The following is a 57,671-nucleotide window of genomic DNA, read 5'->3' as shown; positions in this document are numbered from 1 at the left end:
TAATTTAATATCATGAAAGCGATTGTATAAAAGACCAGCAACAATACCCGAAAGTATACCACCCAATACGGCCATATTAATATTTTCGTTAATAGCTGATAACGCATTTGTTAATACTAAATAACCAATAACACCTGCCAATGCTGCTGCACCGTGTTTATCCTTAGAAAACCCTATGGCAACACCTATTGCAAAAATTAAAGGTAGTTCAGAAAAAATAGCATCTCCCGCTTTTGCCATAAACTCAATACCCAATAAATCATCTTGTCCTAAGCGCAACAACAAAGCAGCTGCAGGCAATACAGCAATTGGCAACATCAGAGATTTACCAATCCGTTGAAGAAAATTCATCATGATTATCCACTCCTTTTTTCAATTTTTAATCAATCGTATAATAGCATAAAATATTTTATTTGTATATACCAATTTTCTTAAAAATAGATAAAATCCTTAGATAACAATATTTAATAAATTATTTGTCTAGACATATATAGCTATACTTGTTATTATTAAAACAGAGACATAATAAAGGTGTGATACATTTGAATAATAAATATATATTAACGAATTGTGTGGTATATACCGAAAATGATATCCATAAGCAAGGCTTTGTAAAAGTGCGCAATGGAACAATAGAAGAAGTAGGTGACATGAACCAGCTTTCTGATATTTCCGACTATCAGGAAATTAAATTAAATGACGAAAGTATGGTTATTCCAGGCATGATTGATGTTCATATTCATGGTGCAAACGGATCTGATGTAATGGATGGTACAACGGAAGCATTAGAAAATATTTCATCTGTTCTACCAAAAGAAGGAACCACAAGTTTTTTGGCAACTACGATGACACAAGAAAATGACACCATTGAAGTTGCCTTATCCAATGTGGCACGATATCTACACACGAACACTGAAAAAACGAACGCTGAAATTCTCGGTATTCACTTAGAAGGACCATTTGTAAACAAAGAACGCGCAGGCGCACAACCAATACAATATATCCAACCTGCCAATCTTTCGCTTTTTCAAAGATGGAATAAACTTGCTGAGCAGAACATAAAATTGGTGACTTTAGCTCCTGAACAGAAAGAATCCCGTTCTTTAATCGAATATTTAGTAACTCAAAATATAATTGTTTCCGCTGGCCATACAGATGCAACGTATTCGCAAATGGAAGAGGCAGCAGATCTAGGGGGGGTATCTCATATTACCCATTTGTATAATCAAATGAGAGGATTTCACCATCGTGATCCAGGTGTGGTGGGAGCAGCTTTTACAGATCCACGATTTTATGTGGAACTTATTGCAGATGGCCTCCACTCCAGCCCAGAAGCTTTGCGAATTGCAACAGACCAAATAACAAGTGATCGTCTCCTACTTATTACTGATGCAATGAGAGCAAAGTGCCTTAAGGATGGTAAATATGATTTGGGTGGACAGGTTGTAAACGTAAATAATCACAAAGCAACATTGGATGACGGAACAATAGCCGGAAGTACCTTAAGATTAAACGATGCATTTAAAAACATCTTACGATATAGTTTATTCACCATCCGTGACCTTATTCGAATAACGTCCGAAAATGCTGCGAAAGAGTTACAAATATTTGATCGAAAAGGAAGTATTACACCAGGTAAAGATGCAGACATTGTCGTATTAAATAAAAATTATGACGTAGAAATCACTCTTTGCCGTGGCAAAATAGCATATAACAGAGGTGGCACATTATGAAAATAATTCAAACTGAAAACTATCAAGACATGAGCAACCACGCAGCAAATATGATACTTGATCGCGTGAAAACTGCTAACAATATAACGCTCGGATTAGCCACAGGTGGAACCCCCCCAAAAAAATTATATGACTTATTAGTTAAGGAATATAATGATCGTTCTGTTTCTTATCGTCATGTAACGTCCTTTAATTTGGATGAATATATCGGCTTAGCAAAAGAGAACAAAAACAGTTATTATTATTATATGTACAACTACTTTTTTCAGTATATTGACATACCAAAAGAACAGATCTATTTACCTGATGGCTTACACGACAACCCTTCCGTTGCATGTCAACAATATGACCAATCCATTTTAAAAAATGGAGGAATTGATGTTCAATTATTAGGATTAGGCGAAAATGGACACATCGGTTTTAACGAGCCTGGCAGCTCTTTTGATGAGAAGACACATATCGTGGAATTAGCGGATTCCACTCGCGAAGCAAACGCCCGTTTCTTTGATGATATAACAGAGGTCCCTACCAAGGCAATAACAATGGGGGGGATTAGCACGATAATGAAAAGCAAAGAAATTATCATGCTTGTATCTGGCGAAAACAAAAAAGAAGCGTTTTCCACTTTTTTATCGACTGATGTTACTAACCATTTTCCTGCATCTATTTTAAAAGAACATCCAAATGTAACCATTATAGTGGATCAAGATGCATTAGGAGAGGAGTTTAATAAATGATAGATAAGAGCTCCCCAATTCCGCTTTATCACCAAATTGAGGAAGTGATCAAGCAAGGAATTGAACATGGAGAATATCAGCCAGGAGATGTATTACCCGCTGAACGTGTATATGCTGAACAATATCAGGTCAGTAGAATGACCGTAAGGCAAGCGATCACGAACTTAGTTAATGAACGTTATTTGTATCGGATAAAAGGCAAAGGTACTTTTATAGCGGAGCCAAAATTAGAGCAGAACTTAAAAGGTTTAACAAGCTTTACAGAAGATATGAGCGCGAGAGGGATGAAGGCGAGTAGTAAAATTAGTAAGTTTGACATTATCCCGGCAAACCGTAGCCTTGCCGAACAATTAAATGTGGACATGCATACGCCAATATATGAAATTAAACGAGTTAGATTAGCTGAGGAAATACCGATGGCGTTAGAACGCACCTATATCCCGGCAAACCTAATCAAAGGATTATCAGAAGAAAGGGTTTTATCCTCGATATATAAATATGCTGAAGAACAAATGGGATTAAAGATCAAAAGCGCTACCCAAACCTTAGAGGCTACGATTGCAAACAAAGAAGAAATTAAATTACTCGAGGTCGACCAAGGGGGGGCGCCAGTGCTCCTCATGAAACGAACATCTAAACTTGAAAACGGGCAAACCTTCGAAATAGTGAAATCTTCCTATCGTGCAGATCGATATAAATTTATGATTGACTTAGAACGGTAGGAAATTTGGGAGTGTAAATAATGGAACAACCGACTACAGAATCAATAAATAAAAATACGATTACTATGGATGAAATGTCCACAATGGAAATTGTTGAAACGATGATACAAGAAGATCACATCATTCATTCCGTACTAAAGCAAAATAAACAACAATTAAGTGAAGCGATTGATTTAATTACATCACAATGGCAAAAGGGCGGCAGAGTAATCGTTGCGGGGGGGGCTGGAACAAGTGGCCGAATAGGTGTATTAGATGCGGTAGAATTAGGTCCTACTTTTTCCGTGCCTTCTGATAGATGGATTGCATTACTAGCAGGCGGTGCCGAAGCTACCTGGAAACCAATGGAACAATATGAGGATTCAGAAGAAGCAATTATGGATGAATTAGACAAACTGAAATTGCAGGATATCGATACCGTTATCGCAATGACAGCAAGTGGTTCCACCCCCTATGCCATTGCTGCTTTACAATATGCAAAAAAAGTACACGCAAAGCGTATTTCCATAAGCTGCAATTCAAAAACACTCGCTTCTGAGTTCAGTCATATAGCAATAGAACTTGTAGTAGGAGCGGAAGTAATTCGTGGTTCAACGAGATTAAAGGCAGGTACGGTACAAAAGATCGCTCTTAATATACTATCCACCGCTACGATGATCCGATTAGGAAAAGTATATCAGAATGAAATGATCGAGATGCAGTTAATTAATAAAAAGTTAGTGAATCGAGCAGTTAATACCCTAATGCAATTAGCTGATATTTCAATGAATGAAGCACAATCATTAATGAGACAAACAAATAATAATCTAAAAGAGGCTTTATTTATGGCACTCACACACGCATCATTAGCAGAAACAAGGAACACCTTAGAAGTACATCAAGGTCATTTAAAAAAAGCTATCCATACCTATCTTTCTAAATAGGAAAAACGTTACTTACTATTATCTTTTAACCACTTAAAAGCCGCTTCACGATTCTCCCATGACACGCCATGTTGAATAGGATACGATTTAAATGTTACCTCTGCTCCTAATTGGTTAAAATATGCGTTGGCGCTTTCTCCCCATTCAAATGGCAACACAGGATCATGTTCCCCATGGGAGATAAAAATCGAAAGTTCCTTTACAGAAGCAACATTATTCTTTACTATGTCTGGCAGATACCCACTAAATGCCATCACTCCTTTGATTTTTTCACCTAATACCAGAGCTAACGACATCGACATAATTGCTCCTTGACTAAATCCAGATAAAAAGATTTGATCTTCAGCAATCGGAAAATGTTGCTTTGCTTCTCGAATAAATTGGGCTACCTTAGCTAAAGCCTCTTCAAAAGAGGATTGTTCCGGGGGGGTGCCAAGTTGCTCCATTTCAAAGAAAGCATATCCTGGCGGTTGAATTATCGGTCCCCGTATTGCAAAAATAAAATACTCTTCCTGTAAACCATCAAACAGTGACAGCATATCTTGTTCATCGCTACCCATCCCATGCATCACAAATATCGCAGGATAGGTGGCATTTTCATCTACATTGCTCGGTTTCCTTAGTTCATAATATAAAGATAGATTCATATGTCATTTCTCCTTTTTAATAAATTCTTTCCACATTACTATTGCATCTAGTGTACTCGAAAATATTGCTTTATTCATTACAAGTCAATTATTTTTAAAATATATGTTTTAACATTTAGAAAAACGGGTAGTGAAAGTTACAAGGCGAAACACATTGATGTGAAAGGCACAGCCTTGGCGGAAAATTTGCTTTACTGAAGAATGAAGACTTGTCTACTGTAACACATGTAAAAAGAAAGTGATTTTTTGTGGAAAGTGCTTTAGAAACTGGCTACGAGTGAGATTGTGATTTTTGCAATATTCATGCCGAATAAGGTAAGCGCCAGTCGTTTTAAACTTTACGGCGAGTATAGGAACGATCGTCAGTAATTAAACAGTTTATGAATAGAACGTTTAAGACAATTTAATAGGAAAACATCCAATTTTTCCGCGTGCACAGAAAAGACATGGTCCTTAATGGAGCATGTCTTTTCTTCGTTCTTCCTAAGTTTATAGTTATCAACCTTTTCTTTGTAACAAAAATGTAAATTAAGAAACACAATCGTAATAAAATGTCACAAATAAGAGTTTATAAAAGATTGTCAAGTCTCTATTTATTGTAAATGTTTCCTGCAAGACCATATTCTCATATTTTTTATCTTTAATCGTACTGCCAGATATAGACGTTTCGGTTAATCTAGTAAAATAGAAAATTCATCCAAAATTATTACAAAGAACTCATGCTATGATAGATTTGCATCAAACAAAAAAAAGGAGTGTTTAAAAATGTTAAAAAATTTCACTATTATTAGCTTATTATTAGCTGCTTTATTGTTTGGCAGTGGATTTTCATCAGATTCTACTTTATCAGTTGAAAGGAATAGTTCTAGTAATTTTTTGCAAACATTTAAAATAGAAAGAATTTCCGAGGCTAATCTTCAATATTTAATAAAGAGATTCTCCAAAGAATTAAATATTGAGGAAGAAACAATAGAAGAAGAGTCTTCTCAAGAAAAACCTACTGATCATCAAGAAACAGAGAAGAATGGGGGAAGCACAACCTGATCCAAGTCAGGAGCAATCTAAGCAAGAAAGTCCAGAAGAAGGAAACAACAAGAAAGAAACTGAGGATTTAGAAACTGCCCCCCCTCTGAAGAAGTATCAAAAAATAAAGAAACAGAAACTACGAGCCAAATGGCTGAAGTGAATCAATTTGAAAGACAGGTTGTAGCATTAACAAACAAAGAACGTGAAAATGCAGGATTGGCTCCGCTACAACTAGATACAAAGCTAAGTCAGGTTGCTCGTAAAAAATCAAAGGATATGGCAACGAATGGATACTTTAGCCATACTAGCCCAACATATGGTTCACCATTTAATATGATGCAACAATCGGGTGTGAATTATCGAACTGCCGGAGAAAATATCGCTAAAGGGCAACGTACACCTGAGGAAGTGGTAAACGGTTGGATGAACAGTGAAGGACACCGCGCCAATATTTTAAATGGAGATTTTACACATATTGGTGTTGGTTATGTAGAAGATGGTAACCATTGGACACAACAATTTATCGGGAAATAAAGTTATCTTTTCATCAGTGAAGGTTTAACTGACATTTATCACCTTGATAAATGAATTAACACCTAGAGATATCAAAACTATCTCTAGGTGTTTAACTGCTAATCAATAGTAAACTATAAAAAACCCTTAATAAATACTCATATTCCTATTTTTCCCCTTCATTAATTGAAATACTCCATACAAGATTAATCCGATTGCAACAATACCTAACATCCACTGACCAAATGGTTGTTGAGCTATTTTCTGTAGCGCTCCATCCAGCCCTGCTTTCACTTGTAAGTGTGAGGTGAATCCAGTCATAATAACAAATATCCCCAGAACAACAAACGTTAATCCTCTGGCAAAAAGACCGATTCTCCCTACCTTTTTTCCTAGATTTATTTCTCTATTATTCATCTCTGACAATTTGAATTTTTTCACGAATTTTTGTGTATATCCATTATAAATTTCTCGTATCCCGACCACAACGATTATTAAACCGATCAGAGCTACAATCCACTCACCTAATGGCATCTCTAAGATTGTAGATAACCAACTAGAGCTACCAGAGCTATTACTAGGTAACACGTTCTTAAAGGATTTATAAGCTAATGATAAATAAATGATTCCACTAACCAAAAAGGTAATTCTCATCATTACGTCTTTTAGCTTGCTATCTTCTTGAGAGGGACCTTTCGCTGCTTGCACTAATTTCCATGCCCCCCCATAACCAACTAGGCCAATCGCTACTAACCAGACCACTACATTTCCAAAAGGTTTACTTGCAACAGATGCAATCGCACCTGATGTATCTGTAGTTTTACCACCGACCCCCCCTACAGCTGACAGAACAGAGAGTACCCCCCCTACCAGAATATAAACAACACCTTTTGATAGGTAACCAAACCTGGCCATTCCCCTTAGCCACGGCTTTACGTCGGTTGCTTTATCCGCTTTATTTTTTACTGTCTCTTTCATATTTTTATCAGACATTTATTTGTCACCTTCCTGCATAAAACTATTTTATAAATCTCATTATTCCCTTAATTATAAAGATGAAACTCAACGGAAAGCTATAAATTCACAATAAGATCAAGAAACCTATTATGTTTATGCTTTCATAAATTGGGAATGATAATTTATGTAATAAATTTTAAAATGGAGGTGGTTCGATGAGTCACGAAAAATATAAAGATCTTTTAGAAACGTTACATGATTGTATGACAGAATGTAACCATTGCTTTAATGCATGCCTACAGGAAGACAATGTAAAGATGATGGCAGAATGTATTCGACTAGATCGTGAGTGTGCGGATATTTGTGGATATTTAGAAGCAGCAATTTCAAGAAATTCTCCATTCATTAAAGAATTAGCTGCTGTTTGCACTAAATTATGTACAACTTGTAATGAAGAATGTAAAAAGCATGACCACGATCACTGCCAAAAATGCGCAGATGCTTGTTTCAAATGTGCAGATGCTTGTAAAAAGGTTACCTAATAGTTAATAAGGAGCGTGAAATAATGCCTTGGGATACAAAAGATTATCCAAGCTCTTTAAAAAACTTAGATAATACCGTTCGGAAAAAAGCGATTGATATAGCCAATGCTATGATTGATGAAGGATACCAAGAAGGTCGTGCTATTCCTATTGCTACAGAACAAGCAAAAGAATGGTATAAAAATGCAACCGATAAAGAGATTAATGAAGTAAAGCAAATGAGTGATGAGGATTTACGTTCTCGTGGTGCTAATCCTGAATCAAGCCGACCTGAATTATTGAAAAAAGGGGGGGAACATGTTCTTCCACATGATGATGGATGGGCAGTTAAGTCAGAAGCTGCTAAACAAGCATCTGATGTTTATTCCAATAAACAGGATGCCATTAATCGCGCAAAAGAGATTGCAAATAATAAACAAACGAACGTAATTATCCATAAAAAAGATGGAACTATTCAGAAAAATATAAATTACGAATGATTTTAAATAGTACTTTAAGTGTATGGTAGAAAGTAAAGAAGGCTGATCAAAGTCATCTCTCCTTTGATCAGCCTTCTATTATAGACACACTTAAAAATTTTATTTATGTAAGATAACTTTTTTCCCACCTGGTACTTCTACAATTTCTTCCTCTACATTTAACCATACTGAAATGATGGAAGGATTGTACACAAAATGACTGTTCGCTGAAAACTTAAGATTACGAAAAGCATTGATATAGTCAACAATATCAATATTAGTAGCATACCAAATGTCACTCCGGTTACCAATAAACTCACAGAATTGCTCGATAACTTCCCAATTTTGGTCATGATCAAATTCATAACTATGTCCCCAGACATAAAGCATATTTAAATATTGCTTTTTGTCTAGTTGACTGAAAGTATCAGCTAAGTCCATCAGATTATGATTATGATGACAGGTCGGATGCCATTCGATGAAATTATCCGGCAAATCAAAATTCCCTGTACTATGGACAGTTCTTGCATATTCAATCCCCCCCATAAATGGAAGCATATCTTTTATTAATTGATTATACGAACCATTTGGATACGATAACCCTCTAACGGAATAATCTAATATTTCTTCTAGTCCTTTTCTATCTTCCATAACTTCCTCGATGATTTGTTCCTTAGATGACCTGGCGATCGTGGGATGTGTCACTGTATGTGCTGAAACTTCATGACCATGATATAAAGAGGAAATCTCATCTGCTGGTATTCTATCACCCTCACCTAATAAACCTGAATTTAAATGAAACGTCCCTTTTATACCGTAATTATTAAAAATTTTAACCAACCGTCGATCCGCTGATTTGCCATCATCATAGCTCATCGTTAATACCTTGTGTTTTCCCTTTGGGAAAGTCATCGTTACTTTTGACAATTCCGTCACCTCTATATGTAAATAATGAATTTTTTTTTAAAATATTTCTAGTTACTAGCTATTACAATACTTTTCTAAAAAAATTGTTCAAAATGTTGTTAAAGTAAGCGGTGTTATAGCTTTTGGTAGATTGACTTTTATTTCATTTCATGATTAAATAAAAAAGCCGTCGAATAAGTTCTAAAAACCCGGGTTTAGGATTTCATTCTTTATTGTGACGGATTCTATTAATTTATATATCTTCAAATTCTCCGTACTGATCCAATCATTTCTTGAGATAATGATTTTTCTCTCTATATGATTTGATCCATACTTGAGCATTTTTATTTCTATAGTATTAAAATAAATTGCTGAGGTGATATTTTTTGTTAAAATACGCTATATTATCTGTTTCACTTATTACTGTTATGGCTGGAGCTATCATCGCACCTGCTATTGGCTCTATCGCAGTTGCCTTTCCAGATGCATCAGGTTTCGAAATCAATCTACTAACTAGTCTACATGCAGCCTTCATGATCCCATTTGCATTTGTGTCAGGATTCTTATGTAAATACTTTTCTAAGAAAGCCATTCTTTTATTAGCATTGGTTCTATATCTAGTAGCTGGCCTTGGTGGTGGTTTTGCTCCAAATATGTTTATCCTATTATGTACTCGTGCACTATTAGGTATATCAGTCGGATTAATGATGCCATTATCTACAACTCTTGTTTCCGATTATTATGATGGTGAAAAACGTACAAGCATGATGGGTATGGTAAGTGCCGCAACTAATCTTGGTGCAATTATTGCAATCATGATTGCAGGTGTATTAGCTACTCTAAGCTGGAATGCAACTTTTTATGTATATGGAATTGCAGCAATCGTTATGATTTTTGTTGTGGCTTTTCTACCACGAAAAGCACCAGTTGGCAACAAGATCAAGTCAGGAAAACAGGCTCCTTTGCCTAAAGCTAAATTAGCAAATTATGCGATAATGATGTTCCTCGTATTTGTTGTCTTTTATTCGATACCTTCTAATATGTCATTATTTCTACAAGAAAGTAATATAACTAACACGATCTTAACAGGAATTATAATTGCAGCATGTTCATTAGGTGGATTTCTTGGTGGAATGACTTTAGCAAGATTTCAGAAAAAACTTAAGGTTGCCTATGTACCCGTTCAAGTTTTGCTTCTTGGTATCGGATTTGCCATGATTGTCTTTACACCATCTTTGTTTTTAATGGGACTTGGTGTACTCATACTTGGTTTTGGTTACGGAAGCTTAGTACCTGTCATATTTGATGGAGTATCTAAGATTTCATCAGGAGCTCAGGCAATGGTTGCAATGGCAACTGTTCAAAGCTTTATCTATTTAGGTCAATTCAGTTCTCCTCATATTCATAGTTTAATAAGTAATACATTTGGTGACGGAAGCGTAAATTATTCCTATACCATTATGGCAATAGCATTATTGATTGTTGGCGCTGGTTTAATTCTAAAAACTGTATATAATGTTAAATTTACTAAACCAAACGAAATAGCTGTACCAGAAAAGGAATCAATTTAACAATAACAAGTAAAAATGGGGTGAGAGAGGAAACTTTCTCATCCCATTTTATTTACAAATATATTATAAAATCAATAATGTAATTGCTTACATTATAACGGATATCTAATTACTTGTAAACGGTTAAATTAAAATCAATGGTTACTTTTTATAATAAATATTTAAAGGCACTACGTATTACATCTCCGCGACTTATAATCCCTACTAATACATCATTTCGCTCAACAGGTAATTTTTTAATTTGTTTTTTACCTAGAATTCGTGCAATTTCTTCAATATCTTCGTCCCACTTCACCGTATAAATTGATTTCTTTGCGATTTTCATCACGTTATAATCAAGTATTTTCCTTGCCCGTTCTTCAAACTTATCATCGTCACCGTGAAGGAAATTGACAAAAGAGAATGCGTTCATCATATTTTCTTTATGTTTGCCAATATATCGCATGATATCTCCATCACTAATGTAACCTATAATTTCATTTCGATCATTTACAATTGGAAGTCCACTAATTCCATTATTAATAAACTTTTCGATGACAGATCTAACGGTATTACCTTCCATTACTTTGATTACTTGTGTCTTCATAATTGACTCAGCATTCATTTTATAACATCCTTTTTCTTTCATAATTAACTCTATCTATTATTATAATACCTTTTAGCAAAAAAGTAACCTAGCATTGTAAAAAGTGGCAGAATATATAGAAAAGACATCAAGGGAACATGCGGCTTGCAATATAAACTATCATTCCTCATAGAAAGATTAGTTTTGTTTAATAAACTCCGTTATTCGTTTCATCTTTTTTACATTGCTTATCATTTCATAATTTATGCTATGATAAAGAAAAGGATTTTTTAAAAGAGGTGACAACTATTATGAAAAAGTGGACAAAAACAATTAAAATCAACGCACCCATCGAACAAGTTTGGCAATATTTCAACGGTTCACTGAAGAACATGCAGAAAATAATGCCTCAAGTAGTCGGTCATCAACCCATTAAGGAAACTGAAGCAGGCGTTGGAAGTATCTATCGTCAACAATACCAGGAAGGGAAACGTATCGAGGAATATGATGTTGAAACAATTGAATACAAGAATGAGGAACAAGAAAAAGAATTAAAGGTACAGTTTACCCTTGCCAATTTGTTCGACATTACGACACATTATGAATTAGAAAAAACGGACAGCGAAACGACAACATTTACGTACACGACAATTAATAATCCTTTAAAGTGGTATGTGAAGCCGTTCTTATTGTTTACTAATGATAAAGTGGTGATGAAATTTTTAGAGAGAGTGAAACATGTCGCAGAATCAGAGTTTACTGAGGGGGGGAGAAATAGATGGCTGAGGGAGAAATAACTCAGCTCATAAAAAAATACCCAAAAAACATTCAAGATATAACAGAAAGCTTACGGGAGTTGATTCTAAAGTCATCTGAAGAATGGACAGAGGAAATTAAATGGGGGGTGTGCCTTCCTATAGCATTCATAAAAATATATGTTATCTTCAATCTTCTAAAAACCATGTTAATCTTGGTTTCTATCAAGGAGCGCAATTAGAAGATACATACAATTTATTAGGAGGAACAGGTACGCAATTGCGACATATTCGTGTAAAAAAGTTGGAAGATATCGACGAATATTTAATGCAATCTTATATTAAAAAAGCTATCATACTGGATCAAAGCTAAAGAGGACAGGCACATTAAAGTGGTCCCTATGTCAAGGACACTTTTAAAAAAAGCCTTAAATTTAGATAATTAATTTTTCCGTGTCTTAGATGTATATATGAATAAAAATTTTATTAACTTACATTTTTTCTAACTATATCTGCAGATAAAATATTATCTATTTTAAACTTTCTTACTTTATTTCGATTCATTTTTAAAACCTTGAGGAATCGCTTTGTGATTTTGTTATTGTTATCAATGTAAAAAATAACTATCTTTTCATTCTACTGTAAAGACATCTTTAACAAAAATTTCATACCGAATCACAACCATTTTCTTTTTATTTTATCACGAACAAACATTCCTGTAAATAAGGTGAATATTTATTATTACCTATTTTACTTTGTCTAAGTATCTATACAATGAGGTATTACTGACTCCTGTTGCATCTTTAATTTGTTTAATCGTATAATCCTTGCTCACATACATTTTTATAGCCATTTCTACTTTGTCGCTTTTTTTGTAGGTCTTCCTCCTTTTTTCCCCCCCTAGCACGTGGTGCTAGGAGACCAGACTTTATTCTTTTACTAATAATATCTCGTTCTAACTCTTCACTTGCCATTGTACGAAAAAAAATTCCCCCCCATTATTGTTTTCTAATTGAGTTGCTATTAGTTCCATAAACTACCGTTTACGGAACTAGTAATTTGAGGATTTATGGATTATAAGAATTTCATGTTGATGTAAATTAATTGTAAATTATTTAATAATCTACTTTATATATTTTGAAATATATTATATAGTATGGATATAGTTAAATTATGGATATAGAGAAGGTGTTATCCTATTAATTCCAAAGTCAATACCCTGTTTTGAGAACTTATAAAAGGTTTGATCGTTAAAAAATAAAAGTGTTTTTAATCTTTGATCAAATTTAACTACTTTTCGATTTATTAACTGACATTTCTATCACCAAAGTCATTGCTTTAGATCTGCTTTAAGCTATGGGAAATTCTTAATTAAAGTGATCCACCATGGAGTGATTAATATATTAAAAGAAGTGATTTTTATTGATTACAAAATAGGCATTCAAATACTTGTTAGCTTTGTTTTTTTTCTATTTACTTTATATGTATCTTTATATGAAGGTAGCAATTTATTACTAGATACACCAGAGTGGAAATATACGACAAAATTCACTCACTTAATTTATGAGAATCCTAGCCTTCCAGAAGATATTACTAATATCGATCTATATTTATATGCTGTAAAATATTATTCTTTCTTTCCTATAATGAATTTAATTAGCGGTTTATATTTTTTTATACTCTTAGTATATATAGGGATAAAAAGGAATTTAAGGAGAATGTCATATGTTTTAGCCATCACTGGTTCAATTTTGATTATTCTGTCTCTACTGTTTTTCAGTTCATTTTCAATTGGAACGATAATCTACCGAATAATACTATTTATTACAGGTTTAATTTTCTTAGTTTCACCGATGTTATTAAAATATAAAAAGTGAGGAGAGTCTAAAATGTATAAATATGCTCTTAATGTTATTGGAATAATGACTATTGTTTTATTAAGTTTTTTTCTTACAGATGAAAATGTAATGGCGAAAGATGAATTAAAAGTAAAACATTTTGAGACATATGAAGAATTACAAGATTTTTATAAAAATTCAAAAGATTTAAGTATCTATTTACAAAACCCTAGTTCTTCAATAATGCAAGCAGCTGATTATGACCCGTTAACATATCATTTTGGTAATACAAGTTTTTCTAATTATGTATATGTTGGTGGCGGAAGGTCATTTTATTAATTAGGTACTGCAGATATAGAGAGTATTGATAGAAAGAGTTATGAACTTCAAGTGTATGATACTTATGGAACATATTTTGGGAAAGCTGTAACTCCAGCACGATCAGGTTGGATTCATATAGACTTTAGACCACTCCTTCAGGGAGGTACGTCATATAAAATTAAATTAGTGAGTCCTGGTAGTGGAACAATGCGTCTAAGACAAGGAGATATCAGGTACTTTTACAGCTATTAAGTTAGCATTCACAATTAATAAAGGGCAATTTAAAGCTGTATTTTTGACTATATTAATATTGTGCCAAAAATAAACTGTGTATATTGAGTATTGCGGACGGATTGAGCCAGTTGTGTGGAGTTTTGAGCCACCATTTGCGGACAATAGAGCCAGTGAGTGCGGAAGATAGAGCCCCCCCATTCTTTTTTCGTAAAGGAGAAATTAATAAGGAGCCATTGGAATGTGTCCAATGGCTCCTTATTTTATTTGAATCTTTTATCTTTTAACTGCTCTTTTATAATTTCAAGAGCCCAAAGGAATCTTGTTGGGATTAGTAAACCGAATACAACTCTTTTCCATATTCAACTTTGTTGTCATATGTTTGGGATATTCGTTTTCAAACCATTCCAGCAATTGAGGATTCGCATAGATTCCCATGTGATAGACTGATATGTGATTTTTTTGAGCATCTATGCTTAAAAAGGAAGGGGAGTATTTTTCTCGCAATGATATCCCTTAGGAAAGGTTGACAAAGGAACTACAAAAGAAGGCATGCCATATTGCATCACTAATTTAAATCCTTCAGGTAAATTTTGTTCGATAGTTTGAGCTAGTTTTCTAAATGGCTCGTGCACTTCTAGTCTTTAGCTTCTAGGTATTGTTCTACAAAAGAGTCGTCCATGCTTATTCCTCCTAGACTAAAATTTTCTTTCATTATATCACAGTAATTCCTGTGTCTACTCATGCACTGTTAAGCTACCTGCAAAGTTAACACATAAGGCAAATGTTTAGATAATAGGATTGTTTTTTGTTATAAAGGGTAAAAGAACTAATAGAGATTTCTAACTTATGTGTATAAGGAGCTATAATCATGATAACTTTTGAAAATGTTACCAAGCAATTTCCAGATGGAACAACCGCTGTCAGTGAAGTAGATTTCTCCGTCAACAAAGGAGAATTCTTTGTCTTAATTGGCCCTAGTGGCTGTGGTAAGACAACCTCATTAAAAATGATGAATCGACTCATCCGTTAACAGCAGGAACCATCTATGTCGATAACAAACGAATAAGTGATTACAAAATCAATGAACTGCGATGGAATATTGGATATGTTCTTCAACAAATTGCCCTCTTCCCACACATGACCATTGAAGAAAATATCGCTATTGTTCCTGAATTAAAAAGTTGGGATAAAAACAAAATTAAAAATCGAGTCACAGAACTGCTGGAAATGACCGGACTTGACCCAGATACATATCGACATCGAACCCCGAGTGAGCTGTCAGGTGGCCAGCAGCAACGCATTGGTGTGATTCGGGCACTTGCAGCAGATCCTGATATTATTCTAATGGACGAACTTTAGTGCCTTAGATCCGATAAGCAGAGAAAAATTACAGGATGACATTATTGATTTACAAAAAAAAATCAACAAAACAATCGTATTTGTAACCCACGATATTCAGGAAGCTCTTAAATTAGCAGATCGAATCTGTCTGATGAAGGAAGGAAAAGTAGTGCAGCTGGGTAAACCGCAGGAGTTCCTGACAAACCCTGCTAATGATTTTGTCCGCAACTTTGTTGGCTCTTCTCATCATATCGGAGATGACTTCTTATTGAAGCATGCGGTGCACCAACTGTCTGACACTCCACCAGAAGATGCGTACACGGTGAATGTAGCCACTTCTTTACAAGAAGTATTAGATGCGTTATCTAACAGAGATGAGGTATATGTTACATCACAAAATAACGTTATCGGAAAAGTCGACCGTAAAATCATGGTCGATTACTTCGCAACGTCACTTAAAAAAGGAAGTGAAAAGCATGTCTAATTTCTGGAATGTAGCTCAGGCAAGACAAGATCAATTATGGCAAGCATTGTTTGAACACATCCAAATTTCATTCATTGCTTTGTTCTTTGCCGTGCTCATCTCAATCCCGCTCGGTATATACTTAACAAGAAAAGAAAAAATTGCAGAGCCGATTATAGGTGTCACCGCTGTATTACAAACAATTCCGTCTTTGGCTTTATTAGGTCTTTTTATTCCACTATTTGGAATAGGAAAGGTTCCTGCTATTATTGCACTCATTTTATACGCATTATTACCAATACTGCGTAATACGTATACAGGTATTAAAGAAGTAGCTCCTTCATTAGTTGAGGCCGCAACTGCAATGGGAATGAATACCTCTAAACGATTGTCGAAGGTAGAATTACCGATTGCGATGCCAGTCATCATGGCAGGTATCAGAACATCGATGGTACTGATTGTCGGAACCGCTACTTTGGCTGCCTTAATTGGAGCTGGAGGCTTAGGGGGGGATATTATTCTGTTAGGTATTGACCGAAATAATACATCACTTATTATTCTAGGTGCCATTCCTGCTGCATTATTAGCTCTGTTATTTGATTTATTGTTGCGAAAAATGGAAAAATTATCCTTTAAGCAATCATTAGTGACATTAATTGTGATTATCACCATTTCACTGCTGTTTATCATTATACCTAATGTATTAAATAACGAGGAAGATACATTAGTAATTGGAGGAAAATTAGGCACAGAACCTGAAATTTTAATTAATATGTATCAATTGTTAATAGAAGAGGAAACAGATCTGGAAGTGGAATTAGAACCGAGCCTTGGAAAAACCTCCTTTTTATTTAACGCATTAAAGACAGGCAGTATTGATATCTACCAGAATTTACCGGGACTGCAATATCACAATTTCTAAATGAGACAGCTACTAGTAACGATGAACAGGAAGTCTATAACCAAGCGAAGCAAGGGTTATTGGAAGAATTTGATCTAAGATTCCTAGAGCCAATGCAATTTAATAACACCTATGCTTTAGCCGTACCTCAAAGTTTTGCTGATCAACATAATCTCGAGACCATTTCGGATTTACAAGCCGTTGAGAAACAGATAAAGGCAGGCTTCACACTAGAATTTTCAGACCGTGAAGATGGTTATTTAGGGATACAGGATTTATATAACTTAAACTTCCCAAATGTCACAACCATGGAACCTCAGCTACGGTATACAGCAATTGAAGAAGGTGATATCAATTTAGTCGATGCCTATTCAACCGATAGTGAATTAAGAAGATATAATTTAAAAGTATTAGAAGATAACAAGAATCTCTTCCCACCATACCAAGGTGCACCACTATTGCGTCAGGAGACCCTTGATCGGTATCCAGAGCTAGAAGAAGTGCTTAACCAATTAGGTGGAAAGATTAGTGATGATCAAATGAGAGAGATGAATTATCAGGTCGCAGAAGAAGGTGTCAGCGCCAAAGAAGTGGCACAACACTACTTACAAGAAGAAGGTTTAATTGAGGACTGATTTAGAAGAAAAAGGTATCCGTGTGATGGAAAATACCCGACGAGTTAATAAACATGGCAGACGCTTAATTTATTTAAATCCTGCTGATACAGAAGGAACGATTATTGAGTATTGTGATTATCCAGGAAAAATGGAATAAAAGCTTAAGTGAATATAAAACAAGTCGGTCAAAGAATGAATGACCGACTTGTTTTACATTAAATAAGATTTTGATATTCTCTTTTCCCCCCCTATAGTATTCGCATAATAATCACTTCTTGTTTTCTTTCGTTATTTATTCCTTTATATTTTTAAACATAATTATAGCATGATTATGTTACTATAGAAGGTAGATCTCTGGAACATTAATCAGACCCTAGTTTAAGATACCCCGCAGCATTTTTTATATTTTTTCCCACTACCACAAGTACATGGATCATTGCGACCAATTTTTTGATTTTTAACAATTGGTTTATTTCCTGAGGGAATTTTCAAACTCTTTTTAGGTATTTTGGGTAACTTCGCCTTTGTAGTTTTGTGTTTGTTAAAGATATACCACCCTTGTAATTCTTCAATGGTATTATCAATGTATTTATTATGTATATCGCTTTTGCTATACTCTAATTTTGCCGTTTCAGCTTCTGCCATTTCAGCTTTTACATCACTTAAATCAATTACGCCAGAATCTACTAACCCTTCTTCATAGGCCCATTGAATATCTGGAACTAATTCTTCCAAATGCAAATCACATGCAGAAGCAATTAGATCTGCATATAAATAGGATGTCATCCTCTTACTTTTTAATAGTTGACGGTAATAGGCTGAAATTTCTTCTCGATCCAACTGCTCTTGCAGTACTAGTATCGTTATTGCAGATATTGCCTGACCTCTTGCAAACTCATAGGCATTTTCATTTTCTAACAATTCCTTTAGCGCATCTAGATCACCATTATAAACGGAAGCTAGTACTCTACCACTACCTTCTGTAAGGAAATCGCCTAAAGTCCAATTTAATTCATCTTCTGACCAATGTAATGTTTGCATAAATTTAGGAAACAATGCTTGTTCCCTAAATTGAGAAAGTAGATAGAATGCATAAAGATGCCCGAAATAGTTTTGATTATCCGAAGTAATACTGGGATCATCTATAAATTGATCAATAACTTGTAATAACTCAGGAATCGCTTCTTCCTTATTTGCTATGATTTCTTCTAATTCCTTTTTTGGAAATTTGCCTTTTTCAATAAAACTAATTTTCTCAATTAATTCTCTCATGATTTCGAGCTCCTTTGTCTTTAAGAGTGAGATTAAATAACCTTTGCTTGTAACACTTCCTTCAATAATTGTAACGCACTTTCCTCAGAAGGATCATTTGTACCAAGCTCACCGCGGAAGGCTTTGTTGAGTATAGATTGTTTTAATTGGGCTGTACCTTTTTCTAAATTCATAATTTCTTTTAATCGATTTTCTTTCTCTTTTAAAGAACTTAGATAATTAGAAATAACTATTAACTCTTTTTTAGGGGGAACAGGTATTGGTAACGAAGCTAATTTTTGAGAGTTAATATTAGCTTGACCCACCTGTTGCGTTACCATCGATAACAAAATTCTTCTGCCTATGTGGCTATTAATATATTCAGTAACATAGGGAGCAAATATATCCTTTTCTACTAATCTTACTCGAATAAGATACGATGCAAAGGTTACATCATTCTCAAATTCGTTATCAATTCTTGCCGTTTTACCCACTAATTCATAACTATTTGTACGATTAAAGAGTAAATCATTTTTTTCCAAATCTAATTTTTCTATATCTCCATGTCCTTGAGGTAAATACTTCAGATTTGTGAATTTAATAGACCCATCTACTATATTTCCCATTCTTAGAACAGGTACGCCAGAATGATCATCATTTGCCTTAGCTGATGTTCCGTATGTTGAAGCATTAATTAATTCGTTAAGCCGTATCCACCGCCACTCCTTAGGTAAGACAAATAAGTTGTTTAAGATACTTTCATCTAATTGATTTTTAAATTTTCGTTTCTTTTTATTCTCTCTAAAAGTTGAGATCCATGTATCGACATTTTCACCATAAGTGTTTCGCATCCTCCAATTTGCAGTCAACTCTCCATTAAATGCTTTTGAATGGACACTAGCTCTTCTTGCTTCCAGTGAATCCTTCACTTCTTTAATCAACCGTTGTGCTTGATCAATTTTTTCAAAGAGTAGGAATAATTGTAGACGGGATCCCCCCCAAATATTTCTCTTGTATGTAATGCAGGTGTTGCCGTCAATCCTATTTTTACCGCATCAAAAAACTCTAATACTTGGCGATATTTACTGACATAATCCTGATGATCGCGGAATTTCATTTCAAACTCACTCATTTCACGATCCAGGGTATATCCTCGGTGCGCTTCATCGACGATAATACAATCATATTGATCAATCGTTAATTTAGATTTCTCATCAGTAGAAAATAAACGCTTTAACATCCCTTGGACGGTTGCGATTTGTACCTTTGTTTCCTTCTCCGGTACCTTATCCTCTAATGTTTGCAGGTTATATATTTGGTAAAAAGTTTCTTCTTTTTCAATTTTGCTATCTTTAAAGGCGGCTTCCGCTTGTTCTCCCAATGCTTTACGGTCAACCAAGAAAAGCACTCGGTTGAATCTGCCGGATTTAATCAACCGGTAAATTAAACCAATTGCCATTCTCGTTTTACCAGTACCAGTTGCTTATGATAGGGTCTACCATTCGTGGCAAAGAGAAACGGCACAAAACAATCTCCCCATGGCTCAAAAATTTCTTCCTCACCTTTTTGAACGACTAGCTTTGCATAGTCCTTTGCTTGGGATACCGTAGAATAAACATCTTTGCTTTCCTTTTTCGCCTCAATTATTCCGATTAATTTCATGCCAATAAATAATGCATAATCCGCATAACGACCTTTTAACGGCCACTCGGCTATCGCTTTATTTTCCCCATGTTTCGGACGAGCCCCTTTTGCATAACGAATCGTTTCAGTGTCCACTTTCCAATTTGCAAGCGCGAGTTGTTGATCAATATATTTCCTCGTTTGTTTTTCGGTCTGCTCTAATTTGGCAGCTAGTGTATAGGCAGTTTGTGTTCTTTTTTGTTTAGAATCCGCTTCCACTGTCGTTTGCTGCTTGCGAATTTTTGCAAGTTCTTGTTCGATTGCCTCTAACTTTTCTTCATATTGTTGGGTAAGCTCATTAACTTCTTCTGAAGAAATCAATTGAGAATCTTCTGGGTCTTGATAGGGGGGGGCACTTCAAAATTCCAATCTCCATACACTTCCATATACCATGTGGCTAATTGATAGGCGGTTCGATGAATTATCTTAGCTTCTTCAACTGTTCCATATAATGCTTCATGTGTTGCTTTGTTTCCAGACATTCTGATCATTTGAAATAACTCATTGATAGAACGTGATAAAACCTGTTCCTGATATAGTAAACGGAGTCGATCCACTTGGCTCATGCCATATGGCTCGTCCACTTCTTCAAACGCTAATATGTATTTTGTCATTGTTTCCGCAAACAAACGGAATTTACCAAGGGCGGCCATCTGTCTTCTAGAAAGTAAAAATTACTTTTTGTCATCATGATCCCTCCGCACAGAGTAATAGTATATATGTATTATTTTAATGGATAATCCTTGTTTTGGGAAGTGCTTGTAATCTGCATATATATATGTTATGAAGCCATAGTTCCCCCCCTATATAGCCTTATGATATGTATTTAACATTTTATAATAAAAAAGTAAAATAATAGGATGTGATTCAATTACATTATTTTAAAATTTCATTTATAATATGAGAACATTCTTCTATAATTTCAACTGGGGCTTCACATTTGAAGGTAAGGTTACGAGGTCGCCAATCTAAACTTCTAAGTTGATCTGCTAAAATAACTCCTTGAACAGAAAGCTTCCTTGGTAGCTTTACTTCAAATGGATATCCTTTTTCTTGCTTTGTAATAGGGCAAGCAAACAAAAATGTACCTTTATTAAATATTTGCGACGATATAACTATAGCCGGTCTATGGCCAGCTTGTTCATGTCCGAATTGGGGGGGATTAAAATTCATGAATACAATATCCCCCCTTTTTTAGGTATATATTTCACCATAGTTCTTTACCCTCCGGTTTCCCCCCCAATCAATAGGTTCATGTTGGTTTTCAGGTGTTATTTTAGACATCATTTCTTCTAGTGTTGGTTTCCTTTTTGTCGGAGTTAATTTGATCGCATTATCTAAAATTTCTATTTCAAGATCTGAACCCTTATCCAAGTCAAATTCACTTGCAACTTGTTTTGGTATTCGAATGGCTAAACTATTTCCCCCCCATTTTTGAACTTTTGTCGTCATTTCTGCATCTCCTTTCTTCTTATTATTTGTCTCCATTATATCACCTCCACAGAGTAGTGTATACTATATGTATATACATTATTTAAAATTTTATACTCATTTTTTAGATGTAGTGTATAATCTTGCTCTATTAAAGATAATTATCCTGTTATTATAGTTTTAACTCCTGGTATGATATGATTTTACTATGTATTGCAGAAACTCTACTGACAAAGCCATAGTTCCCCCCCTGTAAATCTTGGTATGATATGATATTTCCCTCGTAACCCCTTTTATATCAAGGGGGGGTTACGGCATTTTCCTTTTCTAAAAACCATTTTAATTATTTCAAAAACTGAAATACTTTTACTTTTCTTAATAAAAAATTTAAAGTTTCAATAAAAAAGCCTGCATCTGCAAGCTTTTTTTAGAAAAAATCTGTTATTTTTGAATCTATATTTTCGTTAGGAGATGCTTTCCCAAGAAGTATACCCATCTTCTCAAATTGTTTTTCTGTAACTTTCAATGTTCTTATTGCTCCATTTACAGGAGGTATATTTTGGTGCAGTCGTTTCATATGTTTTTGAACTGCCTCTTCGCCATTACAGATTCGGTAATAAACAGAATATTGAAGCATTACATAACCATCATTTAATAAAAATCTCCGAAACTTCGTATATGCTTTTCTTTCACGCTTGGAAACTACCGGCAAGTCGAAAAATACTAGAATTCTCATAAACTTACTCATACGCATGCATTTCCAAGGATTTTAACTCTGGTAATACCAGAAAATTAGTATCACCATTACGGCATGCAGCTACATAACTTTTGACCATCCAATCCACTCCATTTGTAATACTTTGTTTTTCACCTTTCCAATAAGAACTATAGCTTAGTACATTAAACAATTTCTCTTTCATATTATTATTCCATTCAGAATCTTCCCTCACATAATGAGCAACCGTAATATCTACAAAAGGGCGTAACGGTTCCATAAAGTCATCTGCTAGATTAAAAGCGTTCGTTTGACTATCATGAAAGATTCCAAGCGAAGGTGTAAAACCATAACGCACAAGTGCCCTTGCTACTAATGATCTGATTAAACTATATCCATAATTCAAAGCAATATTCTGGGGGATCATCTCTTCTTCTTGTAAAATGTTCCCCCCCAAACAATTTTATGAAATAATACTTGGCAGCATAAGCTTCTTTATTTGTCCTATCACCTGACTCCACTTGTTTCGCCATTGTATAAAGAGTATCTGCTTGAACTGACAAATAGGCTAGCTCTAGGCATCTTGCCTGGTTTTCTATTTTAGATTGCACCACCTTTTGCCAGATTCTTTTTTTAAAAGGCTTGGACAAGCTATATTGCATATCCAGTACGACCCTTTGTCTGGAATGCTGATGAAATGGTTGTAAAATAGCATTTGGAATTCTTTTTTGGTCACAAACAATTAACTCCACATGATTCTTTGCACATTCGCTTAATAAAACACCGTTTAGGGTAATAGCTGGATCTTCAATTGTTAGAGTGCAAATATCCTCTAATGGTACTTGTATACTATCATTTTGTTTGATCACTAACTGTTTATTTTTCACAGATAACTTAGCAGGATTGCGTATGACAATATGTCTATAAGCCATAAGCTAGTTCCTTCTGCACCTTTTGCAAATCGCCTATTGGTGTAATATTATATTTATCAAAAACAAGTAAAGACTGTACCCCCCCTGTTCTGTCATTAAAACTATGATCATTTTTTATGATTGATATGGCTCCTGTAGCACTATCAACTCCTTTAAAGTAAAAATAGCCTTTTTGCCAGTCCACAGTTTTGTTCTTCGCAATTTTTGTTTTTTTACTCTTTTTTAGCTGTAGATAAACCAAATCATTAGGAAACAAGCTAAATCGATATTGATGTTGATCATCTTTCTGAATCCAACTTTTATATGGTTTTAAAGCTGTAATAAACCGATTAGGCCTATTCCCCCCCTGCTTTATATCTGCTACATAAACAGGCAACAAATAATACTTCTTCGTATTCACGTCTTGATAAACATCTGTGCGAGCAATGCTTGCATTATAGGCTATTGTCTTATCGCTTTCTTTCACAGATACATAAAGACTTTTCTTCTCTTCAATCTTAACGGATCGAATGATAGGTGCTTTACTTATATTTTTCGACGGTTTGTACAGTGGTTCTGCAAATGCCTTTTGCACATTTCCTTCATACTCTAAATAACGCTCACGAATAGCGTTGTATGTTTTCATATCATCTTCTTTACGATACATTGGAAAATGTCCAGTTTGCTTATCAAATGGGATTTTTTCTAGTTTTGTTTTCGTGACAGCAAGTGTATACCCTTCTTCTGTTTCGCCCTTATTACTTCTCAAAGTAGACTCATGAATTTGTCCTTTCACAGAACGTTTAGGCATCCACGATGGAAAAATCGGCTTTACCTGCTCACGAAAATTAGAATCATCTTCATACAAATTGTTAATGGTCACTAACTCTTTCATTTTTTCAGGATCTTGAATCAAGCGGGTTCTTAATTCACGAACAAACCCTTTCCATGGTGTCGGAAACCTAATATTCATTTTTTTTAGTGCTTGTTTACACATCTCTTCATGTTGTTTAAAATATTCACTTACTTTTTGCTGGGACGGTCTACTAGTCGCAACGATCGCCGCATCCAAAGCATGATGTAAACTATTTTCATCTCGGTCCTTATTAAAACCCCCATCGTTTCCGTAATACTGCTGTGTAAGCTCCATTGACCGGATAAACATTTTGCTTCGATTTACTGTCAAAATGTAATGTTTCTTCTATATAATTTTTCAAAAATCGGGTGATATACCTTGTATCGTTTAAGTGACGATCACGAAATTCCTCTTCCGTTCTTGTAAATGATTTGTTTTTTAAATGTTGTTTTTTCTTTCTGGTAATAGGCAGATTATCCACATATGTGCAAAAATCGTTCCATCTATCCTCATCATAACCAAACCATTCATATGGTGTCTTGTTTTTCTTGCCTTGATTTTGATCAGATAGCACTAACACTTTGTTATGATTACTATCATTAAAACTTCTACTATAAGGAATGATATGATCTACTTGAACATAACCTGGTTCTAATAACCGATCTGTTGTAATTGGTTGCCGCGAATACATACAACGTTCTCTTTGTTCTTGCCATAATTTCATCTTTAGAATATCATGACCTGTAATATCTGATTTCCCTGGCATTAAATTACTAATTTCTTTCTTTGCCTCTTCATTTATTGCTCGGTTATGATTAAATGCCTTTTCAATATCCCTGCGATCTTTATGATTTCTACCCATTTCACGCGCTAATTCAATATAAAGATGATGAGGAGAACCATATTTTTTTATCATGCTATTTAGTACTTTTCTTGTCTGCGTTAGCGCTCTCATTACAACAGGATTACGTATTTCATCTTCAGGAATAACCGGTAATAGTCTTTGTTTAGGTAAATCTCTCTTTTCTTGCAGATTATAGCCTGCATTTGTTATAGCCTCTGTATAATATTTCCCTTGTTCCATGAAAGGTAATATTTTATCAAGTGCCTTTAGCGACAAATGACTAAATTTAGAAAAAGACAATTTTAATAATGCTTCAATAAGTTCATCGTCATAACGATTATTAGCTAGATTCTTCATCGGTCTCTTTTTACTCGTAATAAATTCATTTTTTAAATAGTCACGAATGTCTTCGTCATTTTTAAAAACCGTTAATGCATAGCCAAAAGTATCAAAATCAATTGGAGATAATTCATCTAATTGCTGTTTACCAACTTCTTTTTTAATCACTTGTCGGATCTCATATTGCTCTTTCATCGAAATAAAGTCTATCTTCTCATTTTTCGCTAATGTTTCTTGCTCATCATAATAAACTTCACTGAACTTCTCATCATCGGATAGTTTTAGTGTTTTTCTAATATCATGATAAGTTGCTTTTTGCTTACTAAAAATTTTCTTCATTACTAACTCTCTTTCCTCAAAAGAAAGCTTTTGTTTATTAACAGAATCATTAATAATATGTAACCGATTAAGTTTATCTAATGCCCGAAACTTACTAAATGAATACGTTGCCTTCGGTGCTCTTTTTTCGTTTTTCTCCAACGAACAATTACCGATCTTCGCGAATATATCTTCTTTTGAAGCAAATGGACGTTGGGACTCCCATATTTTCACGTATTGATCTCGATGTTCATCTCTGGCGAAAGGATTACCTAATTCTCTTTGCTTATCAAAAATAGCCACTATTTCCTTTTTAATATCTGAACGCAATAACACACCTGAATAGTCACCATCTTTATTACGATATGGACGTTCCTCATCAACGAGCATATGCGATATAGTCCGATATTTTTTTCGGTCATCAATTCATGGTTTTCTTTGATAGCTGATAGAACCTTTCCTGACTCTTCTTCCTGTTCTTCGCTTTTACGGTTTGATTGATAACCACGATGCTTTGCGCAATGAATCAAAATTCTAGCAATCTTCACGATCAGACAGAAGTTGTTCTGTTCCTAGCTTGCGTAATAACCAAACATCTCCATCATCTTGTGTTAACGGATACAATTCTTCTATTTCTTGCGGTTGTAGTAAGTTACTATATAAGATAAAATTTTTCACTCTTTCTACGCGATGTTTCCGTCTTCTCAATCTTTTTCTAGAAGAGCGTGCTTCTCGTCTCGGGGGCTGCTAATGATGACCCGTCTTTAGGATTTTCTGCCACCTCAAACAATCTAACTCCCCAATCTTCGAGTCTGTTTTTATCTATATTGATAATTGCCCAACCAACAGACGTTACACCTATGTCTAATCCAATATTATATTTCAATGTACTCCCTCCCAACTAAGGATAATTTTTACTTCTTTATATATGAAAAAAATGACTAAATTACTTTAGTCATTTTAACGGGGGAGAAGCCGGATGATCCGATAAGGCGATCCCCCCCAACGCCTCGGCTTAAAAAAGCCTTACCATAGTAACTTCCTATAAACCTTAGTACGATATGATCTGTGAGTTCCCTAACTCACGATTCTATTATACACCATATTGGTTTTATTTGTAAAAAAAACAAGTGAAAAGTATTAGTTCCAATGAATCTCCATACGCTAAAAGAAACCCATTCATCCCTTCTATCTATCCTCCAAAATATCCGCTAACACATCTGGATAATCAGTAAAGATTCCTGTCACACCCCCCCAGTCTAATAACTGTTCCATTTCTTCTGACTGATTAACTGTATATGCATGCACTAGAAGGTCAGTACCTTTTATTTTATGGATTAAGTCTGGATTCAATGCTTGATAAGGCGCTCCAACACCAATTGCATATTGCGCTATTTCTTCAAAATCAACTTCAGACAATTTCTGTTGTTTCTGATGCAATAATTGAATTAAAGGTATGGAAGCATCCAATTGATGTACCTTTTTTAAACTTGCCGCACTAAAGGACTGAATGATAACAGAGCCTTCCCTCCTATTTTCTTCTAACAAATGATGAAACGATAATGTTTCAAGCAGTTCATCGATCATACCTGGATACACAGATGGTGCTTTAATTTCAATATAATAATTGACCTCTGTCCCAAATTGATCCAAAATCTCAGCTAAGCTAGGTATCTTCATTTTTTCGAAATCGGGGTTCGCTAATTTGGGATTCTCCTGATTAAACCAAGAGCCTGCGTCTAACCTTTTTAAATCTCGTAATGACATATCACTAACTAACCCATCATAACCAGTTGTACGTTGAAGCTTCTGGTCATGAATGGCTACGAGCTCGCCATCTGCAGTCATATGTAGATCGATCTCTAAATAATCCGTGCCCATTTTCTTTGCATACTCATAGGAACGGATTGTATGCTCTGGCGCATGTCCAGATGCTCCACGGTGTGCAATATTTACTATTCGTTCCGGAGATAGCAGGGAAGCAGATTCCTCATGATTCAAATTATTTACATTCTGCACTTGTTTTGAATTGGTTAAAGATGTAAAATAAACCATAGCACTCAAGAATATAATTACCGCTAGTATCCATCTAAGATTTCTTTTCATACAAGAGCCCACCTCCAATTATTCATTATACATAATGAAAACTGTCACAGATCAGAAATACACCATTCTTAGCAAAAATTAAAAATTAACAAATATTTAATACAATTTTATATTTCCTTAATGATAATTCTTTATACTATTTTGATACAGGGATGCATATTGTTTCCATGACACAAACATGGGGGGGTAAACCATTGAAAATTTTAATCACAACGGAATGTTATATTCCTGTTATTAATGGAGTGGTTACATCTATTGTGAATTTACGAAAAGAATTACAGATTCTCGGACATGATGTGCGCGTTCTAACCTTGTCGACTACTAATAAATCTTTCCAAGAAAGTGACATATATTACATGAGTTCCTTAAGTATGGGGAAAATATATCCTGGAGCAAGAATTTCATTATCTACCCATCATTCATATTTAGAGGAAATGATTAAGTGGCAACCGGATATCATCCATAGCCAATGTGAATTTAGTACTTTTCGAATTGCAAAACAGATTGCTAAAACGATAAATATTCCAATTGTTCATACGTACCATACGGTATACGAAGATTACACACACTATTTTTCTCCTACTCATAAATGGGGGGAAAAGCGATGGTGGCGTTATTTAGCAAAAAAGTATTAAAACATGCTTCCTGCATCATTGCACCCACAAAAAAGGTGCAATCACTATTAAATAGCTACGGCGTTAATCAAAATGTACACGTTGTTCCTACGGGTATTTATTTAAAGCCGTTTCTAGCAGATTTTCACCCTGATCAAAAACAATCTTTACTTAAAAAATTAGATATCCCCGAGGATCACCAGATTCTTCTATTTGTCGGCAGACTTGCAAAGGAAAAGAATATAGAAGAGGTTTTAGACTATTTTTCCAAATTAAACACGCCAAAATTGACATTATTAATAGTTGGAGATGGACCACATCGCAATGATTTACAGCAATATTCCTCCTATCTATCAATTGAGAAGAAAGTAGTTTTCACTGGATTAATCAAGCCTGAAAATATTGTCTCTTATTATCAGATTGCTGATCTGTTTGTCAGTGCATCCAACAGTGAAACACAAGGTTTAACCTATATAGAGGCACTGGCATGCGGACTTCCTGCAATATGTAAAAACGATCCATGTTTGGAGAACGTTATATCAAACGGGAAAAATGGCTGGAAGTATAACGACTATACCGATTTTCAAAAAGCTGTACATTCACTCTTAACTAATCCATTACTCTATCAAAAATTTTCATTAAATGCCAAGGAGGGAGCAATTCGCGACTACTCTTCCAAAACATTTGCTATCAAAATGGAAGGTATATATGCCCATACGATAGCAGAATACTATTTGAAAACGGAATACGTATTTTAAATGAACAAAAAAAAGATAATCAAGCTATTGTGGCATTTTTTTACTATATTAACTTTACTCATCTCCGTCCTCTTCATCATATATGGATTACAACAAGATATCTTTTATTCTGAAAGGGCGTTGGAAACCTTTTTTGAAAAATTCGGCATTTGGGCACCTATACTTTTTATTATTTTTCAAATTATACAAGTAATTCTTCCTGTCGTACCTGGTGCCATTGGTTGTCTTGGCGGAATTCTCATATTTGGACCAATATATGGCTTAATTTATAACTACATCGGTATCTGCATTGGATCAATAGCTACCTATAGTATAGCAAGAAATTATGGCACTTCATTTATTAGCTTTTTAGTGAGCAAAAGAGTTCGTCTTAAATATCAAGAATGGGTCAATCATCGTCGTTTTGATTTTCTTTTCACACTAGCTATTTTTTCACCGATTGCTCCTGATGATTATTTATGCTTCCTTGCTGGCACTACGAAGATGAAGTATTTAAAATTTATATCGATTATTTTAGTTGGTAAACCTTTACCTATTACGATCTATAGCTTTGGGCTTGAATGGATTTTTCGCCAAATCATATTATGGTTATAGTAACGGAGGATGATTATGAAAGTACTAATATATGAAGGTTCCATTGAGTTAGTAAAAAAAAGTGGAATCGGCCAAGCAATCAAGCATCAAAAAAAGGCATTAGAACTACTAAATATTCCATACACCGTTAATAAAAAAGAAGATTATGATATTGTTCACCTCAACACTATTTTTCCAAATTCACTGATGATGGCCTGGCTAGCGAAGAGAAAGAACAAAAGAGTGATCTATTATGCTCATTCGACAATGGAAGATTTCCGTAATTCTTTTATTGGTTCAAATTTATTAGCCCCACTTTTAAAAGTGGATTACGTTCTGCTATAATCACGGTGATATTGTACTGACTCCAACAGACTATTCGAAACATATTCTAGATCATTATAGGATAAAAAGACCTGTCTATCATCTTTCGAATGGTATTGACACAGAATTTTTTAAGCCAACAGGGGGGGAAGGGCGCCAGCGATTTCGTAAAAGGTATCATATTGGAGAAGAGGAGAAAGTAATTATCTCTGTCGGCCATTATATGGAACGAAAGGGCATTCTAGATTTTATAAAGTTAGCAGAACAAATGCCTGAATACCGCTTCTATTGGTTTGGTTATACCAATTTACACATCGTACCAGCAAAAATAAAACGTGCCATCCAGAATAAAGGGGGGGCAAATCTTTATTTCCCGGGATATGTCTCAAGACAAGAATTAAGGGATGCATATGAAGGAAGTGATGTCTTTCTTTTTTTGACCCATGAGGAAACAGAGGGAATTGTATTATTAGAAGCTTTAGCAGCTAAAATTCCAATAGTAGTTCGGGATATACCTATTTATAAGAAATGGTTAAAACACAACCATACTGTCTATAAAGGAAAGACAATAGATGAGTTTTCACAATTATGTAAAGGTCTGTTAGAAAAACAGTTACCGAATTTAACTGCTAATGGATTTGACTTAGCTTCAGAACGGGATATTAGGGTAGTCGCTACTAAATTAATGAAATTTTATCATGCATAAGTGGTTACAGTTTACTACTTTCTATCGTGAGATTTCTTCTAAAAATGAATCTCTAAAACCTTTTTCAATTCTTTTAGGATATTTTGATGTGTTTCAACGGAAATAAGCGGATAGCTGGGATTATTGATTTGGTCAAAATTAAAGATAATTGTACCATCTGTCATTATTTGAAAAGCATATTGATTTCTTTGTTCTTCCACTCCGCTTTCTCCATAAAAGCCAAAGCGGTAGTAACTGTCATGGTTTTCTAGTTGCTGAATGAATTCATCAGTGGTCATTTTCTCTGCCTGTAATCCGTCCACCATGGTTAATACTCTTTGAATCATCTCCTGATCTTCAATCGGTTTAGTCAATTCCTTAGAGGTGAAATTGTTTTCTACCTTTTGGACATATAACGTATTAGCAAAATCCTTATCATCTATGTTAACTGTTTCTTCCTCATTAGCGCAAGCACTTAATAGACCTAAACAGATTATAAAAAAAATAGATATTCTCTTCACTTATAACTGCTCCTTCCATTTCCTTAACGGATAGCCTCTCTTTATTGATATACCCCAATAGCATAAAATTAAATACATCATTAAAATAAAATAAATCATGATGTGAAAAATATCCAACTTGGTATTTTTCAAAGTTTTTATTCTCTATTAATAAGACGGTTTAACTGACCTATTAGTTTCAACTTATATGGAAAAAATCTATTTTTTTCCAAAATAATTTACACTTCACAATAATTTATAAGTTGGATCATTTAACTTTTATGCTTTTACGATTTACAATAAATAGTGAAATACATTAGAAAGGGTGAAGCATGTGAAAATATTAGTAGTTGGCGCTAATGGCCAAGTTGGAAAACATCTCGTAAACTTCATTCAGAAAAAAGAAAACATGGAAGCAAGAGCAATGATTCGCAAAGAAGAGCAAGCATCTTATTTCAAAGATTTAGGTGCAGAAGTTGCCGTAGCGGATTTAGAGGATGAAATTGAGAAAATAGCAAAAGCGGCTGAAGGCGTAGATGCGATTGTATTCACTGCGGGATCCGGGCCAAAAACTGGTAAAGACAAAACCCTTATGGTTGATTTAGATGGTGCTGTTAAAACTATAGAAGCAGCGAAACAAGCAAATGTAAAACGTTATGTAATGGTTAGCTCCTTTGATACAAGTCGTGAAGCAATTCAGTCTGCTCCAGATGCTTTTGCACCGTATATCGTGGCAAAACATTATGCAGACGAATGGTTAAGAGCTAGCGATCTAGACTATACCATTGTGCATCCTGGTGGCCTAACAAATAATCCAGGTAAAAACCAAGTGCAGCTAGGCGAGAAAGTAGACAGAGGCGAAATTCCTCGCGAAGATGTCGCTAGAGTAATAATAGCTGCTCTTGAGAATAATGCCACGATTGGTAAAGCATTTAAAGCGGTAGAAGGCAATGCATTTGTTGAGGACGCAATTAAATCAATATAAACATTAGAAAATCCATTTTTGTCTATTCGGCAAAATGGATTTCTTTACAACCTTTATATGTTCTTAAGCATGAATTCTTATTTCTTTCCCTCCAGATTTCATGTAAATATCAAACAACAGATTGCTCATATTTTTCAATAAACTGCTTCACTTCCTCTATTTTCACTGAAGAAAAAAGTGGCTCTAGTTCTTTTGAACCTGATATAAAAAATAATATGGGTTCATAAGTGTAAGAGTGGGCAATGGCAACTGTAGAAGCAAACCCACCCATAATATGTGTTTTTCCTGTCATTAAAATTCTCCTTATAGCATTCTCACTTAAAAAAGGAACCAAGCTGTTTTCTGTTTTGCTTGATTCACTTTTATTAGTAATTTAGCCAACAATTATTCTTTCTTTTGGATAATGATAGCTCAGTTCTTGTGTTTCTTTATGGAAAATAAAAATAAAAGACAAAATCCCGATTCTGCCGATAAACATGAGGGAAATGATAACTATTTTACCAATCATACTTAACTCTGGTGTGATCCCCATCGATAAGCCTGTTGTACCAAAGGCGGAGCAAACTTCAAATAACAGCTCCATTAAAGAAAACGGCTCTGTTTGGGTAAGTATTACTAATGATATAAAACAAATTAAAATGGCTAAAAAACATACCACTACGGATTTAATAATATCCTCCTCATGAATTTCACGTCTGAATACTTTAATATTTTTCTGTCCCTTAGAGAATGAAAAAATCAATAATACTATTACAGCAAATGTGGTGGTTCTAATACCGCCTCCAACCGAACTTGGAGAAGCACCGATAAACATTAGAAAACAAATAGCCAACAATGTCGGTACAGTAAATTCGCTAACATCCATCGTTGCCAAACCACCATTTCTTGTCGTGGATGACTGAAAAAACGCATAAAAAAATGATTCATGCCAGCTTTTATCAGCGAAGAAATGATTTGCCTCAAATAATAAAATGACAATAGTTCCAAACAGCATCAATGCGAAAAACGTCACCGTCGTCAATTGAGTGTATAAAGTGAAATGTCTCTTGTTTAATTTTTTAGATGTTAAATAATCTTTTACTTCAATAAGTACGGGAAAACCTATTGCACCTAATGTCAACAATATAATGTTGATAAATTGAACAAAATAATCCTGGGCAAAAGGGATTAAAGAACTTCCGGTGATATCAAAACCTGCATTAGTAGTAGCGCTAACAGAGGCAAACAGACCTTGCAGATATGCCTCCTGCCATGTAGGAAAATAGTTCAAAAAATAAGTACCTAATATCATTGCCCCCCCACAAACTCTATCAGTATAATAATCGCCAATATTTGTTTCATCAAATGCACTAGACCAGATAAATGGGATCGATTCTGGTCTTTACTTATGAGTTGTCTTTCCCGCAACCCAATTTTCTTCCCAATTAAGAGCCAAAAGAATGTACCTAACGTCATAATACCAATTCCACCAAACTGGAGAATAAATAAGAGTATGAAAATTCCGGGTGTACTAAAGGTGTCCACAGTTGATACAACTGCCAATCCAGTCACACTAATAGCACTTACAGCAGTGAAAATCAGATCAACAAAACTCCATTCAATACCTGGCTTAAGGGTTATAGGTAAGCTTAGTAGAGCAACAGATAGGAGTACAGCCAAAACATAAAATAATACAATAAGTTGTGCCGGACTAAGATTATTTAATTTTAAAACTTTCATCATTTTGTATGTCTCCTCCGATTTTCAAAAGTAGAGTCCTTCTTATTAATCCTAATAAACAAAATCAGCTGTATTTAATTGCTTCTTCTGCATCATTGTCAACATCAATTTTTGAATGTCTAAAGACCAAAAAAAGACCAATACAAATAATGGTCTTCGGTTATGCCCACGACCCTTCTCTCATTAATAAAACAAATAACGCTGACGAGGTTAGCTGTCGGATTAGGAATAGAGAGTATCCCGTCTTACCATAAGTAAGATTAACCCCCCCTGAGATAGACAAGTCTATCAACAATGGTTCCCCCCCCGCTTCTAAAAGAATTAAGCGAATAAAAGGTGTTTACTTTTATTTTTTAACACAATTAAATCTACTCCTGTTTTAGTTTTCTGTCAATAACATTTTTATCACGGTGCTAATCATCTGTATGGTCCTCAAGAAGCTTAGTCTCACTTTATTGTATTCAATTATTCCGTGATGAGATTCCACCCAAATACTCCTTTATTGAAAAAAGTTTGCATATAAAAAAGAATGACCACTTCGATATAGTATCAAAGTGGTCTTTTGTAATTTTAATATCTAATAGAATCTTTTAAAACTAGAGAAATGTTTTTTCCAATAAGAATTATTTAAGCTAACAATTTCGACTCCTTTGGAACCAGCATGGATAAATTGATTATCTCCTACGTAAATTCCCAGATGAGAAATGCCAGATTTATAGGTTCCTTCAAAGAAGACCAAATCACCGACTTTTGGATTATTTACATAATAAGAACGATCATAGTAGCCTGTACTAGAATAACGACCCATTTCTTTACCGGCTTGTTTGTAGACATAATATATGTAACCACTGCAATCAAAACCACTTGTTGTCGTACCACCCCATACATAGGCTGAACCTTGCAAAGCGGTTGCTACTTCTATAAGTGTGGAGACATTATAGTCCACACCAGCTGGTTTTTCTTTTTCCGTAGTTGGCTTATTTACAGAAGAAGTATCCGTGGTATTTTTTACTCCGACATTTAGTTTTTGTCCAATATAAATTCGATCTGAGCTTAAGTTGTTCCATTTCTTCAAGTTAGTAACCGTCACACCATATCTTGTTCCTATATGAGATAGCGTATCACCAGACTTGATAGTATATACACTCGTTGAAGCGCTATTATTCTTGTTAATAGAACTTGAATTGGAGGATGAAGTATTTTTGTTATTATTATCGGAAGTCGTATGATTAGAACTTGGCTTGCTAACAATGAAGACATTTCCTGGATAAATCAAGGTAGTATTTAAATTATTCCACTTCATTAAATCATTCAGAGAAATACTATGTTTAGATGCAATACCACTTAATGTATCCCCACTTTTTACAGTATATTTACTTGAACTGCTATTAGTAGGTTGATTGTTTTGACTTTTACTATCTTTGGCATTGTTGGTTTTACTTCCTGAAGAGGATGCATCTGTTTTTAAAACTTGGTTTGGATATATGATGTCAGATCGAAGCTTATTCATATCAATTAACGACTGAACATTTGTATTATATTTCTGAGCAATTTTCCATAACGAATCACCACTTTGCACCTTATATGATGCTGCCTCCGCTTCGTCTACACCGATTGTTGCTGCAGCAATGGCAGCACCCAGTGTTACTGACATGATTACTTTCTTATTGGCCATTAACTATGCCTCCTGTTTTTAGTCGATATTTTCTTTATATGGACTTTAAAAAAGCATATAATTATTTGATTTTGTCTCCAATAGATAGAAACGTAGTATATGTAATTAAGAGTAGGTTGGAAAACTTTTATTTAAAATCCACATTTAGCCACATTATACACTATTTTGACGAAAAATAATATATTTTATTTAAACATTATATTTAGTTCTAAATACTCACCATAACTATAAACTCATATTATGACTGAAATTAAGATAAAACCCTATTATATAAGGACTAAAAACAGTAAATAACGTATTTTTTAAAAATTAAAATTATAGAAATGCGAGAATAAAATTTAACATTAATAGAGTAAAAGTAAATTATTCAGAAATAATTAATATATTATATTACCTAATTTATTATACTATTAATCATATAACATATTAATTATTATCATGATTATAATTAGTTCAACCCATTCATAAAAATAAGTCAATCTAATCATTTGAATATATAAGTAAATTATTATATAGTAATATAAAGTCAGGAGATGAGCTATGATGATAACAACGACAATGGAAATTGAAAAGTCTGCCTTAGTCTTGAAATTATTAGGTGATAAAACACGATTAATCATGATGAAGCTTTTAGAGAAAAATACTTGTTGTGTTTGCGAATTTGTAGAAATCTTTCAAGTCAGTCAATCGTCGATCAGTCAACATCTTCGAAAATTAAGGGATGCAGACTTAGTCAAGGAGGAAAGACATGGCCAGTGGATCTATTATTCCCTGCTTAAAGACCATGAATATTTTAATTTAATCGAACAAATTCTAAAACAACTGCCAAGTCAAGATTACTTACTAAGAGAATTAGAACAAAAAGGAATGCGCATTTCCTGTTAATCTTTTTACTGAAATAATACTACTTGAAAGAAAGGTGAGGTTTATATGTCTAAAAAAACAATTTATTTTTTATGTACAGGAAATTCATGCCGAAGTCAAATGGCGGAAGGATGGGCGAAAGAACACCTAGGTAGTGAATGGGAAGTTTTCAGTGCTGGAATTGAAGCACATGGTTTAAATCCTAATGCAGTTAAAGCAATGAAGGAAGTAGGCATTGATATTTCTGAGCAGCAATCGGAGATCATTGATCCGAATATCTTAAATAATGCGACATTAGCTGTAACACTTTGTGGCGATGCAGCCGATAAATGCCCATTAACACCTCCTAATGTGAAACGGGAACATTGGGGGGGATTTGATGATCCCGCTAAGGCTGAAGGCACGGACGAAGAGAAATGGAAGGTCTTCCAAAGAGTTCGCGATGAAATTGGCGAACGAATTAAACGTTTTGCCGAAACGGGCGAGTAAAAAGAGATATCAATTAGGAGTGATACCATGGAAAAAGTTGTGATATTAGGAACAGGCCCAGCAGGCTTAACAGCCGCGATCTACTTAGCACGAGCAAATTTAAATCCAGTTGTAATAGAAGGAACAGAGCCCGGTGGACAACTTAGCCTAACCACAGAGGTGGAAAATTATCCTGGTTTTAAAGATGGCATTATGGGACCAGAATTAATTGATAATATGAGAGAGCAAGCCCAAAAATTTGGTGCTACTTTTAAAAATGGCTGGGTATCCAATGTTGATTTATCCAAACGACCTTTTACACTTGAAGTCAATGGTATAGGGGGGGATATTACAACCGAGGCACTGATTATTTCAACCGGTGCATCTGCAAAAATGTTAGATATTCCTGGGGGGAAAAAGAGAATATCGGCCGAGGTGTAAGTACGTGTGCAACATGCGATGGGTTTTTCTTTCGTGACAAAAAAGTCGTGATTGTAGGTGGAGGAGATTCCGCCATGGAAGAAGCTAATTACCTCAGTAAGTTTGCCAGTGAAGTAGAAATCATCCATCGAAGAAATGATCTTAGAGCATCTAAAATTATGCAGGATCGCGCAAGAGAAAATGACAAAATTAGTTGGAATTTAAATAAAACTCCATTAAAAATAGTAAGTAAAGATAATAAAGTACACGGAATAATGGTTAAAAATAACGAAACAGATCAAGAACAGTTAGTGGAAACGGATGGTATCTTCCTGGCAATAGGACATAATCCAAATACAGAATTTTTAAAAGGACAAATTAAAACAGATGAAACAGGTTATATTCAAGTTACTCCTGGAACGACGGAAACGAATATACCTGGAGTATATGCCTGTGGTGATGTCCAGGATAATAGATATCGTCAAGCGATAACTGCTGCGGGAACCGGCTGTATGGCTGCATTAGATGTAGAAAGATATTTAGAAGGCAGTGCCATTCAAGATTGGAGTATTACTTTATAATTAACTTAAAAATTGTCTTTTCTATTTATTAAAAACGATAGCGAATAAAAAAGAATTCATTTTGTATGAACCTATACCAAAATGGATTCTTTTTTACATATAGACTTCAGATATCATCCATCCACCGTTTTATCAATTTAGAAGTTGAATGAAAGAGGCGAATCGGTTGGTCTGCTATTTCTACTAAAACATAGGTACCATGATTACCAAAACATTCCGCCAAAAACTTCTCCAAAATAGATATGTCGTCTTCTGTCTTAATTAAATGAACATTTTCATTAATTTGTTTGGTATCATAAAGCATCCAAAGCCGTTTATCTAAACATGTTAAAACTTTGTCATAATGGGTCTCATAGGAAAACAAGTATATTTTTGATGCCATTCATTTACTCCCCTTTATACAGTTAATAATCCTCCGAAATGATTCGCATACAGATGAATTAAATATTTAAAATAACGTGAACATAGAAAAGACTAGTCTAAACTGAGTATAACTTTTTTATGTATTTTTTCATATGGAATAAATAGGTAGTCATAAATAATGGTAAAACGCGCAAAATATTTTTTGTATAAGATTTAAAAAGGAGTCAACAAAATGACAGTTATAAATGATGTAAAAACTACTTTAGCAAACTTAAAGAGCGCACAAGCAAGTTTTGAAACATTTGCACTTGAAACAGAGAATCAGCAAGCAAAACAACTTTATCAGCAATCTGCAAACGACACACAATCTATAATTAATAGCATAAAAACTCGTATTACTGAAATCGAACAGGAAGAACCTCAATACAAACAAGAATAATCATCAATGGAAAAGGTTAGCTCATAACAGGCTAGCTTTTTTCCTCTAAAGCCTTTCCAAGGACGGGGGGGAAATCCAAAGGAGAAATTAAACGAATGCTTGTAGGAGCTACTGGTGCCCTGCTTTCCCCCTTTAACAACTCAACCAAATGAAACTATACCTTGTATTGCACATGCCGTTTCAATTGAACCTGATCCGGGTGGCAACAGGAATGTTCGAAGTGACCAGCGCGGGTATATCAGCAGCTATCGTATTTGGCACATTGGCCGCAATTATTTTTAAACCTAAGGGATAAGGAGTAACAATCATGACAGTAAGTTCTAATGTAAAACAATGCCTCGCCACAATAAAAACCATAGAATCCGGACTTTCTACACTTGCAATCAACTCAGGAGATGAAAAGGCTAAGCGCCTCTTTCATGAACAAATGCTTGTGATGAAAGAAGTGAAACAGGACATCATGAATCGAGTTGGAGAATTGGAGCGGGAAGAAGATCAGTATAAAGGTTTTTAATCCAAGGAGGGATCAAAGTGCCAGATTGGTTAGATATAGCTGTACGAGTCATTCTCTTTATCATCATTTTATTTCTTTTGACAAAGCTTTCAGGAAAAAAGCAGTTATCAGAACTATCTTTTTTTGAATATGTGTCAGGTATTACGATTGGCAGTATCGCAGCCGAAGTTATCATTAATACGGACAATAGAGTTTGGCACGGCATAATTGGGATATGCGTATTCGCTTTATTCATATATCTTGTAGAAATCGCCTCCCTTCATAGCAAGAAATTTCGTGACTATGTGGAAGGGTCTGGAACAGTGATTATTAAAGACGGAAAAGTGTTGGAAGACAACATGAAAAAGGAAAAGTATACGACGGATGAGTTGCTGCAGTTACTTCGAGGTAAAGATATTTTTGATCTTTCAGAAGTCGAATATGCCGTGCTTGAAGCAAAAGGTTCGTTAAGTGTTCTTCCTAAAAAAGATTTCCGTCCTATAACACGAAAGGATCTTGGACTACCGAGTGTGAATGAAAAAGAGCCTTACACTGTCATAATGGATGGGGAAATTTTAGATGAGGCTTTAACAACGACCGGGAAAAACAGAGCATGGTTACAAGCAGAATTAGATACACAAAATATTACAATTGAAAATGTATTCCTTGGTCAGATTGATACATATGGTACACTTAGTATCGACTTATTTGATGATAAGATACAGGTTCCAACGCCGCAGGAAAGACCCCCCCTTATGCTTGCCCATTTAAAAAAATGTCAAGCCGATTTAGAATTGTTTGCCTTAGCGACAAAATCCGAGTCAGCCAAAAACATGTATGCAAAAAATGCCAAAAAGTTAGATGAATCCATGCAAAAGCTACTACCTTTTCTAAAAGATTAGCTTATATTTAGGGAAATTTTTTTAAGTGTTTGTGTAAACATGATCATCATATGATATTTATTATTATAAGAATCTAAACTGGCAAAAGAGAAGCGTCGCTCTCACTCCATTAGTTGAAACCTTTTATACGTTTAGTCCGTATATAGAGTAGAGAGGAGCTTATATAGTATGAAAAAAATAGCGATATTGTTTGCTTTTGTTTTTTCGATTATTTTTCTGCCTCAGCAGGCTTTTGCCGTTGATTTTTCTATTAAAAATACAGAAATTAATGCCTATTTAGAGGAAAATGGCAATGTGCAAGTGACAGAGCAGCATACCTATCAATTTGATGGTGAGTTTAATGGCATCACCCGCACGCTTATTCCAAAAAACCACACACAAATAAAAGACGTCCAAGCATTTGAAAATAACCATTCCTTAGATGTTGAACAAGAAAAAAATCTTTATAAAATTCATAGAAGTGGGGGGGCAGATGAGCAAATTATGATCGACATTTCTTACACCATCACGAATGGTGTAGAAGCAGACAATGAGCTTGCACAATTTTACTGGCCTTTCTTTGACACTAGCAATGAATCAACTTATCAAAAAATGGATATTTACATCCATCCACCTCAGCCAAGTAAAGAGGTACTAGCCTTGGGTTATGATGAAGCATATGAAACATCAAATATTGGCTCTGATAGTATAGTTCATTTTGACATGGGAGAAATAGAAAGTGGAACAAAGGGTGATATCCGGGTAGCCTATGATGCTTCTCTATTTTCTGCTTTAAGCCAAATACAGGACAACACGATTCGTGATGAAATTCTAGGAGATAAATCAAGACTGGAAGAAGAAGCCGCAGCCTACAAGAATAGACAGGAAATTTTAATGCGTATTTCGCCATTCATATTAAGTGCCTTTACAATATACTTAATCGCACTATTTATTGTGACAAGGAGAAAAAAGAACAGGAAGTTATGGGAAGTAGCACGTAGCTCGTCCCAGTCTGGCCTTTTACCAAAACAAGAAATGAGTTTACCTGCTACCGTGCTTTATATGAAAAACATGTCTGCCAATAGCGAATTCCTATCTGCCGCTTTATTAGATCTGGTCAGGAAGGGGGGGTATGCCAAACGAGATGAGGATAATACATTTATTATTACAAATGCTAATACAGATTATCGGCATGAAAGTATATTAATCAATTGGCTATTTTATCAAATAGGTGATAATGGTGTTTTTACCCTATCATCACTTGAAGCATACATTGAAAACAAAGACAACCATTCAAGCTACCAGCAAGATTTTCAGAAATGGATCCAGGCTGTTAAAGAAGAAATAAAACAACACGAACTTGTTGATAGACAGGTAGGTTTAAGAGGAATAACAGCAGTAGCAAGTTTGCTCCTTATTCCATTTAGTATCCTTTTAGGAGTACATTCCATTTTTACGTGGATGTTTATCGCAATCTTCCTGTGTGTTACCTTATTGCTATTTGCTATCATCTATCAGCCTAAAACCGTCGAGGGAATTAGGATTAGTCAGAAGTGGAAAGAATTCAGTTCCAATTATGATAATATCAGCGAAAAGGAATGGAACAATTGGATGAGCGATCAACAAATGCAGGCATTTATTTACGCGCTCGGTACTGGAAACAAGTCAATGCAGAAAAAAAGCGAAGTTCTAAGCAAAAGGTTGCAACCAAAGACTCCTGCTGATATGAGTCTGCAAACAACTGACATAATGATGTTTGTACTGCTGGCAAGCACGCTCACCAATAAATTCGACAAAGCAAATACAACAGTCTCAGCCGCTGCAAACAGTAATGGCGGTGTTCCCGGCGGTGGGACTGGTGTTGGTGGAGGCGGTGGTGGCTCTGGTGCTTTTTAATTTTAAGAAAAAGTGTGCTCATGACAAGCAATTTTCGTATTTTCACAGAAATGAGGAAGCATTTAGATAGTCAGGTGCACCAGAAATGTTAAAGCCCCCCCATATAGAGCTAAGACATACTGAAAGGTACCCACATACAAAAGCTGTTCACTGTTTACAGTAAAATGAGCAAAAAACCGAACTATTTCAAATCATAGTTCGGTTTTCACTCGGACTAAAACTTTTTGTTGTAACGCTTTATTATTTATTTCACTATACTTTTACTTAGTCTTCGATATCATAGCCTTGTTCTTCGATCGCATCTTTCATCGCATCAATGTTTACTTTTGATTCATCAAAAGCAACCTCTACTTTACCAGCAGCTAAATCAACCTCAGCTGCTGAAACGCCATCTAATTCTTTCAATGCCCCCCTCAACAGCCATTTTACAATGACCACAGGACATGCCTTGTACATGTAACGTTTTTTCCATGACTTTTCACCTCCTTTAAATGTTGTACTACCTATAACTTCACTCGTTTTAACCGAAGGGAATTAGATACAACACTTACAGAACTTAGTGCCATCGCTGCACCAGCAACCCATGGCGCAAGTAGTCCAATAGCTGCAACTGGAATTCCGGCCGTATTGTAACCGAATGCCCAAAATAAATTTTGACGAATGTTTCTAATTGTCGCATGACTAATTTTAATTGCCTTCGGCAGGAGCAGTAGCTCGCCACCAAGGATCGTAACATCAGCAGCTTCAATGGCTACTTCTGTTCCTGTACCAATCGCAATGCCAATATCAGCGATCACCAGGCTGGGGGCATCATTCACACCATCGCCAACCATGGCAACTTTTTTACCTTTAAGCTGAATTTCTTTTACTTTATCTGCTTTTTGTTCAGGTAAGACTTGAGCAATTACTTGATCGATGCCTACTTGCTTGGCAATCGCTTGTGCCGTTCGCTCATTATCTCCTGTTAACATGATAACTTCTAAGCCTTCTTCTTTCAGCTCTCTAATTGCTTGTGATGCTGTTTCTTTCACGGTATCTGCTACAGCTACGATCCCTTGATACTGGCCCTCAACAGAGATTAACATCGCTGTTTTTCCATTCACTTCATAATCGATTAACTCTTGTTCTGCTCCACCAACTTCAACTTGGTGGTCTTCCATTAGTTTTCGATTTCCAACTAAAATATGCTTATTAGAAATTGTGACTTCAATACCTTGCCCAGGTATCGCATTAAAATGATCTACTTCCATTAATTCAATATTTCTTTCTGCTGCATAGGCAATAATGGCTTCAGCAAGTGGATGTTCCGACCCTTTCTCTGCACTTGCTAACCATTGTAATGTTTTCTCATCACCTGTAAAATCAGTTACCTCTGGTTTTCCTTTTGTGATGGTGCCTGTTTTATCAAGAATGATCGTCTCTAACTGATGCGTTCTTTCCAGGTGTTCTCCACCTTTAAAAAGGATGCCGTTCTCTGCAGCTTTTCCTGTTCCAACCATAATAGAAGTTGGAGTTGCAAGTCCTAACGCACATGGACAGGCGATAACAAGTACAGCAATTGCTGCAACCAATGCTGGCTCCAATTGTCCAGGCTCAACTAATGTAAGCCATACAAAAAACGTTACGATTGCTATTGCAACTACGATTGGAACAAAATAACCTGATATGACATCTGCTAGCCTTTGAATTGGTGCTTTTGAACCTTGGGCATCTTCGACTACTTTGACAATAGAGGCAAGCGCGGTATCCTTTCCTACTTTTGTTGCTTTCATTTCAATAACGCCATTTTTATTGATTGTTGAACCGATGACTGTGTCCTCGATGTTTTTTTCAATTGGTATCGATTCACCGGTAAGCATTGATTCATCAATAGAAGTTCTTCCTTTCATAATCTTGCCATCAACAGGAACTTTTTCACCTGGTTTGACTACTAAATGATCACCAACCTTCACTTCTTCGACTGGCATCATCATTTCTGCACCATTTCTAATAACACGAGCTTCTTTCGCCTGTAAGTTAAGTAAAGAGGACAATGCATTTGTTGTTTGACTTTTTGCTCTTGCTTCTAGGTATTTTCCAAATAAAATTAATGTAATTAAAATAGCACTTGTCTCAAAATACAGATGGGGGGGCATATAAGATGGATTTCCTATTGTTTTAAATGTTTCGTATAAACTATAAAAATAAGCAGCACTTGTACCTAATGCCACAAGTACATCCATGTTCGCTCCACCATTACGGAGATTTTTATATGCTCCAACATAGAACTGCCAACCGATAATAAATTGAACAGGTGTTGCTAAAAGAAATTGGAACCATGGATTCATAAATATATCGGGTATCGTCATGTTAAATAAATGAACCAGCATCGTTATTAACAGCGGCGCAGCTAACACAGCGGAAATCATTAATTTCATCTTCTTACTCTTCATTTCCTTTTCTTTATGTGTTTGTCTTTCTGCTGCTTCTGCTTTTGGTTTCGCATCATAACCGGTATTTTTAATTTTCTCGATGATTGCTGTAAGATCTACTACATCGGAGTTATATTCTATAGAAGCTGTTTCTGTTGTTAAATTTACATTTGCAGAATGAATGCCTACTTGCCTATTTAATACCTTTTCAATACGGGCTGAACATGCTGCACAAGTCATTCCCAAGACGTCTAATTCGGTTTTCTCCATTAAAACGCCATAGCCGATATTTTCAATTTTGTTCGTTATCTCTTCAATGGATGTTTTTTTTGCATCAAAGTCTACCGAAGCCTTTTCTGTTGTCAAATTGACTTGTGCTTCGACTCCATCCATTTTATTTAACACTTTTTCAATACGAGTAGAACATGCCGCACAAGTCATGCCTGTTATCCCAAGTGTCGTATGATTTTTATCGCTCATTATATGTTCCTCCTTACTTGGAAAACTGCTTCATCACATTCATTAATTCCTCAATGGTTTCTCTGCCATCACCATTCCTGATAGCATCGCTGACACAATGGTTGAGATGTCGTTCCGTAACAGAAAAGCCGACATTCTTTAATGCAGATTGAATAGCACTGATTTGCACTAAAATATCTACACAATAACGATCTTCTTCCACCATCTTTTGTATCCCACGAACTTGCCCTTCTATACGTTTTAAACGATTTATGACTTTTTGCTTCTCGTCTTGTGTTCTAGGTTTACTTGGGTGATCCTGCAAGAATTTATCCAAATAAATCACGTCCTTTTTCTTTTATATTTATACCATACCCCCCCCATATGGTATATTTGTCAAGAGGAAGCACCTCTACCTATCGAATTAAGTCGTTCTCTCTCGCCCTTTGGTATTGTTGATTTTGAATAAAGATTGATCAAAAATATGATGCAAATATTAGTTTTATAATAAAATCAACGGTTCTGAAAAGTTTATTTCTACATTTTGCTGCGAAAGGGGGGGTTATATTTTGTTTCTTCTGGGTATCAGTTAGGTCTTCTGGTTAGAGATCTGTTAAAAATCAAGGTAATTGAAACAAGTGGTGGCACATTGCGAAGAAAGGACCGATGATATTAATACTTCAATGGAAGCTGTCGGAATCTTAAATAATGGCCAAATGGGCGAACCAGATAGTTTTGAGACCACCGGATGGTTCGCCTGGAGTAAAGCCAAGAAACATTGGAAATTCTTTTATTGTCGGCCATGTAGACAGTCGTGAAGGTCCAGCTGTGTTTTTTATTTAGACCAGCTTAAGAAAGTAGACGAAATAGTAATTAGTAACAAAGATGGCGAAGAAAAAAATATATCGTCGAAAAATTTAAAAGCTATCCAATGAATGACGCACCTATGGAAAAGTTTTTTTGGAGAATCACATGAAAAGCGACTTAATCTGATTACCTGCACAGAAGAATTCATCCGTGACAGAGGTGGCCATCAAGATTGGTTCGTTGTTTATTCAAAATTTAAAGAAACCTTTTCATCTCTATCTTGTAAATGATAATTAAAAATTGAACCACATGTTAAGCCAAAAGTGAGCCACAAAAAGTTTGTGAATTTCTTATTTAGCAGTCATCAAAATAGCTTTATACGGAGAGGCGGGCATGATACCCTATTTAAAGGTGCGAAATATCTATATACCGCACTCTTTCGCAAAATAGTCATGCCCGTAGAGTCTCCGTGTCAAGCCATGAATTCTTTGAAAGTAACAGTGAAAGTTTGTGAAAAAAGTTAATTTTAACTGGCTCATTTTCAATTGCGAAGTGGCACACTTTTCACTTGCGAAATACACCTTCTCAATTATATTAATCGTGTCAGTATGCTTGGCTATACTCCTGCCATTCAGAGTCAAGAATCGTTTGAATGATAGAAAGCATAGCCCCCCCCTTTCCGTTGAAGTTGGAAGTTTTCCATTAACCAAGTATTCGGAAAATATTAATGTTTCTTGGATACTTCTAAGAAGTGCTTCTGGAATATCAATATCAATTAAATCAGAAACACTAATATCGAGCGAAGTAGCGAGCTTATTGATAATGGGGAAACTTGGTGCACGCCTAATTTTTTTTCAAGTTTGCTGATGTAGCCCGCATCTACACCTGTCATACGCTGTACATCCTTAAGCGAATACTTTTTTTCTTCCCTATAAAATCTGAGCTTTTCTCCAAAGTTTCTTGGCATTTCTCTCCCTGTTTTCATACTGTTTCCTCCTCACATATCTGCTTTTTAAGCAGAACTGCCTGTTAATTCATTCTTAATGAATTCCTGGAATTTTAAGAACACTATATTATAAGCAGGAAGCAGGAAACTATAACTCTAAAACAGCATGGTTAGACAAGGTACGAGTTTTAATTATGCCAGTTCATTTAAGTAAGAATGTAATGACTACTTTGCGTTTGCTATTCAGATAATCCAGCAGTGCTTTATTATCTTTTTTTATTTTTTGACTTCTTGGGCTGGGAGTTGGAATCGGCACATAAACTCCTCTTGATTTTCGCACAATTTTTCTTTTTTGATTCATACGACACCACTTCTTTCTCACATTTAGTTAGAAGCCACGTTTTGATAAGATGCGAAGAACCTTCTGATTAGCTTTTTTTAAAGGTTGGCTCACCATAAGTTCTATGGGGACTTGCATTACTCGTCTATTAGGATTCTGGCATTTCGTTCGGGCTATTACTTTTCTCAATCTCCATCACCCTTTTTCATATTTTCATTTCACCCGTTTGCACATTCCCTTGGCTGTTAGACAGGAAACGTTTAAACAAGCCTCTTCTAAGCAAGCTCAATCGTATATTTCTTCACTCCAAAATTTAAACTTCTTACTCTTCCTCTTATCTGAACTAAGTAGAACATGAACATTTTCCTGCATTTTATATTCTTCCTTCGTACTCGCTCAATCCTCTCTTATACAATTTTAAAATCGTTTATAGCAATACTGATTATTTAACCGTCATTTTTCAATTAATAGGTCTGAAATTGTTTCCTTTATTAACGTGAATTCTTCTTCTCTTGTAACTTCTTTAAAGATGTCTTTATAAAATATGTTGTCTATCATTAACCACTCTTTAATATCCTGATTGACTAATTCCATATTTATTTGCTCAAAACCTTCAAGTGCGTAATCTTTAGATGTTACTTTTTCGTCATTCATCATTCCGCCTCCTGGTTCTTAGATTTGATTCACTTTCATGACTAATTTGAAAATTCTAAACTCATTGACCTCAGTCATTTTCATGCATATGCCATCATTCAGCCTATGATATAGATTTTAACGTAATAGCCTGCCATAAGAGCTAATATCAACATTAATACATCACCGATAAGTTCGACCACCAGGTTCTGCACCTTCTCTTTTAAATTCATTTTGTTTCACCTTCTTTCAATAATGTTTGAAAACAAACCATATAAAAAACGCTCAGTCGGGTGACTAAGCGTTGGTTAGAAATAATTTATTGAATTTTGGTTTTGGAAATCTCTCATAGGAATCTCAACCTTTTCAAAAATTTATTATTTGAATTAATTATATTTCTTTTCAACTTGAAAATCAATTATTAGATAGACAAGATGCAAACCAATCCTCCTCAATAAATGGGGGGGAGATTTTGCAATCCTTCATCTTCTCCCTAATCCCACAGCTTTACAGACGGATAAATTCACTATATTTTTATTCATTTCATTCTGTATCCAATTTGTCCACCTGTTCCAAATTCTCCGTTATGATGCGACATTTTCTTGAATGTTGTACCTCTTTCTTCTTCTTCACATGCCAAGTTAATGTTTTCTCTCTGCATCGCTTAGTCCAAGTGTTCCAGACTCTCCGTTATGAAGTGACATTCTCTTTTGTATGTCTCTAAAAATTACTCTTAATCGATTTTTCAATATTACATAGGGCTATAACATTTTTCACTTCCTTATCCCTTTACTTCCTTAAAACCTTTTCCTTCTATGTACCCGTCAAATTAAGTCGTTCTCTCACCCATTCTTCAAACCCTTTCCCTGACTGACTTTCCATATATTGTAGGCGAATTAGTTGTTCCCTAATTCGCTCTTTTTTCATCCTATTTTTTGTCAGATTTCATGATTTTCAGGTAAATAAGTTGTTCCCTGAAATGCTGGATTTCCTCTTCTTTTTCTTGCTTTTCTCATGCTTTTTCTCGCTCTTTAACCCGCTTCTTTTTTCTCCCGCTTTCCTTTCAAACCGAAGGTTTATCAGGCTTTCTCTCACATTTTTCTTCTCGCTTTTTCCCCACGTTCTTTCTCGCCAGGCTTTTTCCTCGCTCTTTTCCTCAAACAAAAAACACGAGGAAAATCGGATGGTGATTCCGATTTTCTCTCGTGTGAGGGAACGTTTAATTTGACTAAGAATACAGTTTATTTTGCTAAGGAAGAACTTAATTTAGCTGGTACAACTTAATCTATCGTCTAGTGTGCACTTATTCCACTGTAACTGATTTCGCTAAATTACGCGGCTTATCTACATCACAATCACGGTGGAGGGCTGCATAGTACGCAAGTAATTGCATTGGAATAACACTCACTAATGGTGTCAATAGATCATGCACTTGTGGCAATACAAAAGAATCACTGTCTTTTTCTAAACCTTTCATACTTACTACACAAGTGTTAGCTCCACGTGCTGCTACTTCCTGCACATTTCCGCGAATAGAAAGATTTACACTCTCTTGCGTTGAAATGGCAATGACTGGAGTTCCTTCTTCAATTAGAGCGATGGTGCCATGCTTTAATTCGCCACCAGCAAAACCCTCTGCTTGAATATAAGAAATTTCTTTTAATTTTAATGCTGCTTCCTGTACCACATTATAGTCGATCCCACGTCCAATAAAGAAAGCATTACGTGTTGTTTCAAACATTTCTTTGGCAATACGTTCAAATTCATCTTTTTGGTCTGTTAAAGTTTCCATTGCACTTGCGACAATACCTAATTCCTGCAATGGATCAAAGGATAAATCGATACCTTTCGCTCTTGCACTGTCTACTGCCAATATAGCTAAAACAGCAATCTGAGCAGTATAAGCCTTTGTTGATGCTACTGCAATTTCTGGTCCTGCATGTAAATGCAAGGTATAATCTGCTTCACGAGAAAGGGTTGAACCAGGCACATTAGTAATCGTTAATGCCGGATGCCCTAAAGCTTTGGTTTGCACTAAAACAGAGCGACTATCTGCTGTTTCACCACTTTGTGAAATAAACAAAAATAATGGTTTTTCAGATAAAAGTGGCATATTATAAGAAAACTCACTGGCAATATGCACTTCAACCGGGATGTTTGCTAATCTTTCAATAAATTGTTTACCTACTAAACCAGCGTGATAGCTCGTTCCTGCTGCAATAATATAAATGCGATCTGCCTTTTTCACGGCTTTACGAATATCTTTATCCAATTTAATTGTATCGTTCTTATCTTGATATTCTTGAATAATTTTGCGAATTACAAATGGTTGTTCGTCAATTTCTTTCAACATAAAGTGTGGATAGGTTCCTTTTTCAGTATCTGCTGCATCTATTTGTGCGGTATAAGCTTCGCGATCTACAACAGTACCATCTAACTTTTGAATTTCAACACCATTACGCTGAACCAATACTACTTCTTTATCTTCGATTTCCACATATCGATTCGTTTCTTTTAATGTCGCCATTGCATCACTTGCTATTAGATTAAAACCATCTCCTAATCCAACAAGCAATGGGCTTTTATTCTTAGCAACATATATGCGTTCAGGATTTTGGTTATCCATTAAAGCAATCGCATACGATCCCTTTAAAACAGATAAAGCTTTACGGAAACCCGCTAATACATCATTTGTTTGATTAACAAACTGTTCAATTAATTGCACAACGATTTCAGTATCTGTTTCACTATGCAATGTAATGCCCGTTAAAAACTCATTACGTATTTCGTAGTAATTTTCGATTACTCCGTTATGAACTAATGTGAAACGGCCAGAATTACTTTGATGTGGGTGAGCATTTTCTTCATTTGGCTCGCCATGTGTCGCCCAACGGGTATGTCCAATACCCATATTTGCACTCACATCTCTGTCTACCTTATCCCTTAGGGTTGCAATTCTTCCTTTTACTTTAAAGACATTCATACCGTCATCATTTAGTAATGCAATACCTGCTGAATCATATCCACGATACTCTAATTTTTCTAATCCATTTAATAAAATTTCCTTTGAATCATTTGCTCCGATATAACCTACAATACCGCACATAGCGTTGTTTCCTCCTTAAAATAAGGGGGCAAACAAACGACCGATGATTACTTACTTGTAACAAGGGGGCGTTTATTGCCCCCCCTTTCTCGTGTTTGATTGGTCATCTCGTTTTTATTCTTGTACAAAAAGTTGCCTTTTCGGTTTCGAATCAAAACATATCGGTTGAGATGTACAACCGGGAGGTATCCGCCGATTAAACTCGATAAACCTCCTCCTCGTCAGCTATGGTTGTTTACGTTCCTCATAGCCCAGGCGCTTTACAATAATATACTTCGTAGCTCCTTTCCATTTTTGAGTAGGTCATGTGTAGAAAATAACATAATTAATTTTACTTGAAACGATCTTTTTAATCAACAATTAAAGTAAAAGATCTCATATAATAATATGCAGGATGATAAGAAAAGTGAAGAAGAAGCTATGAATAAATCCATAGCTTCTTGATCTTACTCTTATTCTTGTATCCCCCATGACTTGTTGTATCACTTCTACAACTTCATCTACATAACGATTGCAATCGTCTAGTGTGGGTGCTTCTACCATTACTCTTACCAACGATTCTGTACCTGATGGGCGGACCAATACACGACCTTGATCACCCATTTCTGCTTCCACCTTATCAATAGCATCAATTACCGTTGTATTCATCATCACTTCGTTTTTATTAATAACTCGTACATTCTTCAAAACTTGTGGAAACTTCTCCATTTCATTTGCTAGCTCTGATAATGGTTTGCCTGTCTCCTTAAGTACATTTACTAATTGAATTGCAGATAGCATGCCATCCCCAGTAGTACTATAGTCTAAAAAGATAATATGACCAGATTGTTCCCCCGCCAAGATTATATCCTTCTTTACGCATTTCTTCCATCACATAGCGATCGCCAACTGCCGTTTTATTACTTTGCATTGCGTTAGCTTCCAAGGCTTTATAGAAACCGATATTACTCATTACAGTTGAAACCACCGTAGAGTGACGAAGCATACCCTTCTGGTTCATGTATTTGCCTATAATAAACATAATCTGATCGCCATCGACAATATTTCCTTTTTCATCAACAGCAATTAGGCGATCCCCCCCGTCTCCATCAAATGCGAGACCGATATCTGCCCCCCCTTTCTCTAACACAAGAGCCTGAAGCTTCTCAGGATGAGTCGATCCTACTCCATCATTAATGTTCAAACCGTTTGGAGAGGAACCGATTGTTGAAATATCTGCTTCCAAATCAGCAAAAAGATGTGAAGCAAGACCTGAAGTCGCACCATGAGCACAATCCAAAGCGATGTGTAAGCCATCAAATTCATTATCAATGGTTTCCTTTAAAAAATGAATATACTTTTGACCACCTTCTAAATAGTCATTTACTTGACCAACATTTTCTCCTATTGGTCTTGGCAAATCATCTGTTTCTATATCTAGTAGTGCTTCAATTTCTGCCTCTTGTTGATCGGATAATTTAAAACCATCTGATCCGAAGAATTTAATACCATTATCCTCGACAGGATTATGAGAGGCTGAAATCATCACTCCCGCTTGTGCATTCATAACTTTAGCCAAATAAGCAACTCCAGGTGTAGAAATAACTCCAAGTCTCATTACTTCTGCACCAATAGAGAGCAGTCCTGCTGCGAGTGCATCTTCCAGCATGTTCCCTGATATGCGTGTATCACGACCAATGAGTATCTTAGGCTTTTCTGTTTCCTTTGTTAATACATAACCGCCACAGCGCCCGACTTTAAATGCGAGTTCCGGTGTTAAATCTTTATTTGCTATTCCCCGGACCCCATCCGTTCCAAAATATTTACTCATTTTCAAAATCTCTCCTTTTACGATACTTATCCAGTTTTTTCTTCTATTATGTATTATTCTTCTGATTCGATATCTACCGTCACTTGTTCAAATTCTAATTCTGTTTCTACATCTTCTGCTACATCCTCGGCTAAAATGAGGTCTATTGGTACTTGATGTTCACCTGGGGCGAGACCCCCCCCAACATCAATCGATAGTTGAAGGTCCTCTGCTGTAATTCCTTCTAAAACAGAAGGATAACCCCTGATGGTTACATTCATAGTACTTGTTGCCGGATCTTGAAATGAAACAGATAGCTCGTCTAATTGTTCTGCAATATTAATTGCAACATCTTCGACAGTTTCTTCTTCTATAGACTCAATATTTACTGTAATTGTTACAGTATCGGCAGCGATTTTTCGTATTTGCTCAGGAACATCTAACTCAACTTCCATTGTCCCACTTTCTGTTATTTTACTTAAATCAACTGGTTTAGTAGTTATTTCATTTAACTCTGCTAAATAATCTTCAGCTGCAAAAACTTGCACTTCCTCTGTTTCTAACTCTATTCCACTCAAACGCATTCCTTCTGGTAATTCATTTACTGTTTCTACCGTAATAGGTACTGTTTTATTTGGATTATTTATTTCTACTGTAACATTTACTGTCGGTGGATCGATTCTTACATTTAATTCATTTCCTTCATTGTCATATACTTTAACCGGCACATTCTCAATCGTTTGTGTTTCATTAAATCCGTTGGCATCTACAAATCCTTTGATAATAGCAATCTGATCGACAATACTTTTTGAACTAGTTACTGTCACGGTCTCAGGATCAGCATAAACATTCGCTATTTCAAATCCTTCTTCGACTTTATCACGATTGATAACATCCATTGATACATCAAATTCTTTACTTGCTCTTTCTTCAATTGTTACTTCCACTTCTTGTGGATCAATATATACTTCAAGTCTGTCAGCAAGCCCTGTGTATTCCAGGGGTACTGTATATGTTCCTGGCTCTAATCCTTCCAAATTAACAAATACATCAAAATTTCGTTGAAACTCCGTTGAGGTAACCATACTTACTGAACCTTTTAAAGTTACAGTAACTGTTTCCGGTACGCCGCTAACTACATATTCTTTCTGTTCTATATGAATTTGAACAGGTACATCTTCAATTGCTTCCGTTTTATTCGTTGTTGCAAATGGGTTTTCAAATCCATCGTCATTATCATACATGTTTTCATCAAATGCAACGACAGCAAAGAGTAATACAGCTAGTAATAAAGCGACAACTCTAATGACCCATGGTTTTTCTAACCATTTATTCATTTCGTTTACCCCCCCTCCAATTCCATGCCTTTGTCGTAGAGGTTTTAAATTTATTTACCAATTCTGTTTCCAATATTTCCGTCAATTTCTCTATAGTTAAATTGCGGTGCAGTTCCCCCATTTTTTGTACATGAAATATTTCCAGTCTCTTCTGAAACAATAATTGTTACTGCATCTGTTACTTCACTTATTCCTAAGCTGCACGGTGACGTGTTCCTAACTCCTTTGAAATAAAAGGACTTTCTGACAAAGGCAAATAACAAGCTGCGGCAACTATTTCATCTCTATTTATGATAACAGCTCCATCGTGTAAGGGGGGGTATTAGGGATGAATATGTTCGTTAATAACTGATTTGTTAATTTCCCGTTAATTGGTATACCTGTCGAAATATAATCACCCATTGCCGATTCTCGTTCAATCGTTATTAAAGCACCTATCCTTCGCTTACCCATGTATTTACAAGACTCAGCAATCGATTGAATCGACTGATTTAACTCCTCTTCCTCTGAGGTGCTATTTCTGGAGAAAAAACTTCCTCTTCCAAGTTGCTCTAATGCTCTTCTTAATTCTGGCTGGAACAAAATAATAATCCCAAGTGGTCCCCCCCACATAATAACCTGCCAAATAAGAATACGTACTGTACTCAGTTCAAAAAGGACACTGGCAAGGTATATTAATATAACCACAAATATACCTTTAAGAAGTTGAATCGCCTTTGTGCCACGTATAAGCATTAATAATTTATATAAAACGTACCAAACGATTGTTATATCTACTGCGACTTTTAAAAGATCTAGTAAGTTCCAGTCACCATTAAGCATGCAAACACAACCTTATGTCCATCCGAATCCTCTTCCTATCTGGTTTTGTAATTATAACTTATTATAGCATATTTCTAAGGTTAATAAGAAATGGCTGCATTCCTTACTGTTTGCATATGCCTTTCTAGTGCATAAATAATCCGTCATTCTAAACTAAACACACTTTGAACAAGGTCTTTCAGTTTATACCACATCCAACTAAATATTTGATCAACTTCCTTTATCTCACCGGTTACTTTACCAGCTGATGCCGAAAGATGATCACCATTAATTACGATAATATCTCCTAAAACTTCTCCCTCTATCTTAACATTACCATTCTTAATTTCTAAATTATTTTCAATAACAACGTCTTTAGGAACAATCACTGTATCATTTTCAACGATTAGATTTTGTCCTTTGGGGGGGTAGCTGAGCTGTTGATCCTGATTCCACGCTGAAAACATTCCAGAAAACATCAAGACAAAGAAGATCGCTGCCGCAGTTAATAATGGATGGAATTTCATCCACCTTTTTGCTGTCATTCGTTTCTTTTCTTTTGGCAATTTGGCCATGACATTACTAGTAAATGTTGGGGAAGGCTTAATTTCTATATTAGCAGTAACCAATGCTACTGTTCTATTTAACTCTTGAAAATGCTTTTGACATGCTTCACATGTCTGTAGATGGGAGCGTAACTTATATTCACTATCTTTTGATATATCACCATCTAAATAGTGATGCATTAAATCAATCATCTCTTTATTACATTTCATTTCACTCACACCCCTTATACATCGCGAAGCCTTTTTCTTAAAGCTTCTCTACCCCCCGATGAACTCTAGTTTTAACTGTCCCAACAGGTAATGCTAAAATTTCACTAATCTCTTTCAAAGATAATTCATCCAAAAATCGTAATGCAATAATACTACGATATTTTTCAGGTAATTGCATGATTTCCTGCTGTATAACACTTTGCATCTCCAAGCTTTCTACTTCCTCCTCTGGTAAAGCTTGTTCTGCCGGTATTTGCGAATATAAGTCTAGTCCATCTGTACCTTTTATTTCAGCATCAAGATAATAATCTGGTTTCTTTTTCCTAATCCTGTCAATCGTTAAATTGGTTGTAATTCGATAAAGCCAAGTAGAAAACTTCCTGTTCTCATCAAAAGATTGAATATTAATATATGCACGAAGAAAGGCTTCTTGTGCAATATCTTCAGCCTCATGCTGGTTACCAACCATTCTGTAACAAATAGCAAAGACTTTGTTTTGATAAAACTCTACAATGTCTTCAAATGCTGATTGATCACCTTTTTTTACTAATTTTATTTTTTGTTTGATTTTCTCATCGATCATCTTATTACCTCCGCTACATTTGCGGTTAATTTATTTACGTATAACCATCTCAAATGGTTTCATAAAAATTAAAAATTTTAATATTAATTTTCTATAGTTATTATAGCAAGAATACAGGAATATTTGTTGATGAATTACAATTTTTTCAGATAATTGTAAAATTTTAATATTCAATGCTGAGAAATATGGTTGTGAAAATTTTACAAAAATAAAAAAAGCTAATTCCAAAAGGAACAGCTTATACAAACATTTTTTTATAAATTTATTGGTGGAGCCTAGCGGGATCGAACCGCTGACCTCCTGCGTGCAAAGCAGGCGCTCTCCCAGCTGAGCTAAGGCCCCCGAAACTAAATAGTTTATTAGATTGGTGAGCCATGCAGGATTCGAACCTGCGACCCTCTGATTAAAAGTCAGATGCTCTACCAACTGAGCTAATGGCTCTCTTTATAATAATTTATAGTGTATAATTGGCTGGGCTAGCTGGATTCGAACCAGCGCATGACGGTACCAAAAACCGTTGCCTTACCGCTTGGCTATAGCCCACCAAAAGTAGTAAGCTTACAAAACTAGTGTATACATAAAAAAAATAATTATACAATGGTGGAGGGAGTAGGACTCGAACCTACGAACCCGATGGGAGCGGATTTACAGTCCGCCGCGTTTGGCCAACTTCGCTATCCCTCCAAAACAAAATATAACTAAATGGTGCCGGCCAGAGGACTTGAACCCCCCCAACCTACTGATTACAAGTCAGTTGCTCTACCAATTGAGCTAGACCGGCTTAAATGGTGGAGGATGCAGGGCTCGAACCTGCGACCCCCCCTTGCTTGTAAGGCAAGTGCTCTCCCAGCTGAGCTAATCCTCCGCCGCACAGGATGTGCAAGTGCATGCCATCCTTAATAAAAATAGCTAATACTAAGTAATAGTGATGACCCGTACGGGATTCGAACCCGTGATACCGCCGTGAAAGGGCGATGTCTTAACCGCTTGACCAACGGGCCAAAAATGTAATTAAAAAGCAGAGCTTCCAGCCGGACTTGAACCGGCGACCCCCCCTTCCTTACCATGGAAGTGCTCTACCACTGAGCTATGGAAGCAATTATAAATGGCTCCACAGGTAGGATTCGAACCTACGACCGATCGGTTAACAGCCGATTGCTCTACCACTGAGCTACTGTGGAATATTACACATCTTTCGATGCTTCACAAAGCTAGTATATC

57 protein-coding genes, 9 tRNA genes, 16 pseudogenes and 1 riboswitch (1 of these 83 running past the window's edge) are annotated in these 57,671 nt (G+C 35.5%); of the genes and pseudogenes, 33 read left to right on the top strand and 49 right to left on the bottom strand.

The features are described 5' to 3' along the window. Positions 1–354, bottom strand: the beginning of a protein-coding gene (gene nagE / locus JCM21714_RS08455) for an N-acetylglucosamine-specific PTS transporter subunit IIBC (RefSeq protein WP_035723405.1). The gene continues 1,035 nt to the left of window position 1, outside the view; only the first 354 of its 1,389 coding nucleotides appear in the window; it begins with the start codon at positions 352–354; its stop codon lies beyond the left edge, outside the window. A 179-nt stretch (positions 355–533) separates the two neighbouring features. On the opposite strand from nagE, the gene nagA reads away from it, so the two are divergent. Genes nagA through murQ form a run of 4 tightly spaced genes read left to right on the top strand, consistent with a single transcriptional unit; the run spans position 534 to position 4,115 of the window. Further along, positions 534–1,733 (top strand): N-acetylglucosamine-6-phosphate deacetylase, encoded by a 1,200-nt coding sequence (nagA, locus tag JCM21714_RS08450; protein ID WP_369403509.1) that lies wholly within the window; start codon positions 534–536, stop codon positions 1,731–1,733. After that, complete coding sequence (gene nagB, locus JCM21714_RS08445; RefSeq protein ID WP_035723402.1) at positions 1,730–2,470, top strand: glucosamine-6-phosphate deaminase; 741 nt, start codon at positions 1,730–1,732, stop codon at positions 2,468–2,470. Before nagA ends, nagB begins: the two co-directional genes overlap by 4 nt. Continuing rightward, positions 2,467–3,192 carry a GntR family transcriptional regulator gene (locus JCM21714_RS08440; RefSeq protein ID WP_035723400.1) on the top strand — a complete coding sequence of 242 codons (726 nt, stop codon included), beginning with the start codon at positions 2,467–2,469 and terminating at the stop codon, positions 3,190–3,192. Before nagB ends, JCM21714_RS08440 begins: the two co-directional genes overlap by 4 nt. 20 nt (positions 3,193–3,212) lie before the next feature. Beyond that, on the top strand, positions 3,213–4,115 hold the full coding sequence (gene murQ, locus JCM21714_RS08435) for an N-acetylmuramic acid 6-phosphate etherase (protein WP_052000483.1): 903 nt from the start codon (positions 3,213–3,215) through the stop codon (positions 4,113–4,115). An 8-nt stretch (positions 4,116–4,123) separates the two neighbouring features. On the opposite strand, the gene JCM21714_RS08430 is transcribed toward murQ, so the two are convergent. Beyond that, the gene (locus tag JCM21714_RS08430; protein WP_035723394.1) at positions 4,124–4,762 is read right to left on the bottom strand and encodes an alpha/beta hydrolase; all 639 of its coding nucleotides are present in this window, start codon (positions 4,760–4,762) and stop codon (positions 4,124–4,126) included. 765 nt (positions 4,763–5,527) lie between these two features. On the opposite strand from JCM21714_RS08430, the gene JCM21714_RS08425 reads away from it, so the two are divergent. Genes JCM21714_RS08425 through JCM21714_RS08420 form a run of 3 tightly spaced genes read left to right on the top strand, consistent with a single transcriptional unit; the run spans position 5,528 to position 6,322 of the window. After that, complete coding sequence (locus JCM21714_RS08425) at positions 5,528–5,806, top strand: hypothetical protein (protein ID WP_035723391.1); 279 nt, start codon at positions 5,528–5,530, stop codon at positions 5,804–5,806. After that, on the top strand, positions 5,787–5,948 hold the full coding sequence (locus JCM21714_RS20130) for a hypothetical protein (protein ID WP_158413492.1): 162 nt from the start codon (positions 5,787–5,789) through the stop codon (positions 5,946–5,948). Before JCM21714_RS08425 ends, JCM21714_RS20130 begins: the two co-directional genes overlap by 20 nt. Beyond that, complete coding sequence (locus tag JCM21714_RS08420) at positions 5,936–6,322, top strand: CAP domain-containing protein (protein WP_052000482.1); 387 nt, start codon at positions 5,936–5,938, stop codon at positions 6,320–6,322. Before JCM21714_RS20130 ends, JCM21714_RS08420 begins: the two co-directional genes overlap by 13 nt. Positions 6,323–6,448: 126 nt before the next feature. On the opposite strand, the gene JCM21714_RS08415 is transcribed toward JCM21714_RS08420, so the two are convergent. After that, complete coding sequence (locus JCM21714_RS08415) at positions 6,449–7,294, bottom strand: DUF1206 domain-containing protein (protein ID WP_084040645.1); 846 nt, start codon at positions 7,292–7,294, stop codon at positions 6,449–6,451. A 179-nt stretch (positions 7,295–7,473) separates the two neighbouring features. On the opposite strand from JCM21714_RS08415, the gene JCM21714_RS08410 reads away from it, so the two are divergent. Next, complete coding sequence (locus JCM21714_RS08410; protein ID WP_035723388.1) at positions 7,474–7,800, top strand: four-helix bundle copper-binding protein; 327 nt, start codon at positions 7,474–7,476, stop codon at positions 7,798–7,800. 23 nt (positions 7,801–7,823) lie between these two features. Beyond that, positions 7,824–8,279: a DUF2188 domain-containing protein gene (locus JCM21714_RS08405; RefSeq protein ID WP_035723386.1), complete on the top strand. Its 456-nt coding sequence runs from the start codon at positions 7,824–7,826 to the stop codon at positions 8,277–8,279. 99 nt (positions 8,280–8,378) lie between these two features. Here the strand turns inward: JCM21714_RS08405 and JCM21714_RS08400 are convergent, their stop codons facing one another. Then, entirely contained in the window at positions 8,379–9,185 is an 807-nt protein-coding gene (locus tag JCM21714_RS08400; RefSeq protein ID WP_035723383.1) for a polysaccharide deacetylase family protein, read from the bottom strand. Between the two features lie 365 nt (positions 9,186–9,550). Here JCM21714_RS08400 and JCM21714_RS08395 point away from each other — a divergent pair, with 365 nt between their 5' ends. Then, complete coding sequence (locus tag JCM21714_RS08395; RefSeq protein ID WP_035723380.1) at positions 9,551–10,735, top strand: MFS transporter; 1,185 nt, start codon at positions 9,551–9,553, stop codon at positions 10,733–10,735. 148 nt (positions 10,736–10,883) lie between these two features. Here the strand turns inward: JCM21714_RS08395 and JCM21714_RS08390 are convergent, their stop codons facing one another. After that, positions 10,884–11,339, bottom strand: coding sequence for a CBS domain-containing protein (locus JCM21714_RS08390; RefSeq protein WP_035723377.1), 456 nt, complete (start codon positions 11,337–11,339; stop codon positions 10,884–10,886). 272 nt (positions 11,340–11,611) lie between these two features. Here JCM21714_RS08390 and JCM21714_RS08385 point away from each other — a divergent pair, with 272 nt between their 5' ends. Both JCM21714_RS08385 and JCM21714_RS19215 read left to right on the top strand, forming a co-directional pair. Further along, entirely contained in the window at positions 11,612–12,097 is a 486-nt protein-coding gene (locus JCM21714_RS08385; protein WP_035723374.1) for an SRPBCC family protein, read from the top strand. Between the two features lie 100 nt (positions 12,098–12,197). Then, positions 12,198–12,428 carry a DUF1801 domain-containing protein gene (locus JCM21714_RS19215; protein WP_084040643.1) on the top strand — a complete coding sequence of 77 codons (231 nt, stop codon included), beginning with the start codon at positions 12,198–12,200 and terminating at the stop codon, positions 12,426–12,428. A 372-nt stretch (positions 12,429–12,800) separates the two neighbouring features. Here JCM21714_RS19215 and JCM21714_RS23930 read toward each other — a convergent pair. Beyond that, a pseudogene (locus JCM21714_RS23930) lies at positions 12,801–13,050 on the bottom strand (helix-turn-helix domain-containing protein); the annotation flags it as partial. Positions 13,051–13,431: 381 nt separating this feature from the next. Between JCM21714_RS23930 and JCM21714_RS23925 the strand changes: the two are divergent. Beyond that, the gene (locus JCM21714_RS23925) at positions 13,432–13,932 is read left to right on the top strand and encodes a DUF4306 domain-containing protein (RefSeq protein ID WP_035723368.1); all 501 of its coding nucleotides are present in this window, start codon (positions 13,432–13,434) and stop codon (positions 13,930–13,932) included. Positions 13,933–13,944: 12 nt separating this feature from the next. After that, positions 13,945–14,232, top strand: coding sequence for a hypothetical protein (locus JCM21714_RS08370; RefSeq protein ID WP_035723362.1), 288 nt, complete (start codon positions 13,945–13,947; stop codon positions 14,230–14,232). A gap of 516 nt (positions 14,233–14,748) precedes the next feature. Here JCM21714_RS08370 and JCM21714_RS21235 read toward each other — a convergent pair. Continuing rightward, positions 14,749–14,883, bottom strand: a complete 135-nt coding sequence (locus tag JCM21714_RS21235; protein ID WP_235182717.1) for a DUF1801 domain-containing protein — start codon at positions 14,881–14,883, stop codon at positions 14,749–14,751. A gap of 433 nt (positions 14,884–15,316) precedes the next feature. On the opposite strand from JCM21714_RS21235, the pseudogene JCM21714_RS08365 reads away from it, so the two are divergent. The 3 pseudogenes from JCM21714_RS08365 to JCM21714_RS19200 form a co-directional block, all read left to right on the top strand. Then, a pseudogene (locus tag JCM21714_RS08365) lies at positions 15,317–16,033 on the top strand (ABC transporter ATP-binding protein); the annotation flags it as partial. 232 nt (positions 16,034–16,265) lie between these two features. Continuing rightward, positions 16,266–17,788, top strand: a pseudogene (gene opuFB / locus JCM21714_RS08360) (osmoprotectant update ABC transporter permease/substrate-binding subunit OpuFB). Then, a pseudogene (locus JCM21714_RS19200) lies at positions 17,787–17,927 on the top strand (glyoxalase); the annotation flags it as partial. The pseudogenes opuFB and JCM21714_RS19200, both read left to right, overlap by 2 nt. Before the next feature lie 221 nt (positions 17,928–18,148). Here the strand turns inward: JCM21714_RS19200 and JCM21714_RS24710 are convergent. The 14 genes and pseudogenes from JCM21714_RS24710 to JCM21714_RS08315 all read right to left on the bottom strand — a co-directional run. Further along, positions 18,149–18,241: pseudogene (locus JCM21714_RS24710) on the bottom strand (SEC-C metal-binding domain-containing protein); the annotation flags it as partial. A gap of 84 nt (positions 18,242–18,325) precedes the next feature. Beyond that, positions 18,326–19,042 (bottom strand): annotated as a pseudogene (locus JCM21714_RS21230) (DUF1186 domain-containing protein); the annotation flags it as partial. 32 nt (positions 19,043–19,074) lie between these two features. After that, the gene (locus JCM21714_RS08350) at positions 19,075–19,962 is read right to left on the bottom strand and encodes a restriction endonuclease subunit S (RefSeq protein WP_035723357.1); all 888 of its coding nucleotides are present in this window, start codon (positions 19,960–19,962) and stop codon (positions 19,075–19,077) included. A gap of 29 nt (positions 19,963–19,991) precedes the next feature. Next, positions 19,992–21,004 (bottom strand): annotated as a pseudogene (locus JCM21714_RS24705) (DEAD/DEAH box helicase family protein); the annotation flags it as partial. A gap of 17 nt (positions 21,005–21,021) precedes the next feature. Then, positions 21,022–21,318: a hypothetical protein gene (locus JCM21714_RS21215; RefSeq protein WP_235182708.1), complete on the bottom strand. Its 297-nt coding sequence runs from the start codon at positions 21,316–21,318 to the stop codon at positions 21,022–21,024. Between the two features lie 262 nt (positions 21,319–21,580). Further along, positions 21,581–21,886 (bottom strand): type II toxin-antitoxin system PemK/MazF family toxin, encoded by a 306-nt coding sequence (locus tag JCM21714_RS08340; protein WP_268748324.1) that lies wholly within the window; start codon positions 21,884–21,886, stop codon positions 21,581–21,583. 12 nt (positions 21,887–21,898) lie between these two features. Further along, entirely contained in the window at positions 21,899–22,192 is a 294-nt protein-coding gene (locus tag JCM21714_RS08335; RefSeq protein ID WP_052000478.1) for an AbrB/MazE/SpoVT family DNA-binding domain-containing protein, read from the bottom strand. Positions 22,193–22,562: 370 nt separating this feature from the next. Further along, positions 22,563–22,883: a CRISPR-associated endonuclease Cas2 gene (gene cas2, locus JCM21714_RS08330; RefSeq protein ID WP_235182707.1), complete on the bottom strand. Its 321-nt coding sequence runs from the start codon at positions 22,881–22,883 to the stop codon at positions 22,563–22,565. Further along, positions 22,876–23,256, bottom strand: coding sequence for a CRISPR-associated endonuclease Cas1 (locus tag JCM21714_RS21210; protein ID WP_235182706.1), 381 nt, complete (start codon positions 23,254–23,256; stop codon positions 22,876–22,878). Before JCM21714_RS21210 ends, cas2 begins: the two co-directional genes overlap by 8 nt. Next, a complete protein-coding gene (gene cas1 / locus JCM21714_RS21205) occupies positions 23,240–23,782 on the bottom strand; it encodes a type II CRISPR-associated endonuclease Cas1 (RefSeq protein ID WP_235182705.1) in 543 nt (180 codons plus the stop codon). The genes JCM21714_RS21210 and cas1 overlap by 17 nt, the downstream gene beginning before the upstream one ends. Next, a pseudogene (gene cas9 / locus JCM21714_RS23920) lies at positions 23,772–26,508 on the bottom strand (type II CRISPR RNA-guided endonuclease Cas9). Before cas9 ends, cas1 begins: the two are co-directional and overlap by 11 nt. 144 nt (positions 26,509–26,652) lie before the next feature. Then, positions 26,653–26,796 (bottom strand): hypothetical protein, encoded by a 144-nt coding sequence (locus JCM21714_RS21190; protein WP_235182702.1) that lies wholly within the window; start codon positions 26,794–26,796, stop codon positions 26,653–26,655. 37 nt (positions 26,797–26,833) lie between these two features. Beyond that, positions 26,834–27,004, bottom strand: a complete 171-nt coding sequence (locus JCM21714_RS21185) for a hypothetical protein (protein WP_235182701.1) — start codon at positions 27,002–27,004, stop codon at positions 26,834–26,836. A 302-nt stretch (positions 27,005–27,306) separates the two neighbouring features. After that, the gene (locus JCM21714_RS08315; protein ID WP_439644450.1) at positions 27,307–28,173 is read right to left on the bottom strand and encodes a glycerophosphodiester phosphodiesterase; all 867 of its coding nucleotides are present in this window, start codon (positions 28,171–28,173) and stop codon (positions 27,307–27,309) included. 245 nt (positions 28,174–28,418) lie between these two features. Between JCM21714_RS08315 and JCM21714_RS18290 the strand changes: the two genes are divergently transcribed. The 5 genes from JCM21714_RS18290 (at position 28,419) to JCM21714_RS08300 (ending at position 31,199) form a co-directional block, all read left to right on the top strand. Continuing rightward, the gene (locus tag JCM21714_RS18290; protein ID WP_158413490.1) at positions 28,419–28,859 is read left to right on the top strand and encodes a glycosyltransferase; all 441 of its coding nucleotides are present in this window, start codon (positions 28,419–28,421) and stop codon (positions 28,857–28,859) included. Beyond that, positions 28,829–29,596, top strand: a complete 768-nt coding sequence (locus tag JCM21714_RS08310) for a glycosyltransferase (protein ID WP_052000476.1) — start codon at positions 28,829–28,831, stop codon at positions 29,594–29,596. Before JCM21714_RS18290 ends, JCM21714_RS08310 begins: the two co-directional genes overlap by 31 nt. Before the next feature lie 120 nt (positions 29,597–29,716). Beyond that, positions 29,717–30,190, top strand: a complete 474-nt coding sequence (locus tag JCM21714_RS08305) for a TVP38/TMEM64 family protein (RefSeq protein ID WP_200868441.1) — start codon at positions 29,717–29,719, stop codon at positions 30,188–30,190. Between the two features lie 15 nt (positions 30,191–30,205). Beyond that, positions 30,206–30,514, top strand: a complete 309-nt coding sequence (locus JCM21714_RS20510; RefSeq protein WP_200868440.1) for a glycosyltransferase family 4 protein — start codon at positions 30,206–30,208, stop codon at positions 30,512–30,514. Next, entirely contained in the window at positions 30,498–31,199 is a 702-nt protein-coding gene (locus tag JCM21714_RS08300) for a glycosyltransferase family 4 protein (protein ID WP_200868445.1), read from the top strand. Before JCM21714_RS20510 ends, JCM21714_RS08300 begins: the two co-directional genes overlap by 17 nt. Positions 31,200–31,237: 38 nt before the next feature. Here JCM21714_RS08300 and JCM21714_RS08295 read toward each other — a convergent pair whose 3' ends face one another. Then, entirely contained in the window at positions 31,238–31,699 is a 462-nt protein-coding gene (locus tag JCM21714_RS08295) for a hypothetical protein (RefSeq protein ID WP_035723345.1), read from the bottom strand. 313 nt (positions 31,700–32,012) lie between these two features. Between JCM21714_RS08295 and JCM21714_RS08290 the strand changes: the two genes are divergently transcribed. Continuing rightward, the gene (locus JCM21714_RS08290; RefSeq protein WP_035723341.1) at positions 32,013–32,663 is read left to right on the top strand and encodes an SDR family oxidoreductase; all 651 of its coding nucleotides are present in this window, start codon (positions 32,013–32,015) and stop codon (positions 32,661–32,663) included. Positions 32,664–32,772: 109 nt separating this feature from the next. On the opposite strand, the gene JCM21714_RS08285 is transcribed toward JCM21714_RS08290, so the two are convergent. The 3 genes and pseudogenes from JCM21714_RS08285 to JCM21714_RS08275 form a co-directional block, all read right to left on the bottom strand. Further along, on the bottom strand, positions 32,773–32,955 hold the full coding sequence (locus JCM21714_RS08285) for a hypothetical protein (protein ID WP_035723338.1): 183 nt from the start codon (positions 32,953–32,955) through the stop codon (positions 32,773–32,775). A gap of 81 nt (positions 32,956–33,036) precedes the next feature. Next, positions 33,037–34,382, bottom strand: a pseudogene (locus JCM21714_RS08280) (TrkH family potassium uptake protein). Between the two features lie 184 nt (positions 34,383–34,566). After that, positions 34,567–34,720, bottom strand: a riboswitch (cyclic di-AMP (ydaO/yuaA leader). Positions 34,721–34,959: 239 nt separating this feature from the next. Further along, positions 34,960–36,057, bottom strand: coding sequence for a C40 family peptidase (locus JCM21714_RS08275; RefSeq protein ID WP_035723335.1), 1,098 nt, complete (start codon positions 36,055–36,057; stop codon positions 34,960–34,962). 543 nt (positions 36,058–36,600) lie between these two features. Between JCM21714_RS08275 and JCM21714_RS08270 the strand changes: the two genes are divergently transcribed. The 3 genes and pseudogenes from JCM21714_RS08270 to trxB all read left to right on the top strand — a co-directional run bounded on the left by JCM21714_RS08270 (position 36,601) and on the right by trxB (position 38,390). Continuing rightward, on the top strand, positions 36,601–36,942 hold the full coding sequence (locus tag JCM21714_RS08270; protein WP_035723433.1) for an ArsR/SmtB family transcription factor: 342 nt from the start codon (positions 36,601–36,603) through the stop codon (positions 36,940–36,942). A 45-nt stretch (positions 36,943–36,987) separates the two neighbouring features. Further along, positions 36,988–37,410, top strand: coding sequence for an arsenate reductase (thioredoxin) (gene arsC, locus JCM21714_RS08265; protein ID WP_035723333.1), 423 nt, complete (start codon positions 36,988–36,990; stop codon positions 37,408–37,410). Positions 37,411–37,437: 27 nt separating this feature from the next. After that, a pseudogene (gene trxB / locus JCM21714_RS08260) lies at positions 37,438–38,390 on the top strand (thioredoxin-disulfide reductase). Between the two features lie 106 nt (positions 38,391–38,496). Here trxB and JCM21714_RS08255 read toward each other — a convergent pair. Continuing rightward, the gene (locus JCM21714_RS08255; RefSeq protein WP_035723331.1) at positions 38,497–38,772 is read right to left on the bottom strand and encodes a hypothetical protein; all 276 of its coding nucleotides are present in this window, start codon (positions 38,770–38,772) and stop codon (positions 38,497–38,499) included. A 213-nt stretch (positions 38,773–38,985) separates the two neighbouring features. On the opposite strand from JCM21714_RS08255, the gene JCM21714_RS08250 reads away from it, so the two are divergent. The 6 genes and pseudogenes from JCM21714_RS08250 to JCM21714_RS08235 all read left to right on the top strand — a co-directional run bounded on the left by JCM21714_RS08250 (position 38,986) and on the right by JCM21714_RS08235 (position 42,462). Next, complete coding sequence (locus JCM21714_RS08250) at positions 38,986–39,192, top strand: DUF1657 domain-containing protein (protein ID WP_035723328.1); 207 nt, start codon at positions 38,986–38,988, stop codon at positions 39,190–39,192. 80 nt (positions 39,193–39,272) lie between these two features. Next, a pseudogene (locus tag JCM21714_RS24700) lies at positions 39,273–39,381 on the top strand (stage V sporulation protein AD); the annotation flags it as partial. After that, positions 39,374–39,487, top strand: a pseudogene (locus tag JCM21714_RS19195) (stage V sporulation protein AE); the annotation flags it as partial. The pseudogenes JCM21714_RS24700 and JCM21714_RS19195, both read left to right, overlap by 8 nt. Before the next feature lie 12 nt (positions 39,488–39,499). Then, on the top strand, positions 39,500–39,706 hold the full coding sequence (locus JCM21714_RS08245) for a DUF1657 domain-containing protein (protein ID WP_035723325.1): 207 nt from the start codon (positions 39,500–39,502) through the stop codon (positions 39,704–39,706). Positions 39,707–39,723: 17 nt separating this feature from the next. After that, the gene (locus JCM21714_RS08240; RefSeq protein WP_035723322.1) at positions 39,724–40,587 is read left to right on the top strand and encodes a DUF421 domain-containing protein; all 864 of its coding nucleotides are present in this window, start codon (positions 39,724–39,726) and stop codon (positions 40,585–40,587) included. Between the two features lie 168 nt (positions 40,588–40,755). Next, positions 40,756–42,462, top strand: a complete 1,707-nt coding sequence (locus tag JCM21714_RS08235) for a DUF2207 domain-containing protein (RefSeq protein ID WP_035723319.1) — start codon at positions 40,756–40,758, stop codon at positions 42,460–42,462. 264 nt (positions 42,463–42,726) lie between these two features. On the opposite strand, the pseudogene copZ reads toward JCM21714_RS08235, so the two are convergent. The 3 genes and pseudogenes from copZ to JCM21714_RS08220 all read right to left on the bottom strand — a co-directional run bounded on the left by copZ (position 42,727) and on the right by JCM21714_RS08220 (position 45,669). Continuing rightward, positions 42,727–42,934, bottom strand: a pseudogene (gene copZ / locus JCM21714_RS08230) (copper chaperone CopZ). A gap of 31 nt (positions 42,935–42,965) precedes the next feature. Then, entirely contained in the window at positions 42,966–45,353 is a 2,388-nt protein-coding gene (locus JCM21714_RS08225) for a heavy metal translocating P-type ATPase (protein ID WP_035723316.1), read from the bottom strand. Positions 45,354–45,366: 13 nt separating this feature from the next. Next, on the bottom strand, positions 45,367–45,669 hold the full coding sequence (locus tag JCM21714_RS08220) for a metal-sensing transcriptional repressor (RefSeq protein WP_035723430.1): 303 nt from the start codon (positions 45,667–45,669) through the stop codon (positions 45,367–45,369). A gap of 371 nt (positions 45,670–46,040) precedes the next feature. Between JCM21714_RS08220 and JCM21714_RS22945 the strand changes: the two genes are divergently transcribed. Beyond that, positions 46,041–46,175 carry a hypothetical protein gene (locus JCM21714_RS22945; RefSeq protein WP_268748321.1) on the top strand — a complete coding sequence of 45 codons (135 nt, stop codon included), beginning with the start codon at positions 46,041–46,043 and terminating at the stop codon, positions 46,173–46,175. A gap of 739 nt (positions 46,176–46,914) precedes the next feature. On the opposite strand, the gene JCM21714_RS08215 is transcribed toward JCM21714_RS22945, so the two are convergent. The 20 genes and pseudogenes from JCM21714_RS08215 to JCM21714_RS08130 all read right to left on the bottom strand — a co-directional run bounded on the left by JCM21714_RS08215 (position 46,915) and on the right by JCM21714_RS08130 (position 57,631). Continuing rightward, complete coding sequence (locus JCM21714_RS08215; protein WP_035723313.1) at positions 46,915–47,124, bottom strand: helix-turn-helix domain-containing protein; 210 nt, start codon at positions 47,122–47,124, stop codon at positions 46,915–46,917. A gap of 163 nt (positions 47,125–47,287) precedes the next feature. After that, positions 47,288–47,446, bottom strand: coding sequence for a hypothetical protein (locus tag JCM21714_RS20125; protein WP_158413489.1), 159 nt, complete (start codon positions 47,444–47,446; stop codon positions 47,288–47,290). A 432-nt stretch (positions 47,447–47,878) separates the two neighbouring features. Beyond that, positions 47,879–48,079, bottom strand: a complete 201-nt coding sequence (locus JCM21714_RS08210) for a hypothetical protein (RefSeq protein WP_035723311.1) — start codon at positions 48,077–48,079, stop codon at positions 47,879–47,881. Between the two features lie 517 nt (positions 48,080–48,596). Next, positions 48,597–48,719: a hypothetical protein gene (locus tag JCM21714_RS22940; protein WP_268748320.1), complete on the bottom strand. Its 123-nt coding sequence runs from the start codon at positions 48,717–48,719 to the stop codon at positions 48,597–48,599. 293 nt (positions 48,720–49,012) lie between these two features. Next, positions 49,013–49,222, bottom strand: a complete 210-nt coding sequence (locus JCM21714_RS21180; RefSeq protein ID WP_035723308.1) for a hypothetical protein — start codon at positions 49,220–49,222, stop codon at positions 49,013–49,015. Between the two features lie 139 nt (positions 49,223–49,361). Further along, positions 49,362–51,164 (bottom strand): glutamine--fructose-6-phosphate transaminase (isomerizing), encoded by a 1,803-nt coding sequence (gene glmS, locus JCM21714_RS08200; RefSeq protein WP_035723305.1) that lies wholly within the window; start codon positions 51,162–51,164, stop codon positions 49,362–49,364. 465 nt (positions 51,165–51,629) lie between these two features. Then, positions 51,630–52,974, bottom strand: a pseudogene (gene glmM / locus JCM21714_RS08195) (phosphoglucosamine mutase); the annotation flags it as partial. Positions 52,975–53,027: 53 nt separating this feature from the next. After that, entirely contained in the window at positions 53,028–54,290 is a 1,263-nt protein-coding gene (locus JCM21714_RS08190) for a CdaR family protein (protein ID WP_035723303.1), read from the bottom strand. After that, a pseudogene (cdaA, locus tag JCM21714_RS08185) lies at positions 54,283–55,112 on the bottom strand (diadenylate cyclase CdaA). The gene JCM21714_RS08190 and the pseudogene cdaA overlap by 8 nt, the downstream one beginning before the upstream one ends. 143 nt (positions 55,113–55,255) lie before the next feature. Further along, a complete protein-coding gene (locus JCM21714_RS08180) occupies positions 55,256–55,867 on the bottom strand; it encodes a zf-HC2 domain-containing protein (RefSeq protein WP_035723300.1) in 612 nt (203 codons plus the stop codon). Between the two features lie 14 nt (positions 55,868–55,881). Continuing rightward, positions 55,882–56,450, bottom strand: a pseudogene (sigW, locus tag JCM21714_RS08175) (RNA polymerase sigma factor SigW). A gap of 266 nt (positions 56,451–56,716) precedes the next feature. Further along, positions 56,717–56,792 (bottom strand) — tRNA-Ala (locus JCM21714_RS08170). A gap of 23 nt (positions 56,793–56,815) precedes the next feature. Next, positions 56,816–56,891, bottom strand: a tRNA-Lys gene (locus JCM21714_RS08165). A 27-nt stretch (positions 56,892–56,918) separates the two neighbouring features. After that, positions 56,919–56,993: transfer RNA gene (locus JCM21714_RS08160), tRNA-Gln, on the bottom strand. A gap of 55 nt (positions 56,994–57,048) precedes the next feature. Next, a tRNA-Tyr gene (locus JCM21714_RS08155) sits at positions 57,049–57,134 on the bottom strand. Between the two features lie 19 nt (positions 57,135–57,153). Beyond that, a tRNA-Thr gene (locus JCM21714_RS08150) sits at positions 57,154–57,231 on the bottom strand. A 5-nt stretch (positions 57,232–57,236) separates the two neighbouring features. Next, a tRNA-Val gene (locus tag JCM21714_RS08145) sits at positions 57,237–57,315 on the bottom strand. A gap of 64 nt (positions 57,316–57,379) precedes the next feature. After that, positions 57,380–57,451: transfer RNA gene (locus JCM21714_RS08140), tRNA-Glu, on the bottom strand. A 21-nt stretch (positions 57,452–57,472) separates the two neighbouring features. Next, positions 57,473–57,547, bottom strand: a tRNA-Thr gene (locus JCM21714_RS08135). Positions 57,548–57,556: 9 nt separating this feature from the next. Beyond that, positions 57,557–57,631 (bottom strand) — tRNA-Asn (locus tag JCM21714_RS08130). Positions 57,632–57,671: the final 40 nt, after the last annotated feature.

This window comes from Gracilibacillus boraciitolerans JCM 21714, from assembly GCF_000521485.1.
Lineage (GTDB): Bacteria > Bacillota > Bacilli > Bacillales > Amphibacillaceae > Gracilibacillus > Gracilibacillus boraciitolerans.
Note: the sequence above shows the minus strand (reverse complement) of the source record. Positions and strands in the feature narration are given on the sequence as shown.

Coding starts and splice junctions, on each gene's coding strand:
- nagB (WP_035723402.1), top strand. CDS start 1,730: ATGAAAATAATTCAAACTGAAAACTATCAAGACATGAGCAACCACGCA.
- JCM21714_RS08440 (WP_035723400.1), top strand. CDS start 2,467: ATGATAGATAAGAGCTCCCCAATTCCGCTTTATCACCAAATTGAGGAA.
- murQ (WP_052000483.1), top strand. CDS start 3,213: ATGGAACAACCGACTACAGAATCAATAAATAAAAATACGATTACTATG.
- JCM21714_RS08430 (WP_035723394.1), bottom strand. CDS start 4,762: ATGAATCTATCTTTATATTATGAACTAAGGAAACCGAGCAATGTAGAT.
- JCM21714_RS08425 (WP_035723391.1), top strand. CDS start 5,528: ATGTTAAAAAATTTCACTATTATTAGCTTATTATTAGCTGCTTTATTG.
- JCM21714_RS20130 (WP_158413492.1), top strand. CDS start 5,787: ATGGGGGAAGCACAACCTGATCCAAGTCAGGAGCAATCTAAGCAAGAA.
- JCM21714_RS08420 (WP_052000482.1), top strand. CDS start 5,936: ATGGCTGAAGTGAATCAATTTGAAAGACAGGTTGTAGCATTAACAAAC.
- JCM21714_RS08415 (WP_084040645.1), bottom strand. CDS start 7,294: ATGTCTGATAAAAATATGAAAGAGACAGTAAAAAATAAAGCGGATAAA.
- JCM21714_RS08410 (WP_035723388.1), top strand. CDS start 7,474: ATGAGTCACGAAAAATATAAAGATCTTTTAGAAACGTTACATGATTGT.
- JCM21714_RS08405 (WP_035723386.1), top strand. CDS start 7,824: ATGCCTTGGGATACAAAAGATTATCCAAGCTCTTTAAAAAACTTAGAT.
- JCM21714_RS08390 (WP_035723377.1), bottom strand. CDS start 11,339: ATGAATGCTGAGTCAATTATGAAGACACAAGTAATCAAAGTAATGGAA.
- JCM21714_RS08385 (WP_035723374.1), top strand. CDS start 11,612: ATGAAAAAGTGGACAAAAACAATTAAAATCAACGCACCCATCGAACAA.
- JCM21714_RS19215 (WP_084040643.1), top strand. CDS start 12,198: ATGGGGGGTGTGCCTTCCTATAGCATTCATAAAAATATATGTTATCTT.
- JCM21714_RS08370 (WP_035723362.1), top strand. CDS start 13,945: ATGTATAAATATGCTCTTAATGTTATTGGAATAATGACTATTGTTTTA.
- JCM21714_RS21235 (WP_235182717.1), bottom strand. CDS start 14,883: ATGGGAATCTATGCGAATCCTCAATTGCTGGAATGGTTTGAAAACGAA.
- JCM21714_RS21215 (WP_235182708.1), bottom strand. CDS start 21,318: ATGACAAAATACATATTAGCGTTTGAAGAAGTGGACGAGCCATATGGC.
- JCM21714_RS08335 (WP_052000478.1), bottom strand. CDS start 22,192: ATGGAGACAAATAATAAGAAGAAAGGAGATGCAGAAATGACGACAAAA.
- cas2 (WP_235182707.1), bottom strand. CDS start 22,883: ATGAGTAAGTTTATGAGAATTCTAGTATTTTTCGACTTGCCGGTAGTT.
- cas1 (WP_235182705.1), bottom strand. CDS start 23,782: ATGGCTTATAGACATATTGTCATACGCAATCCTGCTAAGTTATCTGTG.
- JCM21714_RS08315 (WP_439644450.1), bottom strand. CDS start 28,173: ATGGTTTATTTTACATCTTTAACCAATTCAAAACAAGTGCAGAATGTA.
- JCM21714_RS08310 (WP_052000476.1), top strand. CDS start 28,829: ATGGTGGCGTTATTTAGCAAAAAAGTATTAAAACATGCTTCCTGCATC.
- JCM21714_RS20510 (WP_200868440.1), top strand. CDS start 30,206: ATGAAAGTACTAATATATGAAGGTTCCATTGAGTTAGTAAAAAAAAGT.
- JCM21714_RS08285 (WP_035723338.1), bottom strand. CDS start 32,955: ATGACAGGAAAAACACATATTATGGGTGGGTTTGCTTCTACAGTTGCC.
- JCM21714_RS08275 (WP_035723335.1), bottom strand. CDS start 36,057: ATGGCCAATAAGAAAGTAATCATGTCAGTAACACTGGGTGCTGCCATT.
- JCM21714_RS08270 (WP_035723433.1), top strand. CDS start 36,601: ATGATAACAACGACAATGGAAATTGAAAAGTCTGCCTTAGTCTTGAAA.
- arsC (WP_035723333.1), top strand. CDS start 36,988: ATGTCTAAAAAAACAATTTATTTTTTATGTACAGGAAATTCATGCCGA.
- JCM21714_RS08255 (WP_035723331.1), bottom strand. CDS start 38,772: ATGGCATCAAAAATATACTTGTTTTCCTATGAGACCCATTATGACAAA.
- JCM21714_RS08250 (WP_035723328.1), top strand. CDS start 38,986: ATGACAGTTATAAATGATGTAAAAACTACTTTAGCAAACTTAAAGAGC.
- JCM21714_RS08245 (WP_035723325.1), top strand. CDS start 39,500: ATGACAGTAAGTTCTAATGTAAAACAATGCCTCGCCACAATAAAAACC.
- JCM21714_RS08235 (WP_035723319.1), top strand. CDS start 40,756: ATGAAAAAAATAGCGATATTGTTTGCTTTTGTTTTTTCGATTATTTTT.
- JCM21714_RS08225 (WP_035723316.1), bottom strand. CDS start 45,353: ATGAGCGATAAAAATCATACGACACTTGGGATAACAGGCATGACTTGT.
- JCM21714_RS22945 (WP_268748321.1), top strand. CDS start 46,041: ATGGCCAAATGGGCGAACCAGATAGTTTTGAGACCACCGGATGGTTCG.
- JCM21714_RS08215 (WP_035723313.1), bottom strand. CDS start 47,124: ATGAAAACAGGGAGAGAAATGCCAAGAAACTTTGGAGAAAAGCTCAGA.
- JCM21714_RS20125 (WP_158413489.1), bottom strand. CDS start 47,446: ATGAATCAAAAAAGAAAAATTGTGCGAAAATCAAGAGGAGTTTATGTG.
- JCM21714_RS08210 (WP_035723311.1), bottom strand. CDS start 48,079: ATGAATGACGAAAAAGTAACATCTAAAGATTACGCACTTGAAGGTTTT.
- JCM21714_RS22940 (WP_268748320.1), bottom strand. CDS start 48,719: ATGCAGAGAGAAAACATTAACTTGGCATGTGAAGAAGAAGAAAGAGGT.
- glmS (WP_035723305.1), bottom strand. CDS start 51,164: ATGTGCGGTATTGTAGGTTATATCGGAGCAAATGATTCAAAGGAAATT.
- JCM21714_RS08190 (WP_035723303.1), bottom strand. CDS start 54,290: ATGAATAAATGGTTAGAAAAACCATGGGTCATTAGAGTTGTCGCTTTA.
- JCM21714_RS08180 (WP_035723300.1), bottom strand. CDS start 55,867: ATGAAATGTAATAAAGAGATGATTGATTTAATGCATCACTATTTAGAT.